This window comes from Noviherbaspirillum autotrophicum, from assembly GCF_000818395.1.
GTDB classification, from domain to species: Bacteria; Pseudomonadota; Gammaproteobacteria; order Burkholderiales; family Burkholderiaceae_D; genus Noviherbaspirillum; species Noviherbaspirillum autotrophicum.
On the sequence record NZ_JWJG01000028.1, the window covers coordinates 3,968,211 to 4,025,601 of the forward strand.

A 57,391-nucleotide genomic window follows, 5' to 3' on the forward strand; every position below is an offset into this window, starting at 1 on the left:
CCAGCACGCCGGCAACGGCCGGCGCACTCTGCAGGAACCACACCGAGTGATAGACCGAGAAATCGGCGATGCACGGCTGCGCACCCAGCAGATACGGCCTGCCGCCGGCCAGCATGCTCTCCAGGCGGCGCAGGTATTCCGTCAGGCTGCCGGTCGCTTCCGGCAGAGGCATGCGCGGCATATTTCCGCGAAATGCCGCACGATCCGCGCCGAAGGCCTTGATCTGTTCCGGCGTCAGGTTGCCCAGTGCGCTCTGCATACCGGCCGGCTGGAACAGATGCGTGATCATGGTCCAGAACAGCGTCGAATCGGCCCACTGTGACAGCGTTCGTGCGAGCCCGGCGCTTTCAACCGGGTACAGCGAAGGCGTCGGGACCAGCCTTTCCAGCACGTCGGCGATCAGGGCGGTGTCGCAATAGATGTGTGCGCCGATCTGCATCACCGGAGTGCGGCGGTAGCCGCCGGTGAGCGCGGTCAGGTTCGGCTTAGGCATGATGGCCGGAATAATGACGGACTTCCATGCGATTTTCTTGAAGCCGAAGATCAGCCTGACTTTTTCGGAAAACGGCGAATTCGGATAATGGTGAAGAATGATGTCTGCCATGTTCGTTCCCTGTTCCCGCGGTTACGCCAGCTTGACCAGCTGCTTGCCGAAATTCCTGCCCTTGAGCAGGCCGATGAAAGCATCGGGTGCGGAAGCGAGCCCGTCGGCGATCGATTCGCGAAATTTCAGTCTGCCTGCAGCGACGAGCGTGCCCAGTTCCCTCAGCCCCTGCGGCCAGAGTTCCATATGCTCGGAGACGATGAAGCCACGCATGGTCAGACGCATCGTGAGGAATGCGCGCACGTTATTGATCGGCATCGGCTGGCCGTCGTAGCCGGCGATCAGCCCGCACAGCGCAATGCGACCGAACGGATTCATGCGCGCCAGGCAGGCATCGAAGCCCTCGCCGCCGACGTTTTCGAACACGGCATCGATACCGTTCGGCGTCGCTTTAGCAAGGTCCGCCGGGAGATTGCCCGCCTTGTAATCGATGCACGCATCGAAACCCAACTCATTGACCACGTAGTCGCACTTTTCCTTGCCACCGGCAATGCCCACGGCACGGCATCCGCGCAGCTTCGCCAGCTGCCCGACGACGCTGCCGACTGCGCCGCTGGCCGCCGACACCACGATGGTCTCGCCTTCCTTCGGCTGCATGATCTGCGTCAGGCCGTACCAGGCGGTCATGCCGGGCATGCCTACTGCGCCCAGATAGGCCGACAGCGGGATATGCGTGGTGTCGAGCTTACGCAGCATCACGCCATCGGAGACGCCCATCTCCGACCAGCCAAGCATGCCCTGCACCTTGTCGCCCACAGTGAATTTCGGGTTCTTCGACTCGATCACTTCGCCGACGGTGCCGCCGATCATGGTTTCGCCGATCGGCTGCGGCGCCGCGTAACTCTTGACGTCTTCCATGCGCATGCGCATGTAGGGGTCGAGCGACAGATAGTGATTGCGAATCAGGATCTCGCCGTCCTTGAGTGCAGGAACCGGGACGTCTTCGAGACGGAAATTTTCGGGAACGACCTCCCCCTTGGGGCGGGAGGCAAGGACGATGCGTTTGAATGTGGCCATGAGACTCTCTCTATTCTTTTCGTTGGTCGTATCGATTGTTGCCGGCCCCGTCTCCAGGAGCCGGCCAGCCTGCATAAAACTACTCGTGATCCAGCTTCCTGCCGGCGTCCAGTCGCTTCAGGTATTTGAAGGTTCCCGTCGCCTTTGCGACCAGCTTGTCGCCGTTCCAGATTTCGCCTTCGCAAAAGCACATCGTGGTCGAACGATGGAGGGCCTTGCCTTTGGCTACGATGCGGCCGCCCGGCTTGCCGCCAGGCTGCAGGAAACTGGTCTTCATCTCGATCGTCACGCCGCCGCGCGCATCCGGGTCGAGCGAGCGCCCTGCCATCGACATCACCACGTCGAGCAGGGTCATGATCACGCCGCCATGCGTGACCTGCCAGCTGTTCATGTGGCGATGCTGCAGGTCGAGCGCGATCTGCGCCTCGCCATTGCTCATGCCGAGAAAGTCGACGCCGAGATCGTGCAGGAACGGGATCTCGACCGGAAACGGCTGCGGACTGGACGTATCCATCAGTGAACCGCCGACACGCCGCCGTCGACTGCCAGGATCTGGCCGGTAATGTGCTTGGATGCGTCGGAAGCGAACAGCAGCGCGGCGCCCTTCAGGTCCTCGTCGTCGCCGATGCGCTGCAGCGGCGCGCGCTTGGCGAGGTTCTCCTCGCCGAAGTTTTCCAGAACGCCCTTGGTCATCTTGGACGGGAAAAAGCCCGGCGCCAGCGCATTGACCGTAATGCCGTGGCGGCCCCATTCGCCGGCCAGCGTGCGGGTAAAGTTCACGACCGCACCCTTGGAGGTGTTGTAGGCCACCGTCTGCATGCTGCCCGGGCCATTGCCGGACAGACCAGCGATGGAGGCCACGTTAATGATGCGGCCGTACTTACGCGGAATCATCGACTGCTTGCCGACCGCCTGTGACAGCAGGAAGATGCTGCGGATGTTCAGGTTCATCACCTTGTCCCAGGCTTCGGTCGGATAGTCTTCGGCTGGCGCGCCCCAGGTGGCGCCGGCATTGTTGACCAGGATGTCGATGTGGCCAAGGCGCTTGATCGCTTCGGCGACCAGCGGCGCCACCGCCGACTCCTGCGACAGGTCGGCTGCGATTGCCGAGGCTTCGATGCCGCGCTGCTTGAGGTGTGCGACGGCTTCATCCAGGTCGGACTGCTTGCGCGACGACAGCACGAGTCTGGCTCCCTGCTCGCCCAGCGCTTCGGCGATCTGCAGGCCGAGCCCGCGCGATCCGCCAGTGATCAATGCGGTTTTTCCGGTCAGGTCGAACAATTGTTTGGTAGTGCGCATGTTGTCTCCTTGTCTCATTGATGTCGTTAAAACCACGCGTCTTGCATGTCGAGCGTCGTGGTATCGATGCTTTCCAGCAGATCGAGCTGCGTATGCACCTTCGGCAGCTCCCATTTGAAGAAATAGGCGCAGGCCTGCAGCTTGCCCATATAAAAATCGGCGTCGTGCCCGGACTTATCGACCGCGAGCAAGGCCTGCTCCAGCCAGATCCACGACACGACAGTGTGGCCGAACGCTTCGAGGTAGGCAGACGCATTGGCGAGTGTCTTGTTCAGATCGCCGACTGCATACAGCGCCTGCGTCACCTTCTCGATGCGCTGCAGCGCCACGCCGAGCGACTTCGCGTAAGCGGCGAGTTGCGGCACTTCCATTGCGCGGACAATAGTCTTGTGCACCTCGGCGCCCAGCGCCTTGAATGCGGCGCCGTTCTGCATCGTGACCTTGCGGCCGAGCAGATCAAGCCCCTGGATGCCGTGCGTGCCTTCGTGGATCGGATTCAGCCGGTTGTCCCGATAGAACTGTTCCACGTTGTATTCCCGGGTATAGCCGTAGCCGCCGTGGATCTGGATCGCCAAGCTGTTGGCTTCCAGGCACCATTGCGACGGCCAGGACTTGGCGATCGGCGTCAGGATATCAAGCAGCAGTGTCGCATGCCGGCTTGCCTCCTCGGACTCTCCCGTACGCTCCTCGTCGACCAGGCGCGCGCAGTACAGGTTGAGCGCAAGGCCGCCTTCTACGTAGGCCTTTTGCGCCAGCAGCATGCGCTTGACGTCGGTATGGGCAATGATCGGAATCTGCGGCTGCGCCGGGTCTTTCGCCTGCGGATGGCGGCCCTGCGGGCGTTCCCGCGCATATTCCAGCGAATGCAGGTAGCCGGTATAGCCCAGCATGACAGCGCCGAGGCCGACGCCGATGCGCGCTTCGTTCATCATGTGGAACATGTTGGCCAGCCCCTTGTGCGGCTCGCCGACCAGGTAGCCGATGGCACCGGCCTGCCCCTTCGGCTTGAATTTGCCTTCGCCGAAATTGAGCAGGCAGTTGGTGGTGCCGCGATAACCCATCTTGTGGTTCAGACCGGCCAGCACCACGTCGTTGCGCTCGCCGAGCGAACCGTCCGCATTGACCAGCTTCTTCGGCACGATGAACAGCGAAATGCCCTTCACGCCCGGTATCAGCTTGCCGTTCTCGTCCGGGATCTTGGCCAGCACCAGGTGCACGATGTTTTCCGACAGTTCGTGCTCGCCGGCGGAAATCCACATCTTGTTGCCCTTGATGCGATAGGTGCCGTCGGCCTGCGGTTCGGCGCGCGTGACGATGTCCGACAGCGACGACCCCGCCTGCGGCTCGGACAGGCACATGGTGCCGAAGAAGCGTCCGCTCATCATCGGCTTGACGAAGGTGTCGATCTGCTCGGGCGTGCCGCACTTGAGCAGCGTGTTGGCGTTGCCGATGGTGAGGAACGGGTAGGACGAGGTGCCGACATTGGCGCCCTTGAAGTAGGCGAACCCGGCCTTCTCGATCAGCACCGGCAATTGCATTCCGCCGAAGTCATAATCCTGTCCTGCGGCCATCAGGCCGGCTTCGCAGAATGCCTGCAGCGCGGTTTTCACTTCCGGGATGATATGGACCGTCTCGCCGTCGAAGTGCGGCTCCTGCTGGTCGTTCTTCTTGTTATGCGGCGCGAACAGCTCGGTCGCGATCTGCTCGCAGGTGTTCATCGCGGCGTTGAAGGTTTCGCGGGTATGGTCGGCATAGCGCTCGCGTTTCGTCAGCGCTTCGGCATTGAGCCATTCATACAGCAGGAAGTCGAGGTCGCGGCGGGAAATGATTTTCGATTGCATGCTTAGCCTCCGGGCGCGCGACCGCTTCGCCGCACGCGCATGTGAGCGATTTCAGTAATTTGGTAATCGGACGAACGTCCAATATGAGCGTGGGCGCCGAGGCGCCCACGTATTCTTGATTAAACGACCTCGAACAGGCCAGCTGCGCCTTGTCCGCCGCCGATGCACATCGTGACAACGACATACTTGGCACCGCGGCGCTTGCCCTCGATCAGCGCGTGGCCGGTCAGGCGGGCGCCCGACACGCCGTACGGATGGCCGACGGCGATCGCGCCGCCATTCACGTTCAGGCGATCCATCGGAATGCCCAGCTTGTCGGCGCAATACAGCACCTGCACCGCGAACGCCTCGTTCAGCTCCCACAGGCCGATGTCTTCCACCTTCAGTCCGGCCTTCTTCAGCAGCTTCGGAATGGCGAATACCGGGCCGATACCCATTTCGTCCGGCTCGCAGCCAGCGACCGCGAAGCCGCGGAAGATGCCGAGCGGCTGCAATCCCTTGGCCTCGGCGAGCTTGCTGTTCATGACGATCGCCACCGACGCGCCATCAGAGAACTGGCTGGCGTTACCCGCTGAAATCACGCCACCCGGAATCGCGGTGCGGATCTTCGATACGCCTTCCAGCGTGGTATCGGCACGAATGCCTTCGTCGGTGGAAATCGTCACTTCGCGGGTCACCAGCATGCCGGTTTCCTTGTCGGCCACGCCCATCACGGTCGTCATCGGCACGATCTCGTCGTTGAACTTGCCGGCGGCCTGTGCTGCAGCCGCGCGCAACTGGCTTTGCACGCCGTATTCGTCCTGGCGCTCCTTGCTGATGCTGTAGCGCTTGGCGACCGTTTCGGCGGTCTGCAGCATCGGCCAATAGACTTCCGGCTTGTTCTGCTTGAGCCAGGTTTCCATGATCATGTGCTTGTTGGCTTCGTTCTGCACGCAGGAGATCGACTCGACGCCGCCGGCTGCGTAGATGTCGCCTTCGCCGGCGATGATGCGCTGCGCCGCGGTGGCGATGGTCTGCAGGCCGGACGAGCAGAAACGGTTGATCGTCATGCCGGCAGTGGTCACCGGGCAGCCGGCGCGCAGCGCGATCTGGCGCGCGATATTGCTGCCGGTGGCGCCTTCCGGCGTGGCGCAGCCCATGATGACGTCTTCCACTTCGCCGGCATCGATTCTGGCGCGTTCGATCGCGGCTTTCAGCACATGCCCGCCGAGAGTGGCGCCATGGGTCATGTTGAAAGCGCCTTTCCAGGATTTGGCGAGGCCGGTACGGGCAGTGGATACGATGACGGCGTCAGTCATTTGGGGCTCCTTGTGAATTGAACGGTTTTTTTGGGTTGCTGTTGTATGGCTGTTTTCGGGCGTTTCATCCCGGGGTACCGCAAGTAATGAAACACCAGAATATCACATTTTTAGCACGATCGTTCGCAAATTATAAAAGTCGGCGGGAGCCTCCAAAACAGCGTTATTTCCCCAAAAATCGCCCCGTGAATTTGTAAGGTTTTGTAAGTTTCAAGCAAGCATGTCGTAAGTTTTCCGTCGCACACTCGAAATGTGCAGAAATGGGCATGCAGTTTTGCACATTACATATATATACCTATCAAGGAGACAAGCATGGCGACAGTACAAGCAGCGTCACGCGGCATTACGGCGGAGGAGCGGAAAGTCATTTTCGCGTCTTCGCTCGGCACCGTGTTCGAATGGTACGACTTCTATCTATACGGCTCGCTGGCAGCGATCATCGCAAAGCAGTTCTTTGCCGGCACCGACCCGACCACCGCATTCATTTTCGCCCTGCTGGCGTTTGCCGCAGGCTTCATCGTCCGTCCGTTCGGCGCGCTGGTGTTTGGCCGCCTCGGCGACATGATCGGGCGCAAATACACCTTCCTGGTCACGATCCTGATCATGGGCCTGTCGACGTTTATCGTCGGTCTGCTGCCCGGATATGCGTCAATCGGCATCACCGCGCCGGTCATCCTGATCTCGCTGCGCATCCTGCAGGGTTTGGCGCTCGGCGGCGAGTACGGCGGCGCAGCCACCTACGTGGCCGAACACGCACCGCATGACAAGCGCGGCGCGTTCACCGCATGGATCCAGACCACGGCCACCCTTGGCCTGTTCCTGTCGCTGCTGGTGATTTTGGGCACCCGCACCGCCATCGGCGAAGCAGCATTCGCCGACTGGGGATGGCGTATCCCGTTCCTCGTCTCGGTATTCCTACTCGCCGTCTCCGTATGGATTCGGCTGTCGATGAACGAATCGCCGGCCTTCGCCAAGATGAAAGCCGAAGGCAAGACATCCAAGGCACCAATCACCGAATCCTTCGGCCAGTGGAAAAACCTGAAAATCGTGATCCTGGCGCTGATCGGCCTGACCGCCGGCCAGGCTGTGGTGTGGTACACCGGCCAGTTCTATGCGCTGTTCTTCCTGACGCAGACGCTGAAGGTTGACGGGTCGACCGCCAACCTGCTGATCGCCGCCTCGCTGGTCATCGGCACACCGTTCTTCATCGTGTTCGGTTCGCTGTCCGACAAGATCGGCCGCAAGGTCATCATCATGGGCGGCTGCCTGATCGCCGCGCTGACCTACTTCCCGATCTTCAGCGCGCTGACCCACTACGCCAATCCGGCGTTGGAATCCGCGATCAAGAACTCGCCGGTGGTCGTCACCGCAGATCCGGCCAAGTGCCAGTTCCTGTTCAACCCGACCGGCACCAAGAAGTTCACGACGTCCTGCGACATTGCCCGCACCGTGCTGGCCAATGCCTCGGTGAACTACTCGACGGTCGAAGCACAGGCCGGCACCATTGCCTCGGTCAAGGTCGGTGACAAAGTCATCCAGGGCTATGATGCAACCGGGCTGTCGAAGGACGAAGCTGCCGCCAAGGACAAGGAATTCAAGAAGGAGCTGGGCGACGCTATCAAGGCTGCCGGTTATCCGACCAAGGCCGATCCGGCGCAGATGAACAAGGGCATGGTGCTGGTCTTGCTGACCATCCTGGTGATCTACGTGACCATGGTATACGGTCCGATTGCAGCAATGCTGGTGGAAATGTTCCCGACCCGCATTCGCTACACCTCCATGTCGCTGCCCTATCACATCGGCAACGGCTGGTTCGGCGGCCTGCTCCCGACCACTGCCTTCGCGCTGGTCGCCTACAAGGGCGATATCTATTACGGGCTGTGGTATCCGATCGTGATTGCCCTGATTACCTTCGTGATCGGTTCGCTGTTCATCAAGGAAACCAAGGACAGGGATATTTACGCAGCCGATTAACCGTCTAATCGTCCCAGGCGTACCTCCTCGGTATTCCTGGCTTTCAGCCGCCAGTACCCCTGGCGGCTTTTTTTCGCGCATTTTTAAGACGAGCTGGAATTCCCCGCCCGCTGGCGATCCAATGGACGACCCGTTCTTGTCCAAAAGTGTTAAGATCGAAAATTGTCGCTCTGCCAATATTTTGGCTTGCAAAGTCTATAGTATGTCCACCATGCAATATTGCTCCATTTACAATCCTTAAGAATCTTGTAACAAGTTTGTTACCTTTTATCACATGAAAACACCTATTCGCCTTGGTACGCCGCTCTCGCCCACAGCAGTCAAAGTCATGTTGCTCGGTTCCGGCGAACTGGGCAAAGAAGTCATCATTTCCCTGCAACGCTTGGGCGTCGAAGTGATCGCGGTGGACCGCTATCCAGACGCACCGGGCCATCAGGTAGCGCATCGCTCGCATGTGATCGACATGACCGACGGAGCCGCATTGGCGGCATTGATCGAACAGGAAAAGCCGGATCTGGTAGTGCCGGAAATCGAGGCGATCGCCACGCCTACGCTGGTCGACCTCGAAAACAGCGGCAAGGCCAAGGTCATTCCGACGGCGCGGGCCGCATGGCTGACCATGAACCGCGAGGGCATCCGTTGCCTGGCCGCCGAAGAACTGGGCCTGCCGACCTCGCCCTACCGCTTCGCCAACAGCCTGGAAGAATTGAAGGCAGCATGCACCGAGATCGGTTTTCCGTGCGTGATCAAGCCGGTGATGTCCTCCTCCGGCAAGGGCCAGTCGAAAATCGACGGCCCTGGTGAAGTGGAAAGTGCCTGGAACTATGCGGCGGCAGGAAGCCGGGTCGATGCCGGCCGCGTAATCGTCGAAGGCTTCGTCGATTTTGAATACGAGATCACGCTGCTGACCGTACGTGCCCTGAACGCCGACGGCATCCTCACCACGCATTTCTGCGCGCCGATCGGGCACGTGCAGGTCAAGGGCGACTATGTCGAATCGTGGCAGCCGCATCCGATGCCGCAGTCCGCGCTGGCAAAAGCGCAGGAAATCGCCAGGAAGGTCACCGACAACCTTGGCGGGCTCGGTGTGTTCGGCGTCGAACTGTTCGTCAAAGGCGACATGGTCTGGTTCTCCGAGGTCAGCCCGCGTCCGCACGACACCGGCATGGTTACCATGGCCAGCCAGGTGCAGAGCGAATTCGAGCTGCACGCCAAGGCGATTCTCGGCCTGCCCGTGAATACCGCGTTGCGTTCGCCGGGCGCCTCCGCCGTGATCTACGGCCAGCATGACGCCAAGGCGATCGCATTCGAGGGCGTCGCCGACGCCCTCGCCGTGCCGGGCTCCGACCTGCGCCTGTTCGGCAAGCCGGAATCGTTTTCACGGCGCCGCATGGGAGTGGCGCTGGCAACCGCGGACGATATCGATACCGCACGCCGGCGCGCCAAGGAAGCGGCAGCGAAGGTCAAGCCGATCATGTCCCGATGAAGATCGCGTCGCTGCGTCTCCCCACATCCGTCATCACCGGCGACGAGATTTTTCGCGTTGCCTCGCTTGGTTTATACATCACCCTGCTGCTGCATGTCCTGCTGACAGGATATATGCGGGACATGCAGCTGACAGCGCTCGGCCTGAGTGCGGCGGTCGCGCTCTGCGCCCTGTTCGCGGCGGCGCTTACGCGCCACCTACGGCCGAACATCAGCCAATTCGGGCGCGGCCGCATGCTGCTCGAATTGTTCGCCGCCATCTTCGTCGTGACCGCTCTCTCGCTGCAACAGGGTATGCCCAACCTGCCCCTGCCCTGGCTGATCGGAATGGCTGGCCTGTTTCCGCTCGCGCTGGAAAGCATGCTCGGCCTGGCGGCGACTTTCGCCATCGCACTCATCGGGCTCGCCATGAACATCACGCTGGACGTGCAGCCGGTCGACTGGCTGCCGCAGACGTTCGCGACGATGTTCGTCGGAATTTCAGCGATTTTCCTTTCAACTGCACTGGACCGCGGCCTGTCGGCCGTCCAGCAAGCGCACGCCAATCAGCGCCGCTTCAATGCAATCGCGCGCGCGACGCGCAACGCATTCCTGATTACCGATATCCGCTACAGGATCAAGTTTTCGAATCCTGCCTTGCAGGACGTCATCGGCTACTCCCCGGAAGAGTTCGACCGATTCGGCATCCATCCGCTCGCTCATCCCGACGATGTGAAGGAACACCACCGCAAGTTGCGCTATCTGCGCGACACGCCGAAGAGCAGCATTTTTTCCCGCCATCGCATCAAGCACAAGCACGGCCACTGGGTATGGGTCGAAACGCGCGGCTTCAACATGCTGCACGACGACGGCATCGACGGCCTGATGTTCAGCATCGAGGATATTTCTGCGCGCAAGGACGCCGAGGTGAAACTGAACGAAGAACATGGCCTGCTGCGCGCCGTACTCGACCTGAATCCGTCGTGCATCTATGCCACCGATACGGAAGGCCGTTTCACGATCAGCAACCTGACTTTCCAGCGCCGCTTCGGCTATTCCTCGGAAGATGAGCTGAGGGGCAAGACGATTCATGATCTGTTCCTGCGCCAAGTGCCAAAGACGCAACAGCGCACCGCGTGCGAGCTTGCAGAACGGCTGTACCAGCTCGACATGCAAGTCATTCGCAGCGGCGTGCCGCAGCAGGACCAGGAACTGCAGGGACTGTGGGATAGCGACCTGCGATCCTGGTTCCGCGTCAACAAGTATCCGCTGCACGATGCGCAGGGAAAAATCGCCGGCATGCTGTGCATCGCACGCGACATCACCGACCGCAAGGAATACGAAATGCGCCTGCAGCACCAGGCCCTGCACGATCCGCTGACCGGCCTGCCCAACCGCCGCTATCTTCTCAAGGCGATTTCCGATGCCATGGCCAAGGCACAGGAAAGCTCGTGCCAGCTCGCGATGCTGTTCTGCGACCTCGACTTCTTCAAGAGCGTCAACGACACGCACGGGCACGACTTCGGCGACAAATGTCTAACCGAAATCACGCGCCGCATCCTGGCGGAGTTGCCGACCCAGGATTTTGTCGCCCGCTTCGGCGGCAATGAATTCGTGGTGCTGGCGCAGGTCGGGATCGACGAAGCCAAGGCCAAGGCCGAATCCCTGCTGCAGGCGGTGTCGCAGCAACTGACCATCGACGACACGGTCGTCAAGATCCAGACCAGCATCGGCATCGCGATGCTCGAGCGCGAGCACAGAAATCCGTCCGAGCTGATTCGCGACGCCGATGCAGCCATGTATCAGGCCAAGGAGCGCGGCCGCAACCGCGCCGAGATCTTCGACGCGTCCCTGCTGTTCAACACCACCAAGCGGGCGCAGATGGATGTCGCACTGCGCTTTGCGCTGGAGCGCAACGAGCTCAAGCTGGTCTACCAGCCGAAAGTATCGATCATCAACGGTGCGGTCAAGGGATTCGAGCTGCTGCTGCGCTGGAATAATCCGCAGTACGGCGCGATTTCGCCGACCGAATTCATTCCCGTTGCGGAAAGCTCTGGCCTGGTGGTGCCGATCGGCCTGTGGGTACTGGAAGAGGCATGCAAGCAGTTGTGCGCCTGGCAGGCCGACTATCCGGAAATGAAGCACATTACGCTTGCCGTCAACGTCTCGATGCGCCAGCTGCTGCAATCGTCGTTCCTAGACGACGTCACCGGCATCCTGGAGCGTACCGGTGTTTCTCCGGGCTTGATCGAGCTGGAACTGACTGAAACCTCGGCGATGGCCAATCCGATGCAGACCATCGAAAATCTGTCGCGCCTGAAGAAACTCGGATTGCGGCTGGCGCTCGACGATTTCGGCACCGGTTATTCATCGCTCGCCTACCTCCAGAAACTGCCGATCGATGTGCTGAAAATCGACAAGGCATTCGTGCAGGGGCTCGACAAAAATCCGGGCGATGCCGAAATCGTGCGCCTGATCCTCGCGCTGGCGCAAACCCTCAATCTCGATACCGTGGCCGAAGGCGTCGAGACCCGGGGCGACATGATGAAGCTGAAGAAGATGGGCTGTTACCTGGCGCAGGGCTTTGCCTTCTCTCCGCCGGTCAATGCCGACATGGCGGGCGAAATGCTGCGCGACGCGCAGCACTATCAGGTAGCCTAGCGCCTTATTGGTTTAGGGCAGGAGCGTCAGCATGCCGAGACGCTCCTTTTCCACTTCCTCGCGTCTGGTTTTCATCGGCACATACGCAACATCCGCCCAGCGCTGCGCGTAGTTCCGATACAGCGGCGACAGTACGTTCCCCGATTGCCCGGTGGAGTGCATGAAGCGGGAATTTTCCAGGTTGGACAAATCGTAGAGCGCGCGCAAGCTGGCCGCATGGTGGTTGACGAACGGCTCCTTTTCATCGCGCAAGTTGTAGCGTCCGACGTTCACGGTATAACTGTCGCCCGGCGATGCAACACGGATATCGAAGAGCGTCGCCAGGCCGCGCACCTTGCTGAACGGCCTGTGCTCGGAAAGCGCCACGTGCGCTTCGCCCCAGCGCCATGCCGCCATGTTGCCACCGTAACGCCGCTCCAGGTCGTTGAGCGCCGTCTCCAGCGATGCCGACAGCACTTCGTCGCAAGTCTGCGCACGGCCTGCCTCGCCTCCGGTGACGTCAGCGCACCACTTTGCCATGCCGTCCTTGTTCTGCAGCGCCAGCACCATCGGGCGATGCGCGTTGCGCAAGTCCCAGTAATCCTTCATCAGTCCATCACCGAGTTCGTCGGCAAAGATTCGGTACGACGCTGCGCGCAGCCAGGCATTGAAGATCAGCGGTTCACTGCGCCCGGCATCCATTGCGCCGTTCCAGCCCGCCAGCAAGGCAAGCGCCGCTTGCGCGCGCTGCGATTTTGGCGCCGTCTTGCGCAAAATCGGCAGCAGTTCCTGCGCCGCCAGCGACACATCATCCTTCTGCATCGCCGCGAAGCTCTCGATGCCATGGCGCGGCGTCGCGTCGAGCAGTTCACCGATGCGCACGGCCCGGTACGGCAGCGTCCATTCGCTGGTCAGAAAATACGGGTAATCGTCTGCCACGATCTTCTGGTTGGCGGTGACGATGCGTTGCGCCGGCGGGTTGAACTGGCGCGGCAGCGCATCGAACGGAACGAAGCCCGCCCAATCGTAGCGCGCATCCCAGCCGAGGGCGGGAGCAAGCCCCTTCAAGTCGTTTTCCGGCTTGCGCACCGGCACGCGCCCGGGCGCCACGAAACCGATATTGCCGTCGATGTCTGCATACACCATGTTCTGCTGCGGCGCGCTGAAATCCTTTGCCGCATCGAGGAAACCCTCCCAGTTGCGTGCGCGATTGAGCTTGATCCCCGATTGCAGGGTCAGGTCGTCCGGGCGCAATGCGGTCCAGGCAAATGCCACCGCGTAGCGTTTCGCGTCGAGCGCGGCGCGGTCCATGATCGGCAGCACGCCGCTGATCACGGGGCCATGCCTCGTTTCCCTGACTTCCAGCGTCACGTCCGGCTTGCCCTTGACCTTGATGATTTCGGTACGGGTGGTGAAATCGGCCCAGCCGTCCGGCGTCTGGTATTGCCTGTTGTTAGCCGGGTGAATCCGCTCGATATACAAGTCCTGCACATCGGGCCCGGTATTGGTGAAGCCCCAGGCAATCCTGTCGGTGCGCCCGAGCACGACCGTCGGAATACCGGGAAGCGTCGCGCCAATTACGTTCATGCCCGGCGCCGACAGATGCGCAAAGTACCACAGCGCCGGGGCGCTCAATCCCAGATGCGGGTCGTTGGCCAGCAAAGGTTTTCCGGTTTGCGACAATGCGCCCGCCACGACCCAGTTATTGGAACCCATGCCATCGACATAGGATGGCGGTGCGATCGAAGCGACAGCGGCAAGCTGCTCGCTAATCCCCGCCAGCTCCCGGTACAGCTTAGTGTAATCCCGCGTCGGCAGCACCGTCTCGCCCGGGTACGGCGGAAGAAACTCGTTGATCTGCTGCAGCGACAATCGCTGCGCCAGACGCATGCGCAGCAACTCCTGCGTCCAGTTCGCGCCCAGGTCCCAAGCCATCATGGTTTGCCAGCCAATCGAATCGGCAGGCTGCCACAGTTCCGGCGCCGGCGCGCCAGTGAGCAGGAATTCCGGCGGCAAGACGTCCTTGCGCTCGGCCAGATATGCATTCACGCCATGCGCGTAGGCATCCAGCATGGTTCTCGTTTCCGGCGAAAGATTGGAATAAATCCGCTCGGCATTGCGCCGCACGCCGAGCGCCCTTAAGAAACGATCGGCATTTACAGCACTTTCACCCAGGATTTCCGCAAGCCTACCGGCAACGATGCGTCGGTTCATTTCCAGTTGCCACAGTCGATCCTGCGCATGCACGAAACCGAGCGCGAAATAGGCATCCGAGGCAGACTTGGTGTAGATATGGGGAATGCCTTCCGCATCGCGCACGATTTCGACCGGCGCATTCAAGCCCGCGAGATGCAGCTTGCCGTCGATCTGCGGCAAACTGGCGCCGCGGTACCAGAACGCGGCAATTACCAGCAAGGCCAGCAGACCGGCAACGGCGATGGCAACTTTTTTAAAAATTCCAGTCATACTATTTTTATCCCTGAAATGGTCACTTCCCAAACCGCCCGGCCAAGAGCAGGAGGTTGCTAAGTGGTAAGATGTCGCCTTGTGTAATGGATACGCAAAAGAATTATCTTATGAAATTCGATGTCGCAATCGTCGGAAGCGGGCTGGCAGGATTGTCGGTCGCGCTGCATCTTGCGCAAACCCGCAAGGTGGTCATCATTTCCAAGCGCAGCCTGCTTGATGGTGCGAGCAACTGGGCGCAGGGAGGCATCGCAGCGGTGCTCGACTCCGCCGACAGCCACGAACAGCATATTTCCGACACTTTGATCGCGGGCGCCGGCCTGTGCGACGAGAGCGCCACGCGCTTCATCATCGAGCACAGCCGCGAAGCCATCGAATGGTTGATCGAGCAAGGCGTGCCCTTCACCCGCGATCCAAAGGCGGAACTCGGTTTCCATCTCACGCGCGAAGGCGGGCATAGCCAGCGCCGCATCATTCACGCGGCCGACGCCACCGGGCATGCGGTCCAGGTCACCCTGGAGCAGAAGGCGCGCTCGCATCCCAACATCACCATCCTGGAGCATCATTTCGCGATCGACGTCATCAAGTCGGACCGGCTCGACGCCAACGTCAGCACACCCTCCTGCGTCGGCCTGTACGTCAAGGACGTCACCACCGGCAAGGTGATGACGCTGGCCGCCGATCACACGGTGCTGGCGACCGGCGGCGCCGGCAAGGTCTATCTCTACACCACCAACCCCGACACCGCGACCGGCGACGGCATCGCGATGGCGTGGCGCGCAGGATGCCGCGTCGCCAACATGGAATTCATCCAATTCCACCCGACCTGCCTGTACCACCCGTACGCCAAGTCTTTCCTGATCAGCGAAGCGGTGCGCGGCGAAGGTGGCGTGCTGAAGCTGCCGGCGGGCGCCGGCGCCGGTGCCGGCAAGCGCTTCATGCCCGAACACGACGAACGTGCCGAGCTGGCGCCGCGCGACGTGGTGGCGCGCGCGATCGACTTCGAAATGAAAAAGCGCGGCCTTGACTATGTCGAACTCGACATCAGCCACCAGCCACCGGAATTCCTCAAGGAGCACTTCCCAACGATCCATGCACGCTGCCTGGAACTGGGCATCGACATCACGACGCAGCCGATTCCGGTCGTGCCGGCGGTGCACTTCACCTGCGGCGGCGTGGTCACCGACATGTTCGGCCGCACCGACCTGCCCGGCCTGTACGCGGTCGGCGAAACCGCCTATACCGGCCTGCACGGCGCCAACCGCCTGGCCAGCAACTCATTGCTGGAATGCCTCGTGGTGGGACGCGCGGCCGCCAAGCATATCGAGCAGCAGCCGAAGCAGAAAGCCATCCCGCTACCCGCGTGGGACGAAAGCCGCGTCACCGACGCCGACGAGGAAGTCGTCATCGCCCACAACTGGGACGAGCTGCGCCGCTTCATGTGGAACTACGTCGGCATCGTGCGCACTACGAAACGCCTGGAACGCGCGCAGCACCGGATTCGCCTGCTGCGCGAAGAAATCTACGAGTACTACGCGCATTTCCGCATCACGCGCGACTTGCTGGAGTTGCGCAATCTGGTGGACGTGGCCTCGATGATCGTGGAAAGCGCCCTGTCGCGCCGCGAAAGCCGTGGACTGCATTACAGCCAGGATTATCCGGAGACCCTGCCGAAGGCGTTGCCGACGGTGCTATCGCCGCCGCCACGCTAACCTCGTCTTAAGGACAAAAGGCCGCAGCACGTCGATGAACGCGCTGCGGCCTTTTTAATTGCCGCGTCCAAAAGAAAAGAACTTTATCCGATAATGCGCAATGAATAATCGGTCGCCCGCACATCCTTGGTCAGGCTGCCGATCGAGATCCGGTCGACGCCGGTTTCGGCGATATCGCGCACCGTCTTCATGTTGACGCCGCCGGAAGCCTCCAGCAGCGCCCGTCCGCCCGTCATCTTCACCGCCTCGCGCATCATCTCCAGCGTGAAATTATCGAGCAGCACCGAAGTCGCGCCTGCTGCCAGCGCCTCTTCTAGCTCAGCCAGGTTTTCCACTTCGACCTGGATCGTCACGCCGGCATTCAGGCCTTGCGCAGTACGCATCGCCGCGGTTACGCCGCCTGCTGCGGCGATATGGTTTTCCTTGATGAGAATGCCGTCATACAGGGCCAGGCGCTGGTTCTGCCCGCCGCCGACGCGCACCGCGTACTTCTGCGCCAGGCGCAGCCCCGGCAGGGTCTTGCGGGTATCGAGGATCGCCGAGCGCGTGCCCCTGATCGTGTCGACATACTGGCGGGTGGCCGTCGCCACGCCGGACAGCAGCTGCAGGAAATTCAGCGCGCCGCGTTCCGCCGTCAGCAATGCGCGCGCCGGCGCATCGATGATGCACACTTCGCTGTCGGCGCGCATCAGGTCGCCTTCCGCGTAGCGCCAGTCGATGCGGATACGCGCGTCGAGCTGCACCATCACGCCCTCGAACCACGGCGCGCCGCACAGCACCGCCTCTTCACGCACGATGACGCGCGCCTTCACCCACTCGCTTTCCGGCACCAGCAAGCCGGTGACGTCGCCGCTGCCGACGTCTTCGGTCAGCGCCGCCTGGATATTCGCCTCGAAGGCCGCCTTCAGCGCCGCGTCGAATGGCGCAAATGTATTCTTCAGTGTGCTCATGCCGGTCCGATCCCCGCAAATAGTTTCTGTTCTTTCGCCAGGTCGCCCGACGGGCGCACATTGGCCTTGCGCTGCGCGGCAAACGCGAGCATGCGGTCAATGCATACATATGCCTTGCGGCCGATTTCCGGATCGACGTGTATCTCGTTCTTCCCTGTTTCCAGCACCTCAGCGAGATTCTGTAAGCCGTTCATCGCCATCCACGGGCAATGCGCGCAGCTCTTGCAGGTGGCGCTGTTGCCTGCGGTGGGCGCATCGATGAAGCGCTTGCCGGGCGCAGCCATGCGCATCTTGTGCAGGATGCCGTTGTCGGTGGCGACGATGAATTCGGTTGCATCCAGTTTTTGCGCCGCGGCGATCAGCTGCGAGGTCGAGCCGACCACGTCTGCTTGCGCCACGACCGATTCCGGCGACTCCGGATGCACCAGCACCTTCGCATTCGGATGTTCCTTTTTCAGCAGCTCGAGTTCGATTCCCTTGAACTCGTCGTGCACCAGGCAAGAGCCCTGCCACAGCAGCATGTCAGCCCCGGTTTTCTTCTGGATGTAGCTGCCCAGGTGCTTGTCCGGCGCCCACAGGATCTTCTTGCCCTGCGCATGCAGGTGCTCGACGATTTCCAGCCCGATCGAGGATGTCACCATCCAGTCTGCGCGCGCCTTCACCGCGGCACTGGTATTGGCGTACACCACCACGGTACGGTCCGGATGGGCGTCGCAGAATGCCGCGAACTCGTCGGCCGGGCAGCCCAGGTCGAGCGAACAGGTGGCATCCAGGTCGGGCATCAGGATGGTCTTGTCCGGGCTCAGGATCTTTGCCGTCTCGCCCATGAACTTCACGCCCGCCACCACCAGCGTCTTGGCTGGATGATCGCGACCGAAGCGCGCCATCTCAAGCGAATCGGATACGCATCCGCCGGTTTCCTCGGCCAGATCCTGAAGGTCCGCATCGACGTAATAGTGCGCCACCAGCACCGCCTCCTTTTCCTTCAGCAGGCGCCGGATGCGCTCCTTCAGCTCGGCCTTTTCGGCAGGCGTCGGGGCAGCCGGCACGCGCGCCCATGCATTGGCGGTACAACTGGTTCCCGCCTCCATTTGCGGGCGCTCGAATTCGACGGTTTTGATGGATTGAGTCTGCATGGTATTAAAACGATTAATCAAATTGCAATGCCTAGATGGCAATACGAAATTGCTGTTGGCGCCGCCAAAGAATCAGTATGCCCGATAAAACCGAACTTGGGGATCAAGGGAAGTATTTCAAGTGATTCGTATCCACAACGGCGCAAATGGATTCCCAAAATATATTTACGCACAGTCAAATAGATTGCATACTAAGTTGAGGATCATCAACAACTTGCGCCGGTATTTCTCTATAACTAGCCAATTCTAAACGTTGCCTGTAAGAATTAACAAATCCATACAATCAGGCACCGGAGTTTTCTTGTAGTGGAAGTGGAGACTATGATTAACACAGTTTTTGACAAGACGGACAAGGGCCGCGAAGAAATTGCGACGCGCAAATACCAGCTTGCGCCACGCTTGCGTACCCTGCTGGTCATGATCGATGGAAAGCATACCGGCGACGATCTGCTCAAGAAAGTGTCCAGCCTGGGTTTGTCGGAAACCAGCCTGGCTGAACTGGCCGATCAGGGGTTCATCCAGGCCGCTGTTCCCGAGCAGGCGCCGGAAGTAGTGTCCGCGCCGCTAGAGCCTCTCGTCGCCACTGCCGCCGCTTCCGAGGCGCCCCTGCCGGAAGGGCAAAACCAGTTTCAGGCCATTTACCATTTCTACACGCAGACCATCAAGAGCATGATCGGTTTGCGCGGCTATGCCTTGCAACTCAAGGTTGAAAAGGCTGGTTCGATCGAGGAATTCCGCGCATTGCGCCTGCCTTACCTGGAAGCCGTGCTGAAAGCGAAAGGCGACGAAGCTGCCCGCAGCCTGCGCCAGCGGCTCGACCAGTTGCTCTACCTGGGCGAAAGCGCGCCGGCCGATACCATTCCCGCGCAGCCGGCAGCCGAGTAGCGTGCAACCGCGCGACAGGGCAAGCGCGCCCTGCCGCACCGATTATTCGATGCCCTGGCTGGCCAGATACTCTTCGTAGTTGCCGTGGAAGTCGATCACTTCGCCATCCTTCACTTCGAGGATGCGAGTTGCGAGCGACGAAACGAATTCACGGTCGTGCGACACGAAAATCAGCGTACCGGCGTACTTGTCCAATGCGATGTTGAGCGACTCGATCGACTCCATGTCCATATGGTTGGTCGGCTCGTCCATCAGCAGGACGTTATGGCGGCCCAACATCAGCTTGCCGTACATCATGCGGCCCTTCTCGCCGCCCGACAGCACCTTCACCGATTTCTTCACATCGTCGCCGGAAAACAGCAGGCGGCCCAGGATCGAGCGCACCGCCTGGTCGTCGTCGCCTTCCTTGGTCCACTGGCCCATCCAGTCGGTCAGGTTTTTGTCGACCGCAAATTCCTCGGTCGGGTCCTGCGGCATGTAGCCGACGTTGGCATTCTCCGCCCATTTCGCGTTGCCGCTGTCCGGGTGCAAGCCGCACAAGTCGCCGCCGATGCAGCGCAATAGCGTGGTTTTACCGGCACCATTGGCGCCAATGATGGCGATCTTTTCACCCGCATCGACCATCAGATTCAGGTTCTTGAAAATCGTGCGGTCGTAAGCCTTTGACATGCTCTGCACTTCGACGGCCTGACGATGCAACTTCTTCTCCCCTTCGAAGCGGATGAACGGTTCCTGGCGGCTGGACGGCTTGACATCCTCCACCTTGATTTTTTCAATCTGCTTGGCGCGCGAAGTAGCCTGGCGCGCCTTCGATTTGTTGGCCGAGAATCGGCGCACGAATTCCTGCAACTCCGCCACCCGCTCCTTGGCCTTCGCATTGGCGGCCATCTGCTGCGCGCGCGCCTGCGACGACGCCAGCATGTAGTCGTCGTAATTGCCCGGGTAGATCTTCAGCGTGCCGTAGTCCATGTCGGCCATGTGTGTGCAGACCTGGTTCAGGAAGTGGCGGTCATGCGAGATGATGATCATCGTCGAGTTGCGCTCGTTGAGTACGTCTTCCAGCCAGCGAATGGTATTGATGTCGAGGTTGTTGGTCGGCTCGTCCAGCAGCAGGATGTCCGGATTCGAGAACAGCGCCTGCGCCAGCAGCACGCGCAGCTTCCAGCCTGGCGCGACGTTGCTCATCGGTCCCTGGTGCTGTTCGATCGGCACCCCCACGCCCAGCAGCAGCTCGCCCGCACGCGATTCGGCGGTGTAGCCATCGTACTCGGCGAACTTCGCTTCGAGATCGGCGGCACGCATGTAGTCGTCGTCGGTCGCGTCCGGGTTGGCATAAATGGCGTCGCGCTCGGTCATTGCCGCCCACATTTCAGTGTGGCCCATCATCACGACGTCGAGCACGCGCTTGTCTTCATAGGCGAACTGGTCCTGGCGCAGCTTACCCAGGCGCTCATTCGCGTCGAGCATGACGGTGCCGGAACTCGGCTCCAGATCGCCGCCCAGAATTTTCATGAAGGTGGACTTGCCGCAGCCGTTGGCGCCAATCAAGCCGTAACGGTTGCCGTCGCCGAATTTGACGGAAATGTTTTCAAACAGCGGCTTGGGGCCGAACTGCATCGTGATATTTGCGGTGGAAAGCACTGAGTAAAGCCTCTTGCAGAATAGATTTTGGATAACCGTCTATTTTACCATTCCAGGAAGCGGCAGGACTTTGCGCTGTACCGGCAATGCTTCAGCAGGTTTGCCGCACGATAACGCCGACGGCAATTGGTCTGTTCCAATAGCAATTGGAACAGGAAGCGCTGGCGAGAGGTCTATTTACGCTAACCATATTGCCAGCTTATCGGCCAATCTCTTCCGTGGATGGGCGCATTGCCATGACAGCCGACATTATCGTCCTTGAATCCGAAAAGCAACGCTTGCAAGTGGCCCCGGAAATGGGTGGCAGTGTGATTGACTGGGACTGGAAACCGCAGCATGGATGGACGCCGCTCTTTCGCGCATGGGACGGCGTGTCCGTCGACCGTTATACGGTCGCCTGCTTCCCGCTGGTGCCATGGTCGAACCGCGTTACGCATGGCGGCTTCGAGCATGAAGGCACCTTCTACCCGATTCCTGCCAACCGCAGCGAAGAGCGATATCCGATTCATGGCGACGGCTGGCTGCAGGCCTGGCAAGTGGCGGAGCGCAGCAACAACCATGTCAAGCTGGTACTCGAATCGCGCCATTTCGACGGTAATCCATACCATTACCGCGGCACTGAGACCTTCCTGCTTTTGCCCGACGGCCTGCAAATCGACTTGACGGTCACCCATTTGGGGCAACAGACACTACCTTACGGCCTCGGACTGCATCCTTACTTCCTGCGCAATGCGGCAACCCGGCTGCGTTTCAAGGCCGAGGGTGTCTGGCAAGCCGATACCGATTCGATACCGACCGGCCATTCGACACACTTCCCCCAAGGCTGGGACTACAATACGCCCGCCTCTCTGGACGGGCCGCTGATCGACAACTGCTATACCGGCTGGAACGGCAAGGCCGTTATCGACTACCCGGACCACGGGATCTCGGTCACGATGGTGATGCCGGATTGCAATGGCTATCTGCTGTTTTACCGCCCCCCCGGCTACGATTACTTTTGCATCGAGCCGACCACCCATCCGATCGATGCCTTCCACATGCCGGATCAGCCTGGCCTGTCTTTGCTGGCACATGGCGACAGCCTGGCCTTGCGAACAAAGTTTCTGGTGGGGCCATCAGCGGGCATGTCTTAGTGCGGGATAGCCGCTCATGGAAAGAATCGCGTTGCGCCCATCCGATTGCAGCCGCGCCTGGCTGCCGACGACCAGTGTCGCCTTGTCGCGGATATGCCCGAACGGCAGCCCCGTCAATACCGGCATGGGCAATTGCGCACGCAAATAGGCGAGCATCGCGCCAAAGTCATAGCCATTGTCGTATGTGCTCAGTCGGTAATTCGAGAAATCGCCGAGCACCAGTGCCTTCTGTCCGAGCAGGCCGGCATGCAGCAATTGCTGCAGCATGCGCTCGACGCGATATGGATGCTCATTCACATCCTCGACGAACAATATGCCGCCCTCGATGCGCGGCATATAGGGCGTGCCGACAAGATGGGTCAGCATCGTCAGATTGCCGCCCCACAGAATGCCGGACACGTCCAGCGGCGGATTATCATCTGCATGGAAACCGATTTCGTACGACGGCTGGCTCACGCATTGCCAGAACTGCTGCAACGTATAGACACTTGCTTCCTCCCGGGTGAAATCGTCGCAAACCATCGGCCCGGCAAAACTGATTGCGCCTTGCTGCGCCAGCAACCCCATCTGCAACGCAGTAAAGTCGCTATGTCCGACAAAGAGTTTCCCGCTTGCTGCGAGCATCCTGAAATCCAGTGCCGGCAAGATGCGCGACATGCCATATCCGCCGCGCAGCGCAAGCACGATCTGCACCTCGGGATCGACGGCTGCAGCATGAATCTGCCGCAACCGGCCCTCATCGGTAGCGCCAAAACGTTCATGCTTTTGCTGGGGATCATAGTAGTTATGGACGAGGCAGCCCTGCGCCTGCAATCGTTCGATTGCCCGTCCGAGCGCCGCTTCGTCCGGCGCGTAGCCGCCGGGAGCAACTATCGCCACCCCCGTGCCGGCGGGCGCTGTGGTGGAGATAACCATTCGTTTTCGAAAGGAATTGGTTCAGCGAGACGCCATGACAGTCGGCGAAGCGCCTCGCGCCGGCCGCACGTATGGCTGCTGCAGGGTACTTTAAAAAACGCCGAAGCGCGGATTGCGGCGCGGGTCGCGGTACAGCAGCTTCTTCAGGCCTGCCAGGCCTTCGCGGTCGAAGCGCTGCCACTCGCCTTCCGCCTGGGCCAACCGGTCGGCGATGGCATACAACGCGGTCGGGTTCATGCCCATCCCGATGTGGCTGGCGTGGACTTCGATATTCTCGGAGCGCTCGGTCTCTTCCTCAAGGCTGCACTGCCATGCCACGACACCATCGGTGCGGCTGAAAATCGATGTGGTCGGGACCGGCGGTGTGCTCCGCAGATCAGCGATGCGCGCATCGTCATCGATGCTGCGGCCACTTGCGAACTCATACAGCCGCCACGCATTGGTCGCTTTGGGATGGCCCGTAAACGGCGAACCCAAAGTGATCACCGTGCGCACGTCGTCCGGCACCATCTTGGCGATCTCGCGCGCGTAGATCCCGCCCAAGCTCCAGCCCACGAGGCTGACGGTGCAGCCATGCTCCGAACGCAATTCCTGCACGCGTTCGACACAAGTCTCGATTACGCCCGGGCGTGGGCCACGGTTAACCCCTTGCTCCCATGCAAAGGGAATATAGCCGCGATCCTTCAAAAAATTGCGCAGCACAAGCGTCGTCATGTCGCCTGTCGCCAGCCCCGGAAACACCATGACCGGATGGCCGTCTCCTTTCGGTGCATTTTTCAACACTGGCAGCGCGATCAGCGATGCCCACAATTCCCACGGCGCGCGCCCTTCCAGCACCAGCTTGAACCAGCCCGGCGCCTTAATATGTTCCGCAGCCTGTTGCGCCTGTCGTTCATTTTTCACTTGAAGCACTCCATGTCGAAAATTAAGCCGCTGCGCAAACATGCCTCTCCTCCTTGCAGTTACTGATGGTCGAATCAGCATACCATTTTATATTTCCACAGAGAAAGTTTCCCAGAAAAATAGGCACTCTGAAGTCAACGACTTTTCACGCGCGCCGCGCTTCCGGTTCGGTGCCACACCGACAATGCGCGCCAATCAAATCCGACAACACCGCATCGAGCGCAGGCGGGAAATCGTGTCCCATGCCTTCGATTTCATGCATGGTCGCGTTCGGTATCCATCTTGCAGTATCGCGGCCGCAGGCAATCGGCACCAGCGGATCGTCGCTGCCGTGAATGACCAGGGACGGCGCCTTGATCGTGCGCAGCAAGGCGACACGGTCGCCCGAGGCCGCCACGGCCATGATCTGGCGCGCGCTCCCGCCTGGGCACACGTTGCGCCGTACGCTTTGCGCCACGCGCCTGCGTAGCTCCGCTTCGGGTGTCGGATGGCCCGGGCTGCCGATCACCCGGAACATCTTTACGAAGTAGTCAATTACGCTGTTGATATCACGCGGATTGTCGGGCGACGAAAACAAGGCGTTATGGGCCGCCAGCGTCGGCCCGGGCAATCCGGGGCGTCCGCTGGTCGACATGATCGATGTCAGCGTCAGCGTGCGATGCGGAGATGTGGCCGCGACGATTTGCGCGATCATCCCTCCCATCGATGCGCCGACAATGTGTGCCTTGCCGATGCCCAGTTCGTCAAGCAGACCGGTGGCATCCTTTGCCATGTCATACAGCGTATAGCCATTGAGCAGCGGCAGATGAAACAGCGAGTGGAAAAAGACGGTCGGCAAATGCGGTTTGCCGAAATGGTCCATCTTGGTCGACAGCCCGCAGTCGCGGTTATCAAAGCGGATGACCCGGAATCCCTGTTCGGTCAGGCCCCGGCAAAATGCGTCAGACCAGGAAATGAGCTGGAGGCCGAGGCCGGCGATCAGCAGAATTGGCTCGCCGGCAGGATCGCCCTGTATGTCATAGGACAGGTTGATGCCATTGGTAGCAATAATAGGCAATTCTCTTCCCTTCAACGCCCCGAGTCACCGTGTTCGTTCCTCGGCTGCAAATTTATCTCAGTATCAAGCCAAACATGATGCTGTGTTCTTTGCAAAGCGTGTGCCAGAGGTGATCGGGCAAGAGGGAGTGGACCTGTGTGTCGCCTGCCTGCTGTCCGTATGGCTTAGGCAGGCACCGCGACTGGCGACTTTACACGTGCATGTAGTTTTTCCAGCGGCAGCGCTCCCATTCCCGCCGCTCAAGCAAGATCGGGATCCGGGACAAGGCCCGTTGTGCGCTGAACTGCGCGCCTGCGCGCGGCAAAGAAATCCTTGAGCAGTGCACCGCATTCTTCCGCGAGCACCCCGCCGACCACTTCGGCATGGTGGTTCAGTTTTTCCTGTTCGAACAGATTCACGATGGAACCACAGGCGCCGGTCTTCGGATCGGGTGCGCCGAACACCACTCGCGACAGTCGCGCATGCATCATTGCACCAGAGCACATCGCACAGGGTTCAAGCGTGACATACAGTTCACAACCCGGCAGGCGATAGTTGCCCAAAATGGCAGCCGCCGCCCGCAAGGCCATGATTTCGGCATGTGCCGTCGGGTCATGAGTACCGATCGGCTGATTAAAACCGGTGGCGATGACTTCACCATCCTTGACCACGACCGCACCCACGGGCACCTCGCCCAGCGCCCATGCATTGTGGGCCTGCGAAATCGCCTGCTGCATGTAGATCGCGTCGCGCATCGTTCAGTCAGCCGTAATTTCTGCCCAGCAGTTGGGCGTCTCGTGCAGCACCAGCTTATGCAGCCGCAGGCCGGTGCCGTAATGGTCCTGGTAGGCGGCTCTCAGGATATTGAACGCAGTCTGCGCCAAGTTCTCGACGGTCGGGATGCTGTCAATGACCACAGTCTTGTGCCCTGGAAGGCTGTCGAGGAATTCGCGCAGCGTTGCGTCTTTTTCATACACCAGGAAGGCATGGTCCCAGACGTCGACCAGATGCTGCTTCGCCAGCGACTTCACATCGGAAAAATCCATGATCATGCCGTTGTCGGAGCTACCCTCCTCCCGGATCACCGCGCCAATCAGCGTAATTTCAAGGGTGTAGCGATGTCCGTGCAGGTTGCGGCACTGGCTCTTGTGGTCGGGAATGCGATGACCAGCATCGAATTCCAGCTTACGGGTAATGGTCAGCATGGAGACTAGGAATCAGGGAATTTGCAGCAGCTTGTGGGTTTGCAGGCTCAGCTTCCACTGCGGACGCTGCTTGCAGAGTTCGATTGCGCGTTGCGTGTTGCGCTCGACATCGGGCCCGTCCATCGGCTGCAGGTAAAAATGATCGAAATCGAGTGGCTCGTAATCGTCAAGGTTCTGGTTTTGCTGCGGGATCACTACTTTCAGCTCATTGCCCTTGCGTACCTGCAGCGTCGATCCGACCTTGGGACTGATACATACCCAGTCGACGCCTGCGGGCACCGGCAGTGTGCCGTTGCTCTCGATGGCGATTTCGAAACCGCAGGCATGCATGCTCTCGATGAGCGCTGCGTCAAGCTGCAGCAGCGGCTCGCCGCCGGTGAACACGACGAACTTGCTTGCCGCATAGGCGGCCGGCCACAGGGTATCGATGGTCTTTGCCAGGCTGCTACTGTCCGGATATTTCCCGCCCAGTTCGCCGTCCATTCCGACAAAATCGGTATCGCAGAACTTGCACACTGCGCTTGCACGGTCGCTTTCCCTGCCGCTCCACAGATTGCAGCCGGAAAAGCGGCAAAACACCGCAGGGCGCCCGGCATGCGTGCCCTCGCCCTGCAAGGTGTAGAAAATCTCTTTGACGCTGTAGCTCATTCCCACTCGATCGTCGCCGGCGGTTTTCCGGAAATGTCGTACACGACGCGATTGATGCCGCGCACTTCATTGATGATACGGTTCGACACCTTGCCCAGCAAATCATGCGGCAGATGCGCCCAGTGCGCCGTCATGAAATCCTGCGTTTGCACCGCGCGCAATGCCACCACATACTCGTAGGTGCGGCCGTCGCCCATCACGCCGACCGACTTGACCGGCAAAAACACGGCGAACGCCTGGCTGGTCTTGTCGTACCACGACTTGCCTTCTTCATCCGTCGTGGCGCGCAACTCTTCGATGAAGATCGCATCGGCACGGCGCAGCAGGTCGGCATAGTCCATCTTTACTTCGCCAAGGATGCGAACGCCTAGGCCCGGTCCCGGGAACGGATGGCGGTATACCATGTCGTGCGGCAGGCCGAGCGCAACGCCCAGTTCGCGCACTTCATCCTTGAACAATTCACGCAACGGCTCCAGCAGTTTCAAGTTCAGCGTCTCCGGCAGGCCGCCGACGTTGTGGTGGCTCTTGATCGTGTGCGCCGTCTTCTTGCCCTTGCCCGCGCTTTCGATCACGTCCGGATAAATGGTGCCTTGCGCCAGCCATTTCGCATTCTTGAGCTTGCCGGCTTCGGACTGGAACACTTCGACGAATTCGCGGCCGATGATTTTGCGCTTGGCTTCCGGATCGGTCACGCCGGCCAGCTTGCCCATGAACTGTTCGGTGGCATCGACATGAATCACCTTCACGCCGAGGTTTTTGCCAAACATATTCATCACCATCTTGCCTTCGTCCAGGCGCAAGAGGCCGTGATCGACGAATACGCAGGTCAGCTGATCGCCAATCGCACGATGGATCAGCGCGGCTGCCACGCTGCTGTCGACGCCGCCGGACAGGCCGAGAATGACTTCGTCACTGCCGACCTGCTTGCGGATCGCCTCGACGGCCTCGGAAATATAGTCCGGCATGTTCCAGTCCGATTTGCAGCCACAGATCTCGTGCACGAATCGTCCGAGGATGGCCTTGCCCTGGAGCGTATGCGTCACCTCTGGATGGAATTGCACGGCGTAGAACTTGCGTTCCTCGTCAGCCATTCCGGCGACCGGACAGTTGTCGGTCGATGCCATCAGCTTGAAGCCGGGCGGCATTTCATTGACCTTGTCGCCATGACTCATCCAGACTTTCAGCAAGCCATGGCCTTCGGGCGTGACGACATCATTGATCCCGTTGAGCAGCGCCGTATGGTTGTGCGCGCGCACTTCCGCATAGCCGAATTCGCGCACCTTGCCGTTTTCAACCTTGCCGCCAAGCTGTTCAGCCATGGTCTGCATGCCGTAACAGATGCCGAACACCGGTACGCCGAGTTCGAACACCGCCTGCGGGGCGCGCGGCGTATCCCCCTCGGTCACCGAGTTCGGCCCGCCGGACAAGATGATGCCCGCGGCGCCATAGTTGCGCACGAATTCGTCGCTGACGTCGTACGGATACACCTCGGAAAATACGCCGGCTTCGCGCACGCGGCGCGCAATCAGCTGGGTCACCTGGGAACCGAAATCGAGAATGAGAATTTTAGAATGCATGGTGTGCTGGTATTGAAAATCAGGATAATTCTGGTGCTGCCTTGACGATGCGATTACGTCCCGCATCTTTTGCGGCATACAGCGCCACATCGGCGCGGCTGATCAATTCTTCCGTCGTCGCGGTCGGGAACATATCGGTCGATGCGACGCCTGCGCTGATCGTCAGATTGAACGTCGTGCCGCCGATCGTCTCCGGCTGTGACGCCACCGCTTGCCGCATGCGCTCGGCGACGGCCATAGCCGTCGCACTCGACGCCCCCGGCAATACGATCAAAAACTCTTCGCCGCCATAACGGCCCAACGCCTCCTGCGGACGAATGCAGGAACGTAGCCGGCTAGCGACCTTGACCAGTACGGTGTCGCCCGCCTGATGCCCGTAGGTGTCGTTGATCCTCTTGAAATAATCAAGATCGGCCACGATCAGCGACAGCGGGGCGCCCGCCTTGTCGCAGCGGATCGCTTCAATCGTCAGGATGCGCATGATTGCGCCGCGATTCCATGTGCCGATCAACGGATCGATCAGGGATTTGCGGCGCAGGTTCTTGTTCTTTTTTTGCAGGTCAAGATGCGATGCGCTCATCGAGCGCACCAGCAACTCCCGCTCCACCAGCGACGCGAGATCGGCCAGCAACTGCCGCTCGGCCTGCCCGAAATCGGCTCGCGGCACGTGGTCGATCAGGCAAATACGTCCGACCAACCCTTGTTCCTGATTGCGGACCGGATGCGCCGCATAAAAGCGAATATGCGGTGCATCTAATACTGCTCTGTCGCGGGCTAGCAGCGGATGATTGCAGGTATCCACCACCACCACGGGCACGTCCGACAAGGATTGCCTGTGGCAGAAATCCGCAATAGCCGATCCTGGATGGGACGTTCCGTTCGACGGTTCTGGCGGGATCTGGCCAAAGGCAATAACGCAATCGGCAACGTCGAATAGCCGCTTGCCGATGCGACGGATGCGCAGCAGCTGCTGCTCGACCTCGCCGGCCGACGCCTGCGCCGTCCCGCCATCTGGCGGCTGCGCCTCCAACTGCATCGCCGCTGCCGGCTTCGTCATTTTGCGGTTGCCTTCAACGCGGATTACTCCGCACGATAGTTCGGCGCTTCCTTCGTGATCTGGACGTCGTGGACGTGCGACTCGCGCATGCCGGCGGACGTGATCTCGACGAACTCTGCCTTCTCGCGCAATTCATCGATGGTCGCGCAACCGCAGTAACCCATGGAAGAACGCACGCCGCCCACCAGCTGGTACAGAATCGCCAGCACGCTGCCCTTGTACGGTACGCGTCCTTCGATCCCTTCCGGCACAAACTTGTCCGCATTGTTTGCCGCATCCTGGAAGTAGCGATCGGCCGAACCTTCAGACATCGCGCCAAGACTTCCCATGCCACGATACGATTTGTAGCTGCGCCCCTGGTACAGGATCACTTCGCCCGGTGCTTCCTCGGTGCCTGCAAACATGCTCCCCATCATAACGCTCGACGCGCCTGCGGCCAGCGCCTTGGCGATGTCGCCCGAAAAGCGGATGCCGCCGTCGGCGATACATGGAATGCCGGTGCCCTTCAGAGCTTCGGAAACGTTGGAAATCGCGGTAATCTGCGGCACACCCACGCCGGCAACGATACGCGTGGTGCAGATCGAGCCCGGGCCGATGCCAACCTTGACGCCGTCGGCGCCATGTTCGGCCAGAGCGATTGCCGCTGCCGCAGTGGCGATATTGCCGCCAATGACGTCGACTTGCGGATAGTTGTTCTTGACCCAGCGCACACGATCCAGCACGCCCTTGGAGTGCCCATGCGCGGTATCGACCACGACCACGTCGACGCCGGCCTTCACCAGCAAGTCGATGCGCTCGTCATTGTCTGGGCCGACGCCGACCGCCGCGCCAACGCGCAGCTTGCCGTGCTCGTCCTTGCTCGCATTCGGGTGCTCGGTGGATTTTTGGATGTCCTTGACAGTGATCAGTCCGCGCAGCTCGAATGCGTCGTTAACCACGATCACCCGCTCCAGACGGTGCTTGTTCATCAGGCGCTTGGCTTCCGCCAGCTCGGCGCCTTCCTTCACATACACCAGCTTTTCGCGCGGCGTCATCTTGGCGCGCACTTCCGCATCCAGCTCTTCTTCGAAACGCAAGTCGCGGTTGGTGATGATGCCAACGACCAGCTTGCCCTCGACCACCGGGAAGCCGCTGATCCCATGCTGCTGCGACAGTGCGATTACATCGCGGATCTTCATCGTCGGCGGAATCGTGATCGGGTCGCGCACCACGCCGGACTCGAAGCGCTTGACCTTCGCCACTTCACGCGCCTGCTCCTTCGGCGTCAGGTTCTTGTGGATGATGCCGATGCCGCCTTCCTGCGCCATTGCGATCGCAAGCCGCCCTTCGGTCACGGTGTCCATCGCTGCCGACAGCAACGGAATGTTCAGCGTGATATTGCGCGTCAAGCGCGTTTTCAGGGAAGTATCTTTGGGAAGGATGTCCGAGTGTGCCGGGACGAGCAGCACGTCATCGAATGTGAGTGCTTTTTGGAGTAGACGCATAGTGATTCCTATAGGCGCAAAGCCGCATTATACAGAAATCCTCAAGGCAAGGCTTTTTTACATTGCTTTCGACTATAAACCTCTTCGTTGACATGGCGGATAAAGCATGGCGAAATCCGCACTGTACCCTGATCAAAAGGATCGCAATGAAACGAATCAATTCCCTTCGCCTCGCCAGTGCCGGCTTCTTGTCTGTGGCACTTTTCATTCCGGTCGCCGCGCTTGCACAATATGTCTGGCTCGACGAAAAAGGCGTGAAGCAGTATTCCGATATGCCGCCCCCGCCGTCGGTTCCGACCGCGCGCATATTGAAGCAACCGGGCGAGCGTGCCAGGCCCGCCCCTGATTCGACAGCACTTGACAGCAATGCCACAGCGCCGAAGTCACTGGCCGAGCAGAATGCGGAATTCAAAAAGCGGCGCATGGAGCAGGCAGAAAAAGAGAAAAAAGCAGCGGAGGAAGCCCGCTTGGCGGCCGAAAAAAGCAAGCACTGCGAGCGAACCCGCAGTTACCTGCGCGCGCTGGAATCGGGTGAACGCATCGCGCAGACCGACAGCAGCGGCGACCGCACATTCTTATCAGATGAACAACGCGAACGCGAGTTGCGCGAGGCGAGAAAACTTGCCCAAGACTGCAAATGATGCGAATAACAAACAACAAGCCTGCCGCTCGCAGGCTTTTTTATTAATCTTTTTTCACGGCACGCTTGCGCCGCGACTCTTTCGGGTCGGCAGTCAATGGCCGATAGATTTCGACGCGGTCGTGCTCGCGCAACACGGTATCCAGCGCTTTGAGCTTTCCATAAATACCTACCCGACTGGCGCCCAGTTCAATTTCCGGGGCTGCCTGCAGCACACCACTTTGCTCGACCGCCACCTGCAGCGTGGCTCCGTGCGGCAGCTCCAGATCGCGCAAAAATTGCATGTCCGGCCGCGCGTAGCAAACCTGCACGCGAATGTCAGCCATACACCGTCTCCGCACGCTTACAGAAGGAATCGACAAAACTGTTCGCGATCATGTTGAACACCGGGCCAATCAATTGCTCCAGCACTCTGCTGGAAAACTCATAATTCAGTTCGAACTCGATCTTGCATGCGTCGCTGCGCAGCGGCTTGAAACTCCAGGTACCATGCAGTTGCTTGAATGGGCCTTCGACCAGCCGCATTTCGATCGAAGTGGGCGGCGTGTTGGCGTTCTCGGTCGAAAAGCTTTGCTTCACACCGCGATAATTGATTGTCAGCTCGGCTAACACCTTGCTGCCTTCCCTGGCGCGCACTTCGGCGCCGCCGCACCACGGTAGAAACTTCGGATACTCCTCGATGCTCTCCACCAGCGCAAACATCTGTTCCGCGCTATATGCGAGCAATACCGACTTGTGAACGACAGCCATCGCGAATGAACCGTTTGATAAAATAAGAAGTTAAAATTTTAACCGACACACTCTGTTTCCAGAACTCATGACCATTGTTGATAATAAAAAAGCTTTCCACGATTACTTTATCGAGGAGCGCTACGAAGCCGGCATGGTTCTGGAAGGATGGGAAGTCAAATCCATCCGTGCCGGCCGTGTACAACTGAAGGAAGCCTATGTCATCGTGCGCAATAGCGAAGTCTTCCTGTTCGGCGCGCATATCAGCCCCTTGCCCACGGCATCGACTCATGTATCACCAGACCCTGTGCGCACACGCAAGCTGCTGCTGAATGCGGAAGAAATCAAGAGGCTGATCGGTAAAGTCGAGCGTGCCGGATATACATTAGTTCCGATCAATTTGCATTACGCCAAAGGCCGTATCAAATGCGAGATCGGCTTAGCTAAAGGCAAAAAGCAGCACGACAAGCGCGAGAGCGAAAAACAGCGCGACTGGCAACGCGAGCAGCAGTCGATCATGAAGCAGCACCGGCGTTAACTACCGCTAGCGATCCGCTGCTGCCAGCCCCCTCGCTCTCGCAACGAGAATTTATCGCTCAAACTTTTTGCTGCGCTTTAACGACCTGCAATGCGCTGGCGATCAAGCCGCTCATGTCGCTCATGTTGGCGGGCACAATAATCGAGTTATTGGTTTTCGCCAGCTGCGAGAAGGCATTCACGTACTGCTCCGCCACTTTCAGATTGACTGCGTCCGAGCCGCCCGGCTCGCGAATCGCCGATGCCGTCTTGCGCAACGCTTCCGCGCTGGCTTCGGCGATAGCGAGAATGCCGGCTGCCTGGCCTTGCGCGCGGTTGATCGCTGCCTGCTTTTCACCTTCCGACCTGGCAATCGCCGCTTCACGTTCGCCGCTGGCGATATTAATCTGTTCCTGCTTGCGCCCCTCGGACGCGGCGATCAAGGCCCGTTTTTCACGTTCCGCTGTGATCTGCGCCTGCATTGCATGCAAGATTTCCTTGGGCGGCGTCAAATCCTTGATTTCGTAGCGCAATACCTTGACGCCCCAGTTGGCGGCCGACTCGTCGATTGCATTGACGACCGCCTTGTTGATCTGATCGCGCTCCTCGAAGGTCTTGTCGAGCTCCATGCGCCCGATTACCGAGCGCAGGGTGGTTTGCGCCAGCTGCGTAATCGCCATCAGATAATTGGATGATCCATAAGAAGCGCGCATGGCGTCGGTGACCTGGAAGTACAGGATACCGTCCACTTGCAGCTGCGTATTATCCTTGGTAATACAAACCTGGCTGGGGACGTCGAGCGGAATTTCCTTCAGCGAATGCTTGTAAGCGACGCGATCGATAAACGGCAACACGATATTCAAGCCAGGGCCCAGCGTGGCGTGATACTTTCCCAGCCGTTCAACAACCCAGGCATGCTGCTGCGGCACCACGTTGATCGTCTTGACGACGAACACGACCGCAAGGATAAACAGAATCAGGCTGAGATTACCAAAACCGAATTGCATGTTGCGTCCTTTCTTGTCAGTTATCTTGTTTGCGGCCTTTCGAAACAATCAGGCGATTACCCCGGATTTCCCGAATGGTGAAAATGCCTGGCACGCTGTCAGCGCCATGCTCAAGCTCCACATCCCATAATGCGCCACGATACATTGCACGCGCCGTCCTGCCGTCTTCATTCCACACGTCCACCTTCAATGTCTGTCCGATATCGAGATTGACATTCGGGTCGCGCGCCACTTGATGCCGCACAGCGCCTCCCCACTTGCTGCGTCGCAGACCGTAGGTCGCAATGGCGCCGACGACACCCGCACAAACCAACTGCACTTCGCGCCCCATGCCGGCCATCGCAGCCAGCCCGCCGGCGACCAGCCCCAAACCGATCATCAGCAGGTAAAACGTCCCGGTAAACATTTCCAAGATTACCAGCGCACCGGCGAAAACAAGCCAGATCATCCACTCCGCCATTTCCAGCTCCTACGTTTTTTGCCCCGTCAAAAACAAATACCCCCGCAGCCGCAAGGCTGGCGGGGGTTTAAAACCACCAAGTACTGCCGTTTTTGTTGGTTGTTGTCCATGAACAGGATTGCTTAGTCTAATCCAAAACTCCTTGCCCTCAAACGCTTTCCACGTACGTTTTTGCCGACTTACAACAGATATTCACAAACAAAAACGCGGGCATGCAGCCCGCGTTTTTTATTCTCGATACGGCGAGCCTGCCGATCAGCGGACTGCCGCCAGCTTTTGCCAGGTATCGATCACCGTATCGGGATTCAGCGATATCGATGCGATCCCCTCTTTCATCAGCCACTCGGCAAAATCCGGGTGGTCCGACGGACCCTGACCGCAAATCCCGATGTACTTGCCCTGCGCACGGCAGGCCGCAATGGCTTTGGACAGCAAGGCCCGCACCGCCGGGTCGCGCTCGTCAAAATCGGCCGCCAGCAATTCCATGCCGGAGTCGCGGTCCAGACCGAGGGTAAGCTGGGTCAGATCGTTGGAACCGATCGAGAATCCATCAAAGAACTCCAGGAACTGCTCGGCCAGAATCGCGTTGGACGGCACTTCGCACATCATGATCAGACGCAGGCCGTTTTCGCCGCGCGTCAAACCGTTCTTGGCAAGCAGATTGACGACCTTTTCAGCCTGGCCAAGCGTCCGCACGAACGGCACCATGATTTCGACGTTGGTGAGGCCCATGTCGTTGCGAACGCGCTTCATCGCCTGGCATTCCATCTCGAACGCTTCGGCGAAATCCTCCGCCAGATAGCGCGCTGCGCCACGGAAACCGAGCATCGGGTTTTCCTCATCCGGCTCGTAGCGCGAACCGCCGATCAGCTTCTTGTACTCGTTCGACTTGAAGTCGGACAGGCGCACGATTACCGGCCTCGGCCAGAACGCGGCGGCAATCGTCGCGATACCTTCGGCCAGCTTGTCGACATAGAACGCCTTGGGCGACGCATGGCCGCGCGCGACCGACTCGACCGCCTTCTTCAGGTCGGCATCGATGCCCGGATATTCCAGGATCGCCTTTGGGTGCACGCCGATGTTGTTGTTGATGATGAATTCCAGGCGCGCCAAACCCACGCCACCGTTCGGAATCGACTGGAAGTCGAACGCCAGCTGCGGGTTACCGACGTTCATCATGATCTTCACCGGCACTTCCGGCAGTTCGCCGCGCGATACTTCGGTCACTTCGGTTTCCAGCAAGCCGTCGTAGATTTTGCCTTCATCGCCTTCGGCGCAGGACACCGTCACCAGAGTGCCATCTTTCAGCATGTCAGTCGCATTGCCGCAACCAACCACAGCTGGCACACCCAGTTCACGCGCGATGATCGCTGCATGGCAGGTACGTCCGCCACGATTGGTAACGATGGCGGAGGCGCGCTTCATCACCGGCTCCCAATTGGGGTCGGTCATGTCGGCCACCAGCACGTCGCCCGGCTGCACGCGTTCCATCTCGGAGGGATCGCGGATCACGCGGACCGGGCCGGCGCCGATCTTCTGGCCGATCGCACGACCGGACGCCAGTACCGTACCATGGCCCTTGAGCTTGAAGCGCTGCTGCGCATCGGTCGCCTTTTGCTGCGACTTCACCGTTTCCGGACGCGCCTGCAGGATGTACAGTTTGCCGTCACGCCCGTCCTTGCCCCATTCGATGTCCATCGGACGGCCATAGTGCTTCTCGATGATGACTGCATACTTCGCCAGCTCCACGATTTCCTGGTCGTTCAACGAATAGCGGTTGCGCAGTTCGATCGGCACGTCCACCGTCTTCACCGAGCGGCCAGCCTTGGCTTCGCCGGTGAACTCCATCTTGATCAGCTTGGAACCGATATTGCGACGGATAATCGGCAACTTGCCCTGCTCCAGCATGGGCTTGTGCACGTAGAACTCGTCCGGATTGACTGCGCCCTGCACCACCGTCTCACCCAGACCGTAGCTGGACGTAATAAATACAACATCCTTGAAGCCAGATTCAGTATCGATGGTAAACATCACGCCAGCCGCACCGATATCGGAACGCACCATGCGTTGCACGCCGGCAGATAGGGCCACTTCGGAATGCGTAAAGCCCTTGTGCACGCGATACGAAATTGCACGGTCGTTGTACAGCGAAGCGAACACATGCTTGATAGCTTCCAGCACATTGTCGATCCCGACCACGTTCAGGAAGGTTTCCTGCTGGCCGGCGAACGAAGCGTCCGGCAAATCCTCGGCTGTCGCAGAAGACCGTACGGCAAACGACATCTCACTGGTGGAGTCGGCGACGAGTCGCTGATAGAACTCGCGGATTTCCTGTTCCAGGCGTGGCTGGAATGGCGTTTCGACGATCCATTCACGGATTTCGGCACCAGCCTTTGCTAGCGCGCGCACATCGTCGATGTTAAGTGACGACAGACGCTCCTCGATGCGCTGTGCAAGCGTCGTACCACCGCCTGCGCTATATGACAGAAAGTCGCGGAACGCCTGCGCGGTGGTTGCAAAGCCACCGGGCACACGGACACCGGCACCCGCCAGCTGGCTAATCATTTCACCCAGCGAGGCGTTCTTGCCGCCGACGGACTCGACATCCGTCATCCTCAAATGTTCAAAAGATGCTACGTAAGTAGCCCCCTGGGTAGCACCCATAACTGTGTTGGACATAACAACCCTTTAAGTTTGATGATAGAAATCTTCATATGCGGTTGCGCAGCTCATTTCTTGTTATTCTTCGTCGTGAGCGCGGCATAGCGTACTGTTAAATATCATTTTACAGTGTGCAACAGGAATCTGCCGTGCACAACTGAGAGTTTTTCACCATTTCAAATTAGCTAAGATTATGCCAGACTTGTCCGCCCAACATTTGCCGCCCGCCGACCGCACCGTGTTCTTCGTTTCTGACGGAACCGGCATTACGGCTGAGACATTCGGCCATTCCGTATTGACTCAGTTCGAGTTGCGATTCAAGCAAGTCCGCCTGCCTTTTATCGACACGCTCGACAAGGCCTACGAGGCAGTGCGAGATATTAACGAAGCATGCGAGGTCGATGGCAAGCGCCCCATCGTGTTTTCGACCTTGGTCAAGGCAGAACTGTCGTCGGTTGTGCGCCAGTCCAAGGGCATGCACATGGACCTGATCCAGACCTTTGTCGAACCGCTGGAGCAGGAACTGGGCGTAAAGTCCACGCATACCGTCGGACGCAGCCATAACATCGCCGACTCGGAGGATTACAAGAACCGCATTGAGGCAATCAATTTCTCGCTCGCGCACGACGACGGCCAATCGAACCAGAATCTTGCCGCCGCCGATGTGATCCTGGTGGGCGTGTCGCGCTCCGGAAAAACCCCGACCAGCCTCTATCTCGCTATGCAATACGGGATCAAGGCAGCGAATTACCCACTGATTCCCGACGATTTCGAACGTGGGAAGCTCCCGAACGGCTTGCTGGCATATAAGAAAAAGATATTCGGGCTTTCCATTGCCCCTGACCGCCTGTCTGAGGTGCGCAATGAACGACGCCCGGGAAGCAAGTACGCATCGCTGGAAAACTGCCGATACGAAATCAACGAAGCGGAAAAAATGATGCGACGCGAAGGCATACGCTGGATGTCATCAACTGCAAAGTCGATTGAAGAAATTGCAACAATGATTCTTCAGGAAATCAAGCTGGACCGACGCGCCTACTGACTCCCGAATAGTCGCAGTCTTGTCTTAGCAATGCCGTTGTGCATCAGCATAGCGGCATTTATTCCATGCCGGCTCAGTCTTTCTTTTCAAAATCTTCTTTCGAAAAACCTTACAGACTTCTTACAAATTGAGTATAAAGAGTACATGGACGATGAAGGAGCAGCGCCATGGATTTGTTATTGATCGAACTCTTGTTGTGGGGTGGTCTGGTATTTTTTTTCTGGGCGCTAAAAGACGGGCTGGGTCATATCGAAACCGATATCGAGTCGCTCAGTGTGCTCGACAAATCCAGATCGGCAGGCAAGCGACCTGCAGGTGCCCCTTTTATCCGACCCGAGCGTGTATTTGAACCGATCGGGAGCTACCAGGATACACAGATTCACCGCTACGCGGTCATCAACGGGCGCACATGTCAGTTTGATCGCGTCTGTCCAGCACAAAGCAAGATGATGCTCGCGGAGGACGAATACTACGTGGCACCCGGCCTTGTTTACCGGGAATGCCGTTGACGATCCCGCTTGCCTGGCTTAGCTCAATCAGGCCGTTTTCTGGCGTACCTGCTCGAAAAAGCATACCGCGGCACTCGCCGCCACGTTTAGCGACTCCACCCCACCAAGATGTGGAATCGATACACGGCAGGAGGCCAAATCAAGCAACTCCTGTGACACGCCTTGCCCCTCATGGCCAAACAGCCATGCCACCGGACGCTTCAGATCAAGATCATAAATCCGCTTTTCGGCATGTGAGCTGGTCGCTAATATCGGTACATGGGCGGAGCCCACCAGCAGTTGCAGATCCACATTGTCGAAGATATTAAGCAGGAAATGCGCGCCCATACCAGCGCGCAAAACCTTGGGCGACCATGCAAATACGGTGGTTTTGCTGCAGAAAACATCTTCGATTCCTGCCGCAGCCGCGCTGCGTAGAATCGAACCAAGATTTCCCGGATCCTGCAGGTTATCGAGCAGCACTGCAGAGCGCGTCAAGTTTTCGGGTACGGCGAGATGCGGCGTATCGACCACAAACAACAGTCCGACACCGTGCTCAACCTGGCTCAATGGGTGAAAAAGCGATTCCGGCAGCACGATACACGGGACCTTTGCTACTTCGCAGCGCTGCACGATGGCAGCGGCTTCCGGATGTACAGCTGATCCTTCGCTGACAATGCAAAATAGCGGCAGCCTGCCATGCTGGAGATAGGCTTCGCACAAATGCACGCCATCGAGCAGCGTGCGTCCCGCCTTGCGCCGCGCCTGCGAACTCGACGCGAGCAGCTTCAATTCCTTGTACAGCGGATTCTCGCGCGATGAAATCGCCTTCATGCAAATTCCTTCCCGTCGCAAGCCCTGCCCTCTGGGCCGGCGGCGTCAAGCATTGCGCGAACCGGTGCATAGGATTTGCGGTGTACCGGCGTCACGCCATGCTCGCGCAGGCGCTCGAGGTGCAGCGCCGTGGGATACCCCTTATGCTGGTCGAATGCGTAATCCGGATACTGCCGGTGCAGCGCCAGCATGGAAGCATCGCGCGCCGTCTTTGCTAATATCGACGCGGCGGAAATGGCCGGGACCTTGTCATCGCCCTTGACGATGGCTTCGGAACGCAACGGCATCACCGGGCATCGGTTTCCGTCGACCAGCGCGAGCGTAGGCTGCAGCTTCAATCCTTCGATCGCACGCCGCATCGCCAATAGCGACGCCTGCAGGATGTTGATTTCGTCGATTTCAGCTTCGGTGCAGAAGGCAATCGACCATGCCAGCGCGTCGGACTTGATCTGCTCGGCTAGTGCTTCGCGCCGTGCTTCCGTCAGCTTCTTGGAGTCGCGCAGTCCGCCAATCGGCCTAGACGGATCGAGAATCACCGCCGCTGCGAACACGGCGCCGGCAAGCGGACCACGCCCGGCCTCATCCACGCCGCAAATCATTTCGCCCGCATAGTCGAACAGCGACAGACTGGCATCCTTTTTTTTCATGTCAGCCGTTTTCCAATCAATTGCAACACTGCCTGCGCGCTCTCCTGGGCGGTATCGCGCAACAGCGAATGATGCATATCCGTAAAACGCTGGCGCAGGCGAGAACGGAGCGCATCGTCGCTCAACTGCGACCACAATGCATCGGCCAGCGCCTGAGGCGTTGCCGCATCCTGAAGCAATTCTGGCACCACGAATTCCCGCGCGAGAATATTCGGCAACCCGATCCAGGGCTGGTATCCCATGTGGCGCAGGATATGCCACGATGCCCGCATCATCTTGTACGCAATCACCATCGGCTTCTTGAACAGAGCCACTTCCAGCGTCGCCGTTCCCGACGCCACCAGCACCGTATCCGCAGCCGCGATGGCTTCGTGCGAACGTCCGGCAACCAGCTGAATCGGAACATCGGCCAAACCTGCTTTTGATATCAGCTCAAGAAAATAGGCGCGCTGCTTTTCACCGGCCATCGGCACTACGAAACGGATCGACGGATCGCGTTGCGCCAACACCTTTGCTGCCTCAATGAAAGCGACACTGTTGTACTTCAGCTCGGACATGCGGCTGCCTGGCAGGATGGCGACTACGCGCGCTGAGGCAGGTAAGCCAAGCGCCGCGCGGGCCGCGGCGACGTCCGGCTCCATCGGAATAACCTCGGCCAGCGGATAGCCGACATAGGTCACCGGAATTCCCGCCTTGCGGTAAATTTCCTCTTCAAATGGAAACACCACCAGCATGTGGGAAACGGCGCGCGCAATTTTCTTGATGCGTCCGCCGCGCCATGCCCAGATCGACGGGCTGATGAAATGCATGGTCGGAATGCCAGCGAGTTTCAGTTGCGCTTCGAGGCCGAAATTGAAATCGGGGGCATCGACACCGATGAAGGCGGCGGGCCTTTCCAGAAGCAATGCGTCGCGCAGCGCATTCTGAATGCCCTTGATTTCGCGATAGTGCGCAAGCACCTCGAACAGGCCGCGCACTGACAGCTTTTCCATGGGCCAGTCGCTGCGAAAGCCGTACTGCGCCATCTTCGGCCCGCCGATTCCATGGATATCGGCATTTGGCAAGTGCGGCCGCAGGCCAGACAGCAAGCGGCTAGCGAGCAGATCTCCGGACGTCTCGCCGGCGACCATCGCAAGGGATAACTCAGCGGATGATGCCACGGCTGCTATTTTCCACGAACTCGCGCAGCAGGCGGATCGAATCGGCCGCCGTCGGTGACTTGATTTCTTCCTGCGCCAGTGCAGCCTTAGCGTCGTCCAGCGACAAGCCGGCCCGGTAAACCAGCTTGTAGGCACGCTTGATGGCGGCGATATGTTCGGGCGTGAAACCGCGACGCTTCAGGCCTTCGGAATTGATCCCAGCAGGTACGGCGCGATTGCCGGCAGCCGTCACGAATGGCGGGACATCCTGGCTCACGGCAGCGGTAAAAGCGGTCATTGCATGGGCGCCGACATGACAGAACTGATGAATGGTCGTAAATCCGCCTAAAAACACCCAGTCGGCCAAATGCACGTGGCCGGCAAGTGTCACGTTGTTTGCCAAAATGATGTTGCTGCCCAGTTGGCAGTCGTGCGCGATATGGACATACGCCATGATCCAGTTATCGCTGGCGATTCGCGTGGCTCCTGCATCCTGTGCCGTGCCGAGATTGAAAGTGCAGAACTCGCGGATCGTGTTACGGTCGCCGATCTCCAGAAGGGTCGGCTCGCCCTTGTATTTTTTATCCTGAGGTGCCGCGCCGATCGACGAAAACTGGAAGAAAGTGTTGTCGCAACCGATCGTTGTGTGTCCCTCGATGACGACGTGCGGGCCCACCTTGGTCCGCGCGCCGATCTTGACGTGCGGCCCGATGAGCGAATACGCGCCAATCTCGACCGAATCGTCGAGCTCCGCCTTCGCGTCGACGATGGCGGTCGGATGAATGTTGGCCATTACTGCCCCGCAGGCTGGCTGGCGTCGGTTGCGCTGCGCATGGTGCACATCAGGTCTGCTTCCACTGCCGTCTGGCCATCGACCGTTGCCACTGCCTTGTATTTCCAGATGCCGCGCGAGGTGCGCAGGATCTCGACTTGCATCTTCAATTGATCACCCGGTTCCACGGGGCGTTTGAAACGGGCGCCGTCAATGCCGACAAAATACACCACGCTGTTCTCATCCGGCTTTTGTCCCATCGTCAGGAACGACAACAAAGCCGCCGTCTGCGCCATTGCCTCGATCATCAATACACCAGGCATCACTGGCTTGTGCGGAAAATGCCCGTTGAAAAATTCTTCATTCGCAGTAACGTTCTTGATCGCAGTAATTGATTTACCGGATTCCCATTCCAGCACACGGTCGACCAACAGTAATGGATAGCGATGCGGAAGATACTGTTTGATTTGATTAATATCGAGAGTTTTCATTACTTTTTTTCGATGAGCAATTTGATTGTTTTTTCCAGCTCGCGGATTTTCTCACGCATCGTCCCCAAATTGCGCACAATCGCAGCCGATTTTTCCCATTCCGCGTTCTTGGCGAGCGGGTAGAAGCCCGTGTATTGGCCAGGCTCCATGATCGAACGCGAGACCATGCTGCCCGACGAAATATGGACGTTGTCGACGATGGTTAAATGGCCGAGCACCATTGCGGCACCGCCGAAGGTGCAATATTTGCCAATCTTCGCGCTGCCTGCGACGCCCACACAGCCAGCCATCGCGGTATGTGCGCCGATGTGGCAGTTATGGCCGATCTGGATCTGGTTGTCGAGCTTGACGCCGTCTTCGATTACGGTATCAGCCAGCGCACCGCGATCGACTGTGGTGTTGGCACCGATTTCGACATCATTGCCGATTACGACACGCCCGATTTGGGGGATCTTGACCCAGGCACCCTTTTCCTTGGCAAAGCCAAATCCGTCTGCGCCGATCACCGCACCAGAATGAACGATGCCGCGTTCGCCGATTTCACAGCCGGCGTGGAAGGTGACATTGGCGAAAAAATGCGTATCAGCGCCAACCCGCCCATTGCGTCCGACAAAGCATCCTGCATCGATAATCGCCCGTTTGCCAATGATAGCGCCGGCTTCGATCGTCGCATGCGGGCCCACATAAGCATCCGCCGAAACTTTTGCTTCCGGATGCACGCTCGCTTGCGGATCGATGCCGGGAACTACCGGGATGGCATTCTGCTCCGCGAACAATTGTGCGATACGCGCAAAATACGCGTAAGGATTATCCGTGACGATACGCGCGCCCTTGTACGTCGAGCTGACGGCTGCGTCGTCGGGCGCTGACAGAATCAGCGCTGCAGCCTTGGTTTGCGCTGCCTGCGCGCGCAGCTTGGGATTGGAAAGAAATGTGATGTGGGACGCGTTTGCGTCGTCCAGCGGTGCGATGCCAAATACTTCTGTTTCAGCATCGCCTATCAGTTGGCCTCCCAAGCGTTCGACCAATTTTCCCAGCCGAGTGCTCATTGTGGCCTTCCTCTTGATTATTTGTTGAGCGCCTTCAGGACCTTGTCGGTGATATCGATGCGCGGACTGGCGTAGACAGCTTCCTGGAACACGATATCGTACTTTTCCGCTTCGGCGATCTGCTTGATCACCTTGTTGGTTTTTTCCAGCACCGTCGCAAGCTCTTCATTGCGTCGCTGGTTCAAATCCTCTCGGAATTCACGCTGCTTGCGCTGGAAATCCTTGTCCATGTCAGCCAAATCGCGCTGGCGCCTCACTCGATCAGAATCAGACAGCACGGCGGCATCCTTATCCAGCTTTTCCGACATGGCTTTCAGTCGTGCCGCCAAGTCCTGCAACTCCTTGTCGCGCCGCGAAAATTCCTGCTCGATTTTTGACTGCGCTGCTTTAGCCGGAGCTGCTTCCCGGAAAATCCGCTCGGTGCTGACGAATCCGATTTTGGATTCTTGCGCCTGCACATTACTCAAGGGGAGCATGCAGAGCGCAAACAGCGCCATGAGCCGAGAGGGTGTCGTTATTTTATTGAAAGACATCAAGGTCATTCTCCGCAGATCAAATTGCCATTATGCCATTATTAGAAGCCGGTACCCAATTGGAACTGGAACGCCTGCTTCCTGTCTTCGGGCTTCGCATTTAGGGGCTTGCCATAACTAAGCTTCAGCGGGCCGATTGGCGATACCCAGCTGATACCGATACCCGCCGAATAGCGCAATTCGGACATCTTGATTTTCTCGCCTTCGCCGAACACATTGCCGCCATCCAGATAGGTGAACCAGCGCAGGGTACGGTCGTTGCCCGATCCCGGGAACGGGAACTGCAACTCGGCGTTCGCAATAATACGCGAGGTGCCGCCCAGAGGGTCGCCGTTCGTAGCCTTCGTCGCGGCGGAGCCCAGCGATGAGCCCTCATAACCACGTACCGAGCCAATACCGCCCGCATAGAAATTCTTGAAGATCGGGTATGGCTTTCCGCCGAAGCCATGACCATAATCCAGCTCACCATTTAATGCCAGTGTAATGGTGCGGAACAAGGGCTTGAAGTACTGGTGCTGATAAATTGCGCGGTAATACTTCAGCGTTCCCACCGGCGCGATTTCAAAGTTAGCGCGCTGGTAGCGGCCGACCGACGGCACAAGCGCGCTGTCACGGCTGTCGCGCTGCCATGCGACTGTCAACGGGAAGCTGGTGGTATTGGCGTTGGTGCCGTCGCCAAAATCCTTTACGTATGTTTGATATAGCTCTGGGCTCTGATTGTGATTCGGGTCGCCTGCAGCAAAAGTTTCCACCCTCGTCTTCTCGACACCCAGTCCGAAAAACACCGTATCGACTTCCGAGAAAGGCACACCGAACCGGACATTGCCGCCAGTAGTGCGTACGACATAGTCACCGCTATTGACCTCAGGCGGGCGCGTGGTGCGCAGGAAGAGTTCATAACTGCGGCTCACGCCATCGTCGGTAAAGTAGGGATTGGTCTGCGACACCGCAATTGTCCGGTTGCGGCTGCTGGTATTGACGTCGATGCCGAGCGTGTTGCCGCTGCCGAACGCATTGGCCTGCTGAATCGAGCCTGTCAGCGTCAATTTCTCGCTACTCGAAAAGCCTGCACCAAGCAGGATATTTCCAGTCGGCTTCTCGGCGACTGTCATGTTGACATCGACCTGGTCAGTACTCCCCGGAACTTCCGGCGTTTCAATATTCACTTCCTTGAAGTAGCCAAGACGATCGACACGGTCGCGCGACAGCCTGATCTTTTCTCCGTCGTACCATGAGTCTTCGAATTGACGGAATTCGCGGCGAATCACCTCGTCGCGCGTCTTGGTATTGCCGGCGATGCTAATGCGACGCACATAGACTCGTTTCCCCGGATCGATAAGCACCGTGAAGCCCACTTCCTTCTTCTCGCGATTGATTTCCGGGTTGGCATTTACGTTCGCGAATGCATAACCGAAGTTACCCATGCGCTCGGAAATTTTTTTCACGCTTTCGGCGAGCTTTTCACCGGAATAGACATCGCCTTTTTTCAACTCAACCAGCGACTTCAGTTCCTGCTCGCGTCCGAACATCTCACCTTCCAGCTTGACGTCACCGACGGTGAACTTGTCCCCTTCATTGATGTTGATCGTGATGTAGATGTCTTTCTTGTCCGGCGTGATCGACACTTGGGTCGACTCTACCTGCATCTCCAGATAGCCCCGATTCAGGTAGAACGAGCGCAAGGTTTCTATGTCGCCGGTCAGCTTTTGCTTGGAGTACTGGTCCGCCTTGGTATACCAAGTGAACCATCCAGGCGTCCTCAGGTTCAGCAGACCGCGCAGCTCGCTGTCGGAAAAGGCTTTGTTGCCTACAATGTTGATCTGCTTGATGCGGGAAACCTCGCCTTCGTCCACGACGAAGTTGATATTCACGCGGTTGCGCTCGACCGGTGTTACAGTGGTCGTAATCTGCACGCCGTACAGGCCACGGGACAAATATTGTCGCTTGAGCTCCTGCTCGGCTCGATCAAGCAGCGCCTTATCGAAAATGCGCGATTCACCCAGGCCGATTTCCTTGAGCGCCTTGGTCAGCTGATCCTTGTCGAATTCCTTCACACCGGAAAAATCGACGCTGGCAATCGCAGGACGTTCTTCCACCGACACCACCAGCACGTCGCCCTCGACTTCGATGCGCACATCTTTGAAAAACCCGGTCGCATACAATGCTTTGATCGCGGCAGCGCCCTTTTCATCAGTATAGACCTCACCCACCCGTACTGGCAGGTAGCTGAAAATCGTCCCAGCTTCGGTGCGCTGAATTCCCTCGACGCGGATATCCTTGACGGTGAACGGCTCTACAGCCAGCGCATGGCCGGTGCAAAGAGTGAAGGCGGCAATGGCGATTAAGCGGCGGGCAAAAAGCGGCTGAGAAAAACGCTCGGAATGTAATTTCATCGGTTCTTTATTATCAATATTCTCGCCGGGCAGGCCGTGCGATGGGCACAGGCTCAGGACATGAGCCGGATGATGTCGTTAAAGACGGCGACCGCCATCAAGGTCATCAATATGCCCACCCCGGCACGCTGGGCCAGTTCGCCAACCCGCTCGGGAATGGCTCGGCCAGTCAAAACTTCCAGCGCATAATACAGTAAAAGCCCCCCGTCTAAAACCGGGATGGGGAGCAGGTTCATGACTCCCAAGCTGATACTGATAAACGCAATGAAGCTGAGATAGCTGATCATGCCGATGCGTGCAGTTTGCCCCGCATAATCCGCAATCGTGATTGGCCCGGTGACGTTCCTCCAAGAAACCTCACCGATAAGCATTTTACCAAGCATCTTGAGCGTTAGCGTGCTGGTTTCCCAGGTTTTCTTGATTGCTTTTCCGATTGCAGCCAATGGCTGGTCGCTGGCAATGATCATTTCCGGAGCAAGCGGCACTTCCGTCCCGATGCGTCCAATCGTCTGGTTATTCTTGCTGTACGATTCCGGCGTTACAGCGACACCGAATTCCTTTCCATTGCGCTGGCCGTGAATGAGCAATGGCTTTCCCGGTGACGACCTGACCAGCTCCACAAATGCGAGGCCGTCGGCAACCGCTGTACCATTTACGTCAAGGATTAGATCCCCCTCTTTCAAACCTGCTTGCATTGCCGGTCCATCCGTGACGATGCGCCCCAGAACCGGACGCGGCCGCGCTAGATCGATGCCAAGCTTCCCCAGGAAGTCGCCCTCCAGGTCAGAGGTGGAAAGGCTATCGAGATTAAGCGTCTTCGTATCCAGCAGATTGCCCTTTGAAGGGCCGGGATTCGGACGCTGAATATCCAGCCTCGCCTGCTTGCCTTCCACCGCCAGTTGTAGCAACCTCCAGCGCAGGTCAGACCAGAGGCGGATTGGCTCGCCATTGACGGCAGTAACCAACTCCCCCCCGCGCAATCCAGCTTGGTATGCCGCTGTATTTTCGGGAACGGCGCGCAGTCTTGCGGTTGGTTCCGGAATGCCGTAGCTGTACAGACCGGCAAACAGCACGATCGCCAGCACGAAATTGGCGAACGGCCCCGCCGCAACGATCGCAATCCGTTTCCATACCGATTGCCGGGTGAACTCTCGCGTCAGCTCCTCGGGCGACAGCTTGGCCAAGTCCTGCTCGCGTGCGTCGAGCATTTTGACGTAACCGCCAAAAGGCAGGATTGAAAGCGCCCATTCAGTTTGATCGGGGCCGAGACGGCGCGAATAAACGATACGTCCCATCCCAACCGAAAAACGCAGGACTTTGACGCCGCACCAGCGCGCCACCCAGTAGTGTCCCAGCTCGTGCACGATAATCAGCACGCCGAGCGCGACGAAGAACGCGATCAGAGTCTGCAGCAGAGTCATGTTTTCAGCAATTAGTGAATAAGCGCCTGAGCCGCCTCGCGGGCACGACGGTCTTGCTCAAGCAAGCCTTCAACATCTCCGGCTTCGCCGTGCGGCACTTGATCCATGACCTGCGTAATCACGCGGTCAATGGCACGGAAGCCTATTTTTCGATCCAGAAATGCTTCGACAGCAACTTCATTGGCTGCGTTCAGTATAGCGGGGGCCGATCCCGCCGCCAACAAAGCATCGTAGGCTAACTTGAGACAAGGGAAACGCTCGAAATCAGGCCGTTGAAACACGAGCTGTCCGATTTGCGCAAGATCGAGCGCAGCAACACCGGATTCAATCCGTTCCGGATACGCAAGGGCATGCGCGATCGGCGTACGCATGTCCGGATTGCCCAGTTGCGCCAGAACCGAACCGTCGATGTACGACACCATCGAGTGAATCACGCTCTGCGGGTGAATCACCACCTCGATCTGCTTGGCGGCAGCACCGAACAGCCAGTGCGCCTCGATAACTTCAAGACCTTTGTTCATCATAGTGGCAGAGTCCACGGAAATTTTCCGCCCCATGACCCAGTTTGGGTGGGCGACTGCCTCTTCCGGGGTGACGCTTTCCAACGTTTCAACTGCGCGCTTGAGGAAAGGCCCGCCGGAGGCGGTTAACAGTACCTTGGCGACACCATGCTGTTCTGGAGTACGGCGATATTCCTGAGGTAAGCACTGGAAAATCGCGTTATGTTCGCTATCTATTGGCAACAACGCTGCGCCACTTTGCGCGATAGCATCCATGAACAGACGCCCAGACATTACCAGCGCTTCTTTATTGGCAAGCAATATCTTTTTTCCGGCATGCGCCGCTGCTAGAGTCGGCGCAAGCCCTGCCGCACCGACGATGGCAGCCATAACCGCGTTGCATCCAGGTGCGCTTGCTACGGCGCACAAGGCTGCCTCACCATACTCGACTGCTGTTTTTACGCCTTTTTCACGCAACATCATGGATAACGCCTGCGCCGCCTGAGCAGAGCCGACGACCGCCACTTCAGGCTTGAAACGCTCGCATTGCGCAGCAAGCTCCTCCACACGCCGGTGCGCGGTCAATGCATACACGCGATATCGCTCTGGATGGCGCGCGAGCACATCCAGCGTGGAAACACCAATCGAACCTGTCGCGCCGAGTATCGTAATATGCTGCATCCAGCCGCTACCTATCTCTATCCTAAAGCCATGAATCAATCAGGATCGCCAATGGAAGCGTCGGTATCAACGCGTCGATTCGGTCCAATACACCACCATGTCCCGGCAACAGATTGCTGCTGTCCTTCATTGACGCGCGACGCTTGAGCTGCGATTCAAACAAATCGCCGACAATACTCGCCGCGACTAGCAATGTCATTACTGCGGCAAATCCTGCCCAGCCCCATTTCATCTGGACTCGAGCCGGGAAGGTATCGGCAAGCGCTGGATACAAGGTTGTGGCAGCCGTAATCATGAGCACCGCAAGCCATCCTCCGATCGCCCCTTCCCAGGATTTTCCTGGAGAAATCGATGGTGCTAGCTTGTGCCTGCCAAATGCCTTGCCGGAAAAATAAGCCCCAATGTCAGCAATCCAGACCAGCGCCATTACAGAAAGCAGGTATTGTGGTGAATGCTGGAACAATACTGCAATGGCAAGAAAGCACCCGAGGATCGCGATGCCATAAATTCCATTGAGCAGTCGATTGTTAACACTTCCCGCCTCGGGCAAACCGACTACCAGCGAGGGGGTCAGGCGAAACACCCACACCGCAGCGCACAAACCGAACAGCAAATTCACCCGGGACAGGTCACCCTTGAATACGATGAAGACGAATGCGACACTCCACAATATCGCACCGATTACAGGCCGCCGGTTCTGGAATAGACGAAAGCACTCCCAAGCAGCCGCGCCGAAAAAAGCTGCTGCGACCAAAGCAAAGAAGATAAACGATTGGGAAAACAAGACCGACAGCAGTACCGCCAGCAAAATTACCGCAGTAATAATCCGCGTCTTAAGCATTAGGAAGCCTTTTTCTGCTCGACCAATTGCTCGCTGGTTCGACCGAAGCGGCGCTCACGCTGCTGATAGGATGCAATGGCCTGATCGAGGGCTGCGGCGTCGAAGTCGGGCCAAAAAGTATCGGTAAAGTGCAGCTCCGTATAGGCGAGCTGCCATAAAAGGAAATTGGAAATACGCTCTTCCCCACCGGTACGAATAAACAGGTCCGGCTCGGGAGCGTATGCCATGGCCAGATGCGGCGCCAGCTGTTCTTCGGTGAATTCCGTTTCGCCTGGATGTGCTGCGACCATTTTACCGATGGCCTGCATGATATCCCAGCGACCACCATAATTAGCACAGACAGTCACTGTCAATCGGGTGTTGTTGGCAGTGCGACGCTCCGCGTTGGCGATTAGGTCCCGCAAACGGGCATCGAAACGACCGAGATCACCAACGACCTTCAACCGGATATCGTTGGCATGCATTTTCGCCACTTCACGCTCAAGCGCCGTGACGAACAACCGCATTAGCAGCGATACTTCGTCGGCTGGACGACGCCAGTTTTCAGAGCTGAAGGCAAACAGCGTCAGATATCCAACTCCACGCGCGATGCAGGCTTCCACGATATTACGAACCGCTTCAACGCCCTTATGATGGCCGGCAACGCGTGGAAGGAAACGCCTGGTCGCCCAGCGGCCATTGCCATCCATAATGATGGCAATATGGCGCGGCACATTCGAAACAATAGGTACCGATTGGGTTGAACTCTGATGCGTCATGAGAAGGCTGAAGCCAAAATGAAGTTATCGGGTGTATTGCGGTTTCCACCGCTGAAGCATCGCATACCTTATCACGCAATTCGCTTCATCATGCGACCCGCAAGCGACTATAGCAATGCCTGCTGGGCGCAGAACTGGCGTCGCCAAATTGCCGGATCGAATGAATCGATCCGGCGGAGTCTTTCAGACAGTCAGCAATTCTTTCTCTTTTTCGGCGATCAGTTTATCCACTTCCGCCACAAACTTGTCCGTCAATTTTTGCACGTCATCCTGTGCGCGACGCTCATCGTCTTCTGAGCAAGCTTTGTCTTTCAGCAACTTCTTCAATGCCTCGTTGGCATCGCGGCGGATATTGCGGATTGCCACCTTCGAGTCTTCGCCTTCGCCCTTCACCATCTTGACGATTTCCTTGCGGCGCTCTTCGGTAAGCGGTGGAGTCGGAACACGAATCAGGTCGCCCTGAGTGGACGGATTCAGCCCAAGATCGGATTCGCGAATCGCCTTCTCGACTACTGCGACCATCTTCTTTTCCCATGGCTGCACGCCGATGGTACGCGCATCGATCAACGTCACATTTGCTACCTGGTTGATTTGTGTGGGCGTGCCATAGTAATCAACCTGGACATGATCGAGAATGCCCACGTGGGCACGGCCTGTACGAACCTTCGCCAAGTCCGCTTTCAGCGTCTCGATCGACTTGTGCATTTTTTGTTCAGCGTTCTTCTTAATCTCAACGACTGTCATGCTGCTCTCCACAATTCCAATAAGTTATACGTGAACCAGAGTGCCTTCGTCATCGCCCATGATGACATTCTTCAGCGCGCCCGGTTTGACAATGGAAAACACCTTGATCGGCAACTTCTGGTCGCGGCATAGCGCAAACGCAGTCGCGTCCATGACCTGCAAATGCTTGGCGATCGCCTCATCGAAACTGATGGTCGCATAGCGCGTCGCATTGCGGTCCTTGTTCGGATCGGCGCTGTACACGCCATCCACTTTGGTCGCCTTGAGTACGATTTCCGCTCCAATCTCTGACCCGCGCAAGGCAGCTGCGGTATCCGTGGTAAAGAATGGATTGCCGGTACCGGCGGCAAAAATGACGATCTTCCCCTCTTCAAGGTACTGGAGCGCCTTGGGGCGAACATAGGGCTCGACTACTTGCTCAATAGCAATTGCAGACATCACTCGCGACGTGAGGCCAGCTTGGCGCATCGCATCTGCGAGGGCCAATGAATTCATCACGGTTGCCAGCATTCCCATATAGTCGGCCGTTGCCCGATCCATGCCTTGAGCGCCGGGCGCAACGCCGCGAAAAATATTGCCGCCGCCGATTACGATCGCCAGTTCCACTCCCAGCTTTGCCACCTCGGCCACGTCCGCAACCATCCGCTCAATGGTGGATCGATTAATGCCGTATGCGTCATCGCCCATCAACGCCTCACCAGAGAGTTTAAGCAGAACGCGTTTATAAGCTGGTTTTGTCATGGGCTAGACTCCTAATAAAGGGCGATTCCAAAAGGGTAATCAGTTGCTGCCACCCTTCATCTGCCACTAGCCTGCATATGGCTAAAGATTAGATGAAATCCGGCGTTACTGGTGCACTTAAATATTAATAAAACGTAAGACAGTGTCTCTTGGCAATGATTCCCCGACTCCGGCATCCAAGCACTGAATCGTCACCGCCGCGCTTACATCTTCATGCCAATGAACACATCTTCGTTTTTCGTTACAACCTACATCGGCGAAAACGAGTCGCCTAGAAAAACGGGCCTTTCGGCCCGCTTTCTTTTTATGCCTGCTTGGCAGCAGCAACCTGTGCTGCCACTTCCGCGGCAAAGTCATCCTGCTTCTTCTCGATGCCTTCGCCGACGACGAACATCGTGAACGACTTCACTGTCGTATTGGTCGCCTTGAGCATCTGCTCGACCGTCTGCTTGTCGTTCTTTACGAACGGCTGGTTCAGCAGCGACACTTCCTTCAGATATTTCTGCACCGAGCCTTCGACCATCTTGGCAACGATATCAGCTGGCTTGCCGGATTCGGAAGCCTTTTGCGCCGCGATCGAACGCTCTTTCTCGATCAATTCTGCCGGAACTTCGTTTGCCGACAATGCCACTGGTTTCATCGCTGCAATGTGCATTGCGACATCCTTGCCCACTTGCTCATCAGCGCCATCGTATTCGACGAGCACGCCGATGCGAGTGCCATGCAGGTAAGAAACCAGCTTGGAGCCGCTCTCATAACGCTTGAAACGGCGGATCGACATATTTTCACCAATCTTGCCAACCAGTGCGGCGCGCACCTCGTCCAGCGTTTTGCCGTCTACCGGCAATGCGGACAACGCGGCCACGTCGGCCGGATTTTTTTCAGCGGCTAGCTTTGCCGTCGTATTCGCAAGCGCGATGAATTCGTCGTTCTTCGTTACGAAGTCGGTTTCGCAGTTAACTTCAACAATGGCGCCCACGCCACCGGCAATGTAAGCTGCGACCACGCCTTCGGCGGTGATGCGGGAAGCGGCCTTGGATGCCTTGCTACCCAGTTTGACGCGCAGAATCTCTTCAGCACGCGCCATATCGCCCTCAGCTTCAGTCAATGCTTTCTTGCATTCCATCATCGGCGCGTCGGTTTTCGCACGCAGTTCGCCGACCATTGCTGCGGTAATTGCCGCCATGTTTTTCTCCTAAATTCAGTGGGCGTCTCATCGGACGCATTCAATCAAAATACGTTCAAGCCGGCTAAAAAAAAGGGGCGAACAGCCGTTGCCCCTTCTTCAAAGCCCGACATCGGGGCACAGGGCATTAAGCCTGCTCGTTGACCTCAACGAATTCGTCTGCGCCGCCCTTGACTGCTTCCAGTACTTCGGTCGTTGCGTTCGCACGACCTTCCAGAATGGCATCGGCCACGCCGCGTGCATACAGAGTGATTGCCTTGGACGAGTCATCGTTACCAGGGATAACGTAGGTCACGCCTTCCGGGGAGTGATTGGTATCGACCACGCCGATAACCGGGATGCCCAACTTGGCGGCTTCGGTGATTGCGCCCTTATGGTAGCCGACGTCGATCACGAAAATCGCGTCCGGAATACCGCCCATGTCCTTGATGCCGCCGATGGACTTCTGCAGCTTCTCCATCTCGCGCTGGAACATCAGCGCTTCTTTCTTGCTCATCTTCTCGACGGAACCGTCTTCGATGGCAGCTTCCATGTCCTTCAGACGCTTGATCGAGGTCTTGATGGTTTTGAAGTTGGTCAGCATACCACCCAGCCAGCGCTGATCGACATAAGGCATGCCAGCGCGCTGCGCTTCAGCAGCGACGATTTCACGCGCCTGGCGCTTGGTACCAACGAGCAGAATGGTGCCGCGATTGGCAGCCAGTTGACGGATATACTTCATCGCCTCCTGGTACATAGCCAGGGTCTTTTCCAGGTTGACGATATGAATCTTGTTGCGATGACCGAAGATGTACGGGGCCATCTTGGGATTCCAGAAGCGGGTTTGGTGGCCGAAGTGGATACCGGCTTCCAGCATTTCGCGCATAGTAACGGACATAATTTCTCCAGGGTTAGGTCTTGAATCCGCTCAGTCACCCGAGGAATTCCCCGGGCACCCTTTGCAAGCGGATTCGCGATTTCATGATCAAAGTTTCACTTGAATCCATTTCAAGCTAACCCGAGATTCTACCCCAAATTCCGGAAAAGATTCAAGACTGGAACCGGTTTTGCTTCAGCGGACTTGCGGCGCGTCGACTATAATTTTGGATTGACTCATATTTACTGCGCTTTTGGGCGCACTCTGGATTGCCATGGCTTCAATCACCATCAAAAACGAAGACGACATCAAAGGCATGCGGGTTGCAGGGAAACTGGCCGCGGAGGTGCTCGATTTTATCGAGCCATATATCAAGCCTGGCGTAACGACCGGCGAACTTGACCGTCTTTGCCATGAATACATGACCAACGTGCAGGGAACCATCCCGGCTCCGCTGAACTACTGTCCGCCGGGCTACACACCGTATCCAAAAGCGATCTGCACTTCGGTCAACGACGTCGTCTGCCACGGCATCCCTGGCGACAAGGCGCTAAAAAGCGGTGACGTGATCAACATCGACATTACGGTGATCAAGGATGGCTATCACGGCGACACCAGCCGCATGTTCTTCGTCGGCGAGCCGTCCATTCTCGCCCGGCGCCTGGCGGATATCACCTTTGAGTGCATGTGGATTGGCATATCCAAGATCAAGCCAGGCGCACATTTAGGCGACATCGGCTACGCGATCCAGCAGCATGCGGAAAAGGCGGGTTACAGCGTAGTGCGCGAATTTTGCGGCCATGGCATTGGCAAAGTGTTCCATGAGGAGCCGCAAGTGCTGCATTACGGGCGTCCCGGCACGCTGGAAAAACTGCTTCCCGGCATGATTTTTACGGTGGAGCCGATGATCAACGCCGGCCGCCGCGAGATCCGCGAAATGGGCGACGGCTGGACCATCAAGACCAAGGACCGCAGCCTGTCCGCACAATGGGAACATACCGTGCTGGTGACGGAAACCGGCTACGAAGTCTTGACCGTATCCCCCGGCATGCCGTCTCCGCCCGCATTCATCAAACCATCCACCATCCAGACTGCAGCAGCCTGAAGATGGCGTCTCTTGCGCTGACGCTCAAGGAGCAATTAAAGGCCGAGCGCCAAGCGGCCATCGCCGCCTTCCAAGCTGACGGAAAGCCGGAAAGACTCCTCGCCAAGCTGCGCCAGAATGTGGACGCTGCCTTGATCCGGGCTTGGCAGACATTTGCCCTTCCGTCCAGCGCGGCCCTGGTCGCGGTCGGCGGCTATGGTCGCGGCGAACTGTTTCCCGGTTCCGATGTGGATGTGCTGATCCTGCTCGATTCCGCTCCGGACACCTCCCTGCAAGGAAAATTGGAGGAACTGGTCCAGCTGTTCTGGGATATTGGGCTGGAAATCGGACACAGCATCCGAACCATTGAAGAATGCCTGACCGAATCCGCCGCCGATATCACCGTTCAGACGGCACTGCTGGAGGCACGGCTCGTGACCGGCAACCGCAAGCTGTTCCAATTCCTGCGCGACCGGTACAACGCTGCAATCAATCCGCGTGCTTTTTTCGAGGCCAAGACGCTGGAAATGCGCCAGCGGCATGCTAAATACGAAGATACCCCGTACAGCCTGGAACCGAATTGCAAGGAGAGCCCTGGCGGACTGAGGGACTTGCAAGTCATCCTGTGGGTCGCGAAGGCTGCCGGACTGGGCGATTCGTGGCGAAGGCTGGCCGAGCGCGGTCTGATCACATCGACCGAGGCGCGCCAGCTGATGCAAAAGGAACGCGCGTTCAAGGATATCCGCATCCGGCTGCACATCCATGCCGGGCGGCGCGAGGATCGCCTGGTATTCAACGTCCAGACGCCGATTGCGGAAAGTTTCGGATTCAAGACCACCGAAACCAGGCGCGCCAGCGAATACCTGATGCAGCACTATTACTGGGCCGCGAAGGCTGTTACCCAGCTTAATACCATTCTGCTGCAGAACATCGAGGCGCAGTTATTCCCGCAGCACGGCTCACCGCAGCCGATCAACGAACGCTTCAACGAAATCAACGGCCTGATCGACATCGCGCACGACGACACGTTCGAAACGACGCCATCGGCAATGCTGGAAGTGTTCCTGCTCATTGCGCAGCATTCGGAGCTCAAAGGCATGACGGCGCGCACCTTGCGCGCCCTGTGGCACGCCCGCTTCAAGATCGACAGCAAGTTTCGAAAAGATCCCGCCAACCGTGCACTGTTCCTGCAAATTCTGCAGGCGCCGCAGGGAATCACGCATGCGCTGCGTGGCATGAACCAGACCAGCGTGCTCGGGCGGTATCTTCCGAACTTCCGTCGCATCATTGGCCAGATGCAGCACGACCTGTTTCACGTCTATACGGTCGACCAGCATATTTTGATGGTGGTGCGCAACGTGCGCCGCTTCACCATGCCCGAGCACGCGCATGAGTACCCATTTTGCAGTCAGCTGATGGCCAATTTCGCCCAGCCCTGGCTACTCTACATTGCGGCTCTTTTCCACGACATTGCCAAGGGCCGTGGCGGCGACCATTCTCAGCTCGGCATGGTCGATGCGCGTCGTTTTTGCAAGGACCATGACTTGTCGAAGGAAGACACAGATCTCGTGGTCTTCCTGGTCGAACATCACCTGTCGATGTCGCAAGTCGCGCAAAAGCAGGACCTGTCCGATCCGGATGTGATCCGCACTTTCGCCAACCTGGTGAAAGACGAGCGACACCTGACCGCACTGTACCTGCTGACGGTGGCAGATATCCGCGGCACCAGCCCCAAGGTTTGGAACGCATGGAAAGGCAAGCTACTGGAAGACCTATACCGGGTCACGCTGCGGGTATTGGGCGGAGAGGATCCGTCCGACCACGAGCTCAAAAATCGCCAGGAAGCAGCGCTCAAGACCTTGCGGCTGTACGGACTGCCGCCGGATGCACACCAGCGCCTGTGGCAGCAACTGGATGTCGCCTACTTCCTGCGTCACGATGCCACGGACATCGCATGGCAGACGCGCTGCCTCTATCACAAGACCGACAGCGAGCGTGCGGTCGTGAAATGCCGCCTCGCACCGATCGGCGAAGGTGTGCAAGTCGCGGTCTACATCAAGGACCAGCCCGACCTGTTTGCGCGTATCTGCAGTTACTTCGACAAAAAGAATTTCAGCATCCTTGACGCGAAGATCCATACGACCAGGAACGGCTATGCGCTGGACACGTTCCTGGTGACAGAACCGGCCTTCGCGAACAATTATCGCGACATCATCAACCTGATCGAGCATGAATTGACGCAGCTGCTCGAGTCGCAGGCACCGCTACCACCGCCAAGCAAGGGACGTCTGTC

General features: G+C 58.4%; 52 protein-coding genes (2 of these 52 only partly in view). 12 read left to right on the forward strand and 40 right to left on the reverse strand.

The features are described 5' to 3' along the window. The 6 genes from TSA66_RS19715 to TSA66_RS19740 all read right to left on the reverse strand — a co-directional run. A protein-coding gene (locus TSA66_RS19715) for a glutathione S-transferase family protein (RefSeq protein ID WP_040041221.1) crosses the window boundary here: on the reverse strand, positions 1 to 604 show its 5' portion. Its footprint begins 326 nt before the window's first position; the window shows 604 of its 930 coding nt (coding positions 1–604); its start codon is at positions 602 to 604; its stop codon lies beyond the left edge, outside the window. 21 nt (positions 605 to 625) lie between these two features. Next, a complete protein-coding gene (locus TSA66_RS19720) occupies positions 626 to 1,621 on the reverse strand; it encodes an NADP-dependent oxidoreductase (RefSeq protein WP_040042796.1) in 996 nt (331 codons plus the stop codon). A gap of 79 nt (positions 1,622 to 1,700) precedes the next feature. Continuing rightward, the gene (locus tag TSA66_RS19725; protein WP_040041222.1) at positions 1,701 to 2,135 is read right to left on the reverse strand and encodes a PaaI family thioesterase; all 435 of its coding nucleotides are present in this window, start codon (positions 2,133 to 2,135) and stop codon (positions 1,701 to 1,703) included. After that, positions 2,135 to 2,920, reverse strand: a complete 786-nt coding sequence (locus TSA66_RS19730; RefSeq protein ID WP_040041223.1) for an SDR family oxidoreductase — start codon at positions 2,918 to 2,920, stop codon at positions 2,135 to 2,137. The genes TSA66_RS19725 and TSA66_RS19730 overlap by 1 nt, the downstream gene beginning before the upstream one ends. Positions 2,921 to 2,946: 26 nt before the next feature. Further along, the gene (locus TSA66_RS19735; RefSeq protein ID WP_040041224.1) at positions 2,947 to 4,761 is read right to left on the reverse strand and encodes an acyl-CoA dehydrogenase; all 1,815 of its coding nucleotides are present in this window, start codon (positions 4,759 to 4,761) and stop codon (positions 2,947 to 2,949) included. Between the two features lie 119 nt (positions 4,762 to 4,880). Then, on the reverse strand, positions 4,881 to 6,059 hold the full coding sequence (locus TSA66_RS19740) for an acetyl-CoA C-acyltransferase (protein ID WP_040041225.1): 1,179 nt from the start codon (positions 6,057 to 6,059) through the stop codon (positions 4,881 to 4,883). Positions 6,060 to 6,371: 312 nt separating this feature from the next. On the opposite strand from TSA66_RS19740, the gene TSA66_RS19745 reads away from it, so the two are divergent. The 3 genes from TSA66_RS19745 to TSA66_RS19755 all read left to right on the forward strand — a co-directional run bounded on the left by TSA66_RS19745 (position 6,372) and on the right by TSA66_RS19755 (position 12,158). Continuing rightward, the gene (locus TSA66_RS19745; RefSeq protein ID WP_040041226.1) at positions 6,372 to 8,033 is read left to right on the forward strand and encodes an MFS transporter; all 1,662 of its coding nucleotides are present in this window, start codon (positions 6,372 to 6,374) and stop codon (positions 8,031 to 8,033) included. 274 nt (positions 8,034 to 8,307) lie between these two features. Beyond that, positions 8,308 to 9,519 (forward strand): formate-dependent phosphoribosylglycinamide formyltransferase, encoded by a 1,212-nt coding sequence (purT, locus tag TSA66_RS19750; protein ID WP_040041227.1) that lies wholly within the window; start codon positions 8,308 to 8,310, stop codon positions 9,517 to 9,519. After that, positions 9,516 to 12,158: a sensor domain-containing protein gene (locus TSA66_RS19755; protein WP_052452464.1), complete on the forward strand. Its 2,643-nt coding sequence runs from the start codon at positions 9,516 to 9,518 to the stop codon at positions 12,156 to 12,158. The genes purT and TSA66_RS19755 overlap by 4 nt, the downstream gene beginning before the upstream one ends. A 12-nt stretch (positions 12,159 to 12,170) precedes the next feature. Here the strand turns inward: TSA66_RS19755 and TSA66_RS19760 are convergent, their stop codons facing one another. After that, positions 12,171 to 14,603: a penicillin acylase family protein gene (locus TSA66_RS19760; protein WP_040041228.1), complete on the reverse strand. Its 2,433-nt coding sequence runs from the start codon at positions 14,601 to 14,603 to the stop codon at positions 12,171 to 12,173. A gap of 110 nt (positions 14,604 to 14,713) precedes the next feature. Here TSA66_RS19760 and nadB point away from each other — a divergent pair, with 110 nt between their 5' ends. Next, on the forward strand, positions 14,714 to 16,315 hold the full coding sequence (gene nadB / locus TSA66_RS19765) for an L-aspartate oxidase (protein WP_040042798.1): 1,602 nt from the start codon (positions 14,714 to 14,716) through the stop codon (positions 16,313 to 16,315). An 83-nt stretch (positions 16,316 to 16,398) separates the two neighbouring features. Here the strand turns inward: nadB and nadC are convergent, their stop codons facing one another. After that, positions 16,399 to 17,265, reverse strand: coding sequence for a carboxylating nicotinate-nucleotide diphosphorylase (nadC, locus tag TSA66_RS19770; protein WP_040041229.1), 867 nt, complete (start codon positions 17,263 to 17,265; stop codon positions 16,399 to 16,401). Beyond that, positions 17,262 to 18,401 carry a quinolinate synthase NadA gene (gene nadA, locus TSA66_RS19775; RefSeq protein WP_040041230.1) on the reverse strand — a complete coding sequence of 380 codons (1,140 nt, stop codon included), beginning with the start codon at positions 18,399 to 18,401 and terminating at the stop codon, positions 17,262 to 17,264. Before nadA ends, nadC begins: the two co-directional genes overlap by 4 nt. Before the next feature lie 321 nt (positions 18,402 to 18,722). On the opposite strand from nadA, the gene TSA66_RS19780 reads away from it, so the two are divergent. Continuing rightward, on the forward strand, positions 18,723 to 19,286 hold the full coding sequence (locus tag TSA66_RS19780) for a hypothetical protein (RefSeq protein WP_040041231.1): 564 nt from the start codon (positions 18,723 to 18,725) through the stop codon (positions 19,284 to 19,286). Positions 19,287 to 19,328: 42 nt separating this feature from the next. Here TSA66_RS19780 and TSA66_RS19785 read toward each other — a convergent pair whose 3' ends face one another. Next, positions 19,329 to 20,927: an ABC-F family ATPase gene (locus tag TSA66_RS19785; RefSeq protein ID WP_084199758.1), complete on the reverse strand. Its 1,599-nt coding sequence runs from the start codon at positions 20,925 to 20,927 to the stop codon at positions 19,329 to 19,331. A gap of 236 nt (positions 20,928 to 21,163) precedes the next feature. Here TSA66_RS19785 and TSA66_RS19790 point away from each other — a divergent pair, with 236 nt between their 5' ends. Further along, positions 21,164 to 22,060: an aldose 1-epimerase gene (locus TSA66_RS19790; RefSeq protein ID WP_052452465.1), complete on the forward strand. Its 897-nt coding sequence runs from the start codon at positions 21,164 to 21,166 to the stop codon at positions 22,058 to 22,060. Here TSA66_RS19790 and ldcA read toward each other — a convergent pair. The 9 genes from ldcA to guaB all read right to left on the reverse strand — a co-directional run bounded on the left by ldcA (position 22,043) and on the right by guaB (position 30,885). Beyond that, entirely contained in the window at positions 22,043 to 22,975 is a 933-nt protein-coding gene (gene ldcA / locus TSA66_RS19795) for a muramoyltetrapeptide carboxypeptidase (protein WP_040041234.1), read from the reverse strand. The genes TSA66_RS19790 and ldcA overlap by 18 nt on opposite strands. A gap of 90 nt (positions 22,976 to 23,065) precedes the next feature. After that, a complete protein-coding gene (locus tag TSA66_RS19800) occupies positions 23,066 to 23,878 on the reverse strand; it encodes an alpha/beta fold hydrolase (protein ID WP_040042799.1) in 813 nt (270 codons plus the stop codon). Between the two features lie 145 nt (positions 23,879 to 24,023). Beyond that, a complete protein-coding gene (locus TSA66_RS19805; protein ID WP_040041235.1) occupies positions 24,024 to 24,935 on the reverse strand; it encodes an alpha/beta fold hydrolase in 912 nt (303 codons plus the stop codon). A gap of 239 nt (positions 24,936 to 25,174) precedes the next feature. Then, positions 25,175 to 25,669, reverse strand: coding sequence for a tRNA adenosine(34) deaminase TadA (gene tadA, locus TSA66_RS19810; RefSeq protein WP_040041236.1), 495 nt, complete (start codon positions 25,667 to 25,669; stop codon positions 25,175 to 25,177). A gap of 3 nt (positions 25,670 to 25,672) precedes the next feature. Further along, entirely contained in the window at positions 25,673 to 26,119 is a 447-nt protein-coding gene (gene queD, locus TSA66_RS19815) for a 6-carboxytetrahydropterin synthase QueD (RefSeq protein WP_040041237.1), read from the reverse strand. Positions 26,120 to 26,131: 12 nt separating this feature from the next. Then, the gene (queE, locus tag TSA66_RS19820) at positions 26,132 to 26,767 is read right to left on the reverse strand and encodes a 7-carboxy-7-deazaguanine synthase (RefSeq protein ID WP_040041238.1); all 636 of its coding nucleotides are present in this window, start codon (positions 26,765 to 26,767) and stop codon (positions 26,132 to 26,134) included. Then, positions 26,764 to 28,344, reverse strand: coding sequence for a glutamine-hydrolyzing GMP synthase (gene guaA, locus TSA66_RS19825; RefSeq protein WP_040041239.1), 1,581 nt, complete (start codon positions 28,342 to 28,344; stop codon positions 26,764 to 26,766). The genes queE and guaA overlap by 4 nt, the downstream gene beginning before the upstream one ends. A 19-nt stretch (positions 28,345 to 28,363) precedes the next feature. Then, the gene (locus TSA66_RS19830) at positions 28,364 to 29,401 is read right to left on the reverse strand and encodes a sensor domain-containing diguanylate cyclase (protein WP_052452466.1); all 1,038 of its coding nucleotides are present in this window, start codon (positions 29,399 to 29,401) and stop codon (positions 28,364 to 28,366) included. 23 nt (positions 29,402 to 29,424) lie between these two features. Beyond that, positions 29,425 to 30,885, reverse strand: a complete 1,461-nt coding sequence (gene guaB, locus TSA66_RS19835; protein WP_040041240.1) for an IMP dehydrogenase — start codon at positions 30,883 to 30,885, stop codon at positions 29,425 to 29,427. A 92-nt stretch (positions 30,886 to 30,977) separates the two neighbouring features. Between guaB and TSA66_RS19840 the strand changes: the two genes are divergently transcribed. Next, the gene (locus tag TSA66_RS19840) at positions 30,978 to 31,526 is read left to right on the forward strand and encodes a DUF4124 domain-containing protein (RefSeq protein WP_232429499.1); all 549 of its coding nucleotides are present in this window, start codon (positions 30,978 to 30,980) and stop codon (positions 31,524 to 31,526) included. A 43-nt stretch (positions 31,527 to 31,569) separates the two neighbouring features. Here TSA66_RS19840 and TSA66_RS19845 read toward each other — a convergent pair whose 3' ends face one another. Together TSA66_RS19845 and TSA66_RS19850 are read right to left on the reverse strand one after the other, a co-directional pair. Beyond that, positions 31,570 to 31,851 carry an RnfH family protein gene (locus TSA66_RS19845; protein ID WP_040041241.1) on the reverse strand — a complete coding sequence of 94 codons (282 nt, stop codon included), beginning with the start codon at positions 31,849 to 31,851 and terminating at the stop codon, positions 31,570 to 31,572. Next, positions 31,844 to 32,275, reverse strand: coding sequence for a type II toxin-antitoxin system RatA family toxin (locus TSA66_RS19850; RefSeq protein ID WP_040041242.1), 432 nt, complete (start codon positions 32,273 to 32,275; stop codon positions 31,844 to 31,846). Before TSA66_RS19850 ends, TSA66_RS19845 begins: the two co-directional genes overlap by 8 nt. Positions 32,276 to 32,342: 67 nt before the next feature. Between TSA66_RS19850 and smpB the strand changes: the two genes are divergently transcribed. Next, entirely contained in the window at positions 32,343 to 32,792 is a 450-nt protein-coding gene (gene smpB, locus TSA66_RS19855) for an SsrA-binding protein SmpB (RefSeq protein ID WP_040041243.1), read from the forward strand. Positions 32,793 to 32,850: 58 nt separating this feature from the next. On the opposite strand, the gene TSA66_RS19860 is transcribed toward smpB, so the two are convergent. From TSA66_RS19860 to ppsA, 3 genes are all read right to left on the reverse strand, one after another. Next, positions 32,851 to 33,777, reverse strand: coding sequence for an SPFH domain-containing protein (locus TSA66_RS19860; RefSeq protein WP_040041244.1), 927 nt, complete (start codon positions 33,775 to 33,777; stop codon positions 32,851 to 32,853). A gap of 16 nt (positions 33,778 to 33,793) precedes the next feature. Continuing rightward, a complete protein-coding gene (locus TSA66_RS19865) occupies positions 33,794 to 34,225 on the reverse strand; it encodes an NfeD family protein (RefSeq protein ID WP_332309947.1) in 432 nt (143 codons plus the stop codon). A gap of 267 nt (positions 34,226 to 34,492) precedes the next feature. Then, on the reverse strand, positions 34,493 to 36,916 hold the full coding sequence (ppsA, locus tag TSA66_RS19870; protein ID WP_084199762.1) for a phosphoenolpyruvate synthase: 2,424 nt from the start codon (positions 36,914 to 36,916) through the stop codon (positions 34,493 to 34,495). Between the two features lie 175 nt (positions 36,917 to 37,091). Between ppsA and ppsR the strand changes: the two genes are divergently transcribed. Together ppsR and TSA66_RS19880 are read left to right on the forward strand one after the other, a co-directional pair. Further along, a complete protein-coding gene (ppsR, locus tag TSA66_RS19875) occupies positions 37,092 to 37,940 on the forward strand; it encodes a posphoenolpyruvate synthetase regulatory kinase/phosphorylase PpsR (RefSeq protein ID WP_040041247.1) in 849 nt (282 codons plus the stop codon). 167 nt (positions 37,941 to 38,107) lie between these two features. Further along, complete coding sequence (locus TSA66_RS19880; protein ID WP_040041248.1) at positions 38,108 to 38,449, forward strand: hypothetical protein; 342 nt, start codon at positions 38,108 to 38,110, stop codon at positions 38,447 to 38,449. 27 nt (positions 38,450 to 38,476) lie between these two features. Here the strand turns inward: TSA66_RS19880 and TSA66_RS19885 are convergent, their stop codons facing one another. The 16 genes from TSA66_RS19885 to rpsB form a co-directional block, all read right to left on the reverse strand. Beyond that, entirely contained in the window at positions 38,477 to 39,262 is a 786-nt protein-coding gene (locus TSA66_RS19885; RefSeq protein WP_040041249.1) for a TrmH family RNA methyltransferase, read from the reverse strand. Continuing rightward, complete coding sequence (gene rnhB / locus TSA66_RS19890; protein ID WP_040041250.1) at positions 39,259 to 39,909, reverse strand: ribonuclease HII; 651 nt, start codon at positions 39,907 to 39,909, stop codon at positions 39,259 to 39,261. Before rnhB ends, TSA66_RS19885 begins: the two co-directional genes overlap by 4 nt. Further along, a complete protein-coding gene (gene lpxB / locus TSA66_RS19895) occupies positions 39,906 to 41,039 on the reverse strand; it encodes a lipid-A-disaccharide synthase (protein ID WP_040041251.1) in 1,134 nt (377 codons plus the stop codon). Before lpxB ends, rnhB begins: the two co-directional genes overlap by 4 nt. A 13-nt stretch (positions 41,040 to 41,052) precedes the next feature. Continuing rightward, a complete protein-coding gene (lpxA, locus tag TSA66_RS19900) occupies positions 41,053 to 41,841 on the reverse strand; it encodes an acyl-ACP--UDP-N-acetylglucosamine O-acyltransferase (protein ID WP_040041252.1) in 789 nt (262 codons plus the stop codon). Beyond that, the gene (fabZ, locus tag TSA66_RS19905) at positions 41,841 to 42,311 is read right to left on the reverse strand and encodes a 3-hydroxyacyl-ACP dehydratase FabZ (RefSeq protein WP_040041253.1); all 471 of its coding nucleotides are present in this window, start codon (positions 42,309 to 42,311) and stop codon (positions 41,841 to 41,843) included. Before fabZ ends, lpxA begins: the two co-directional genes overlap by 1 nt. Continuing rightward, on the reverse strand, positions 42,311 to 43,360 hold the full coding sequence (lpxD, locus tag TSA66_RS19910; RefSeq protein ID WP_040041254.1) for a UDP-3-O-(3-hydroxymyristoyl)glucosamine N-acyltransferase: 1,050 nt from the start codon (positions 43,358 to 43,360) through the stop codon (positions 42,311 to 42,313). The genes fabZ and lpxD overlap by 1 nt, the downstream gene beginning before the upstream one ends. A 17-nt stretch (positions 43,361 to 43,377) precedes the next feature. Further along, on the reverse strand, positions 43,378 to 43,857 hold the full coding sequence (locus TSA66_RS19915; RefSeq protein ID WP_408639512.1) for an OmpH family outer membrane protein: 480 nt from the start codon (positions 43,855 to 43,857) through the stop codon (positions 43,378 to 43,380). A gap of 77 nt (positions 43,858 to 43,934) precedes the next feature. Continuing rightward, entirely contained in the window at positions 43,935 to 46,286 is a 2,352-nt protein-coding gene (bamA, locus tag TSA66_RS19920; RefSeq protein WP_040041256.1) for an outer membrane protein assembly factor BamA, read from the reverse strand. Positions 46,287 to 46,339: 53 nt separating this feature from the next. Beyond that, positions 46,340 to 47,707 carry an RIP metalloprotease RseP gene (rseP, locus tag TSA66_RS19925; RefSeq protein WP_040041257.1) on the reverse strand — a complete coding sequence of 456 codons (1,368 nt, stop codon included), beginning with the start codon at positions 47,705 to 47,707 and terminating at the stop codon, positions 46,340 to 46,342. An 11-nt stretch (positions 47,708 to 47,718) separates the two neighbouring features. Next, on the reverse strand, positions 47,719 to 48,888 hold the full coding sequence (gene ispC, locus TSA66_RS19930) for a 1-deoxy-D-xylulose-5-phosphate reductoisomerase (protein WP_040042802.1): 1,170 nt from the start codon (positions 48,886 to 48,888) through the stop codon (positions 47,719 to 47,721). A gap of 22 nt (positions 48,889 to 48,910) precedes the next feature. Continuing rightward, positions 48,911 to 49,729 carry a phosphatidate cytidylyltransferase gene (locus TSA66_RS19935; RefSeq protein ID WP_040041258.1) on the reverse strand — a complete coding sequence of 273 codons (819 nt, stop codon included), beginning with the start codon at positions 49,727 to 49,729 and terminating at the stop codon, positions 48,911 to 48,913. After that, complete coding sequence (gene uppS / locus TSA66_RS19940; RefSeq protein ID WP_040041259.1) at positions 49,729 to 50,487, reverse strand: polyprenyl diphosphate synthase; 759 nt, start codon at positions 50,485 to 50,487, stop codon at positions 49,729 to 49,731. The genes TSA66_RS19935 and uppS overlap by 1 nt, the downstream gene beginning before the upstream one ends. Positions 50,488 to 50,670: 183 nt before the next feature. After that, on the reverse strand, positions 50,671 to 51,231 hold the full coding sequence (gene frr / locus TSA66_RS19945) for a ribosome recycling factor (RefSeq protein WP_040041260.1): 561 nt from the start codon (positions 51,229 to 51,231) through the stop codon (positions 50,671 to 50,673). Positions 51,232 to 51,255: 24 nt separating this feature from the next. Next, positions 51,256 to 51,972: a UMP kinase gene (gene pyrH, locus TSA66_RS19950; RefSeq protein WP_040041261.1), complete on the reverse strand. Its 717-nt coding sequence runs from the start codon at positions 51,970 to 51,972 to the stop codon at positions 51,256 to 51,258. Positions 51,973 to 52,276: 304 nt separating this feature from the next. Next, entirely contained in the window at positions 52,277 to 53,158 is an 882-nt protein-coding gene (tsf, locus tag TSA66_RS19955) for a translation elongation factor Ts (protein ID WP_040041262.1), read from the reverse strand. A gap of 127 nt (positions 53,159 to 53,285) precedes the next feature. Continuing rightward, positions 53,286 to 54,035, reverse strand: coding sequence for a 30S ribosomal protein S2 (gene rpsB / locus TSA66_RS19960; RefSeq protein ID WP_040041263.1), 750 nt, complete (start codon positions 54,033 to 54,035; stop codon positions 53,286 to 53,288). Positions 54,036 to 54,288: 253 nt separating this feature from the next. Between rpsB and map the strand changes: the two genes are divergently transcribed. Together map and TSA66_RS19970 are read left to right on the forward strand one after the other, a co-directional pair. Next, positions 54,289 to 55,119 carry a type I methionyl aminopeptidase gene (map, locus tag TSA66_RS19965; protein ID WP_040041264.1) on the forward strand — a complete coding sequence of 277 codons (831 nt, stop codon included), beginning with the start codon at positions 54,289 to 54,291 and terminating at the stop codon, positions 55,117 to 55,119. A gap of 2 nt (positions 55,120 to 55,121) precedes the next feature. Beyond that, positions 55,122 to 57,391 carry the 5' portion of a [protein-PII] uridylyltransferase gene (locus TSA66_RS19970; protein WP_040041265.1) on the forward strand. Its footprint extends 280 nt past the window's final position, so the window shows 2,270 of its 2,550 coding nt (coding positions 1–2,270); its start codon is at positions 55,122 to 55,124; its stop codon lies beyond the right edge, outside the window.

What these genes read in the sequence shown, in the direction of transcription:
- TSA66_RS19840 (WP_232429499.1), top strand. Translation starts at nt 30,978, where the DNA reads ATGGCGGATAAAGCATGGCGAAATCCGCACTGTACCCTGATCAAAAGG.
- TSA66_RS19720 (WP_040042796.1), bottom strand. Translation starts at nt 1,621, where the DNA reads ATGGCCACATTCAAACGCATCGTCCTTGCCTCCCGCCCCAAGGGGGAG.
- TSA66_RS19935 (WP_040041258.1), bottom strand. Translation starts at nt 49,729, where the DNA reads ATGCTTAAGACGCGGATTATTACTGCGGTAATTTTGCTGGCGGTACTG.
- frr (WP_040041260.1), bottom strand. Translation starts at nt 51,231, where the DNA reads ATGACAGTCGTTGAGATTAAGAAGAACGCTGAACAAAAAATGCACAAG.
- ldcA (WP_040041234.1), bottom strand. Translation starts at nt 22,975, where the DNA reads ATGGTTATCTCCACCACAGCGCCCGCCGGCACGGGGGTGGCGATAGTT.
- nadB (WP_040042798.1), top strand. Translation starts at nt 14,714, where the DNA reads ATGAAATTCGATGTCGCAATCGTCGGAAGCGGGCTGGCAGGATTGTCG.
- tsf (WP_040041262.1), bottom strand. Translation starts at nt 53,158, where the DNA reads ATGGCGGCAATTACCGCAGCAATGGTCGGCGAACTGCGTGCGAAAACC.
- TSA66_RS19885 (WP_040041249.1), bottom strand. Translation starts at nt 39,262, where the DNA reads ATGAAGGCGATTTCATCGCGCGAGAATCCGCTGTACAAGGAATTGAAG.
- nadC (WP_040041229.1), bottom strand. Translation starts at nt 17,265, where the DNA reads ATGAGCACACTGAAGAATACATTTGCGCCATTCGACGCGGCGCTGAAG.
- ppsA (WP_084199762.1), bottom strand. Translation starts at nt 36,916, where the DNA reads ATGTCCAACACAGTTATGGGTGCTACCCAGGGGGCTACTTACGTAGCA.
- rseP (WP_040041257.1), bottom strand. Translation starts at nt 47,707, where the DNA reads ATGACTCTGCTGCAGACTCTGATCGCGTTCTTCGTCGCGCTCGGCGTG.
- TSA66_RS19735 (WP_040041224.1), bottom strand. Translation starts at nt 4,761, where the DNA reads ATGCAATCGAAAATCATTTCCCGCCGCGACCTCGACTTCCTGCTGTAT.
- lpxD (WP_040041254.1), bottom strand. Translation starts at nt 43,360, where the DNA reads ATGAGCACTCGGCTGGGAAAATTGGTCGAACGCTTGGGAGGCCAACTG.
- TSA66_RS19845 (WP_040041241.1), bottom strand. Translation starts at nt 31,851, where the DNA reads ATGGCTGACATTCGCGTGCAGGTTTGCTACGCGCGGCCGGACATGCAA.
- pyrH (WP_040041261.1), bottom strand. Translation starts at nt 51,972, where the DNA reads ATGACAAAACCAGCTTATAAACGCGTTCTGCTTAAACTCTCTGGTGAG.
- TSA66_RS19865 (WP_332309947.1), bottom strand. Translation starts at nt 34,225, where the DNA reads ATGATCTGGCTTGTTTTCGCCGGTGCGCTGGTAATCTTGGAAATGTTT.
- TSA66_RS19725 (WP_040041222.1), bottom strand. Translation starts at nt 2,135, where the DNA reads ATGGATACGTCCAGTCCGCAGCCGTTTCCGGTCGAGATCCCGTTCCTG.
- TSA66_RS19860 (WP_040041244.1), bottom strand. Translation starts at nt 33,777, where the DNA reads ATGCAATTCGGTTTTGGTAATCTCAGCCTGATTCTGTTTATCCTTGCG.
- ispC (WP_040042802.1), bottom strand. Translation starts at nt 48,888, where the DNA reads ATGCAGCATATTACGATACTCGGCGCGACAGGTTCGATTGGTGTTTCC.
- lpxB (WP_040041251.1), bottom strand. Translation starts at nt 41,039, where the DNA reads ATGGTCGCCGGCGAGACGTCCGGAGATCTGCTCGCTAGCCGCTTGCTG.
- TSA66_RS19790 (WP_052452465.1), top strand. Translation starts at nt 21,164, where the DNA reads ATGACAGCCGACATTATCGTCCTTGAATCCGAAAAGCAACGCTTGCAA.
- nadA (WP_040041230.1), bottom strand. Translation starts at nt 18,401, where the DNA reads ATGCAGACTCAATCCATCAAAACCGTCGAATTCGAGCGCCCGCAAATG.
- map (WP_040041264.1), top strand. Translation starts at nt 54,289, where the DNA reads ATGGCTTCAATCACCATCAAAAACGAAGACGACATCAAAGGCATGCGG.
- TSA66_RS19830 (WP_052452466.1), bottom strand. Translation starts at nt 29,401, where the DNA reads ATGACGAAGCCGGCAGCGGCGATGCAGTTGGAGGCGCAGCCGCCAGAT.
- TSA66_RS19755 (WP_052452464.1), top strand. Translation starts at nt 9,516, where the DNA reads ATGAAGATCGCGTCGCTGCGTCTCCCCACATCCGTCATCACCGGCGAC.
- purT (WP_040041227.1), top strand. Translation starts at nt 8,308, where the DNA reads ATGAAAACACCTATTCGCCTTGGTACGCCGCTCTCGCCCACAGCAGTC.
- guaA (WP_040041239.1), bottom strand. Translation starts at nt 28,344, where the DNA reads ATGCATTCTAAAATTCTCATTCTCGATTTCGGTTCCCAGGTGACCCAG.
- TSA66_RS19880 (WP_040041248.1), top strand. Translation starts at nt 38,108, where the DNA reads ATGGATTTGTTATTGATCGAACTCTTGTTGTGGGGTGGTCTGGTATTT.
- ppsR (WP_040041247.1), top strand. Translation starts at nt 37,092, where the DNA reads ATGCCAGACTTGTCCGCCCAACATTTGCCGCCCGCCGACCGCACCGTG.
- rnhB (WP_040041250.1), bottom strand. Translation starts at nt 39,909, where the DNA reads ATGAAAAAAAAGGATGCCAGTCTGTCGCTGTTCGACTATGCGGGCGAA.
- uppS (WP_040041259.1), bottom strand. Translation starts at nt 50,487, where the DNA reads ATGACGCATCAGAGTTCAACCCAATCGGTACCTATTGTTTCGAATGTG.
- smpB (WP_040041243.1), top strand. Translation starts at nt 32,343, where the DNA reads ATGACCATTGTTGATAATAAAAAAGCTTTCCACGATTACTTTATCGAG.
- lpxA (WP_040041252.1), bottom strand. Translation starts at nt 41,841, where the DNA reads ATGGCCAACATTCATCCGACCGCCATCGTCGACGCGAAGGCGGAGCTC.
- TSA66_RS19730 (WP_040041223.1), bottom strand. Translation starts at nt 2,920, where the DNA reads ATGCGCACTACCAAACAATTGTTCGACCTGACCGGAAAAACCGCATTG.
- TSA66_RS19760 (WP_040041228.1), bottom strand. Translation starts at nt 14,603, where the DNA reads ATGACTGGAATTTTTAAAAAAGTTGCCATCGCCGTTGCCGGTCTGCTG.
- fabZ (WP_040041253.1), bottom strand. Translation starts at nt 42,311, where the DNA reads ATGAAAACTCTCGATATTAATCAAATCAAACAGTATCTTCCGCATCGC.
- queE (WP_040041238.1), bottom strand. Translation starts at nt 26,767, where the DNA reads ATGAGCTACAGCGTCAAAGAGATTTTCTACACCTTGCAGGGCGAGGGC.
- TSA66_RS19915 (WP_408639512.1), bottom strand. Translation starts at nt 43,857, where the DNA reads ATGGCGCTGTTTGCGCTCTGCATGCTCCCCTTGAGTAATGTGCAGGCG.
- guaB (WP_040041240.1), bottom strand. Translation starts at nt 30,885, where the DNA reads ATGCGTCTACTCCAAAAAGCACTCACATTCGATGACGTGCTGCTCGTC.
- tadA (WP_040041236.1), bottom strand. Translation starts at nt 25,669, where the DNA reads ATGCGCGACGCGATCTACATGCAGCAGGCGATTTCGCAGGCCCACAAT.
- TSA66_RS19745 (WP_040041226.1), top strand. Translation starts at nt 6,372, where the DNA reads ATGGCGACAGTACAAGCAGCGTCACGCGGCATTACGGCGGAGGAGCGG.
- TSA66_RS19850 (WP_040041242.1), bottom strand. Translation starts at nt 32,275, where the DNA reads ATGGCTGTCGTTCACAAGTCGGTATTGCTCGCATATAGCGCGGAACAG.
- queD (WP_040041237.1), bottom strand. Translation starts at nt 26,119, where the DNA reads ATGCTGACCATTACCCGTAAGCTGGAATTCGATGCTGGTCATCGCATT.
- TSA66_RS19740 (WP_040041225.1), bottom strand. Translation starts at nt 6,059, where the DNA reads ATGACTGACGCCGTCATCGTATCCACTGCCCGTACCGGCCTCGCCAAA.
- TSA66_RS19780 (WP_040041231.1), top strand. Translation starts at nt 18,723, where the DNA reads ATGATTAACACAGTTTTTGACAAGACGGACAAGGGCCGCGAAGAAATT.
- bamA (WP_040041256.1), bottom strand. Translation starts at nt 46,286, where the DNA reads ATGAAATTACATTCCGAGCGTTTTTCTCAGCCGCTTTTTGCCCGCCGC.
- rpsB (WP_040041263.1), bottom strand. Translation starts at nt 54,035, where the DNA reads ATGTCCGTTACTATGCGCGAAATGCTGGAAGCCGGTATCCACTTCGGC.